The organism is Nocardia sp. NPDC004415 (assembly GCF_053602435.1).
Genome location: NZ_JBSGDP010000014.1, coordinates 1 through 57,671, shown reverse-complemented (window position 1 = coordinate 57,671; position 57,671 = coordinate 1). Strand labels below are relative to the sequence as shown.

Sequence of the window (57,671 nt, the reverse complement as noted above, 5' to 3'; positions counted from 1 at the left end):
CGACATCCCGCGGATCGTGCGCGAGAAGGTCCTCGAGATCGGATACGACTCCTCCGCAAAGGGTTTCGACGGCAACTCCTGCGGTGTCAACATCGCGATCGGTGCCCAGTCGCCCGATATCGCGCAGGGCGTCGACACCTCGCACGAGGCGCGCGTCGGCGGTTCCGACGACGCCATCGAGCGTCAGGGTGCCGGTGACCAGGGCCTGATGTTCGGCTACGCCACCACCGACACTCCCGAGCTGATGCCGCTGCCGATCGCGCTGGCGCACCGGCTCTCGCGCAAGCTCACCGAGGTCCGCAAGTCCGGCGTGCTGCCCTACCTGCGGCCCGACGGCAAGACCCAGGTCACCATCGAATACGACGGTGACCGCCCGGTCCGCCTCGACACGGTCGTCATCTCCACCCAGCACGCGGCCGATATCGACCTGGACAACCTGCTGGCCCCCGACATCCGTGAGAAGGTCGTCGACGCCGTCATCGGCGATCTGGACCTGCCCACCCTGGACACCTCCGACATCCGCCTGCTGGTGAACCCCACCGGCAAGTTCGTCCTCGGTGGCCCGATGGGTGACGCGGGCCTGACCGGCCGCAAGATCATCGTCGACACCTACGGCGGCATGGCCCGCCACGGTGGCGGCGCGTTCTCCGGCAAGGACCCGTCGAAGGTGGACCGCTCGGCCGCCTACGCCATGCGCTGGGTCGCCAAGAACGTCGTGGCCGCCGGGCTGGCGGAGCGCGTCGAGGTGCAGGTCGCCTACGCCATCGGCAAGGCGGCCCCGGTCGGCCTGTTCGTGGAGACCTTCGGCACCGAGAAGATCGACCCGAGCCGCATCTCCACCGCGATCTCGGAGGTCTTCGACCTGCGTCCGGGCGCGATCATCCGCGACCTGGACCTGCTGCGCCCGATCTACGCGCCGACCGCCGCCTACGGTCACTTCGGCCGCACCGATGTCGACCTGCCCTGGGAGCACACGGACCGCGCCGACAAGCTGCGCGCGGCCGTCGGCCTGTAGTACCCACCGCCCGCGTGGCAGCGGACGATCCATCGACAGCAGCGGGACACCCGATCGCTCGGGTGCTCCCGCTGCTGTCGCCTGCGCACCTGGATCGCGATTTCGACTACCTGGTGCCGTCGGAACTCGACGAGATCGCCCAGCCCGGCGTCCGGGTGCGCGTGCGTTTCGCGGGCCGCCTCGTCGACGGCTACCTCCTGGCCCGCCTCCCGCGCACCGACCACACCGGCAAGATGATGCCCCTCGAACGCGTCGTCTCCGCCGAACGCGTCCTCACCCCGGAAATCCTCCGCCTGGCCACCACGGTCGCCGCCCGCTACGCGGGCACCCGCGCCGATGTCCTGCGCCTGGCGATCCCACCCCGGCACGCGAGTACCGAAAACGGTGGTGCGAAGAAGAAGTCGCCCGCGAAGAAGTCCGCCGAACATCACGTGACACCACCGCCGGGTACCGAATCCCTCACCGCCTCCCGACCCGACGCCGATCCCGCCGCGTCACCGGAACCCACGCAGCGTGCTTCCTCTCCGTCGGCCGACGTGGATTCCCCTGTGTCCGGGCCTGTTTCGGGCTCCGGCACGGTTCCGGGCAGCGACGAGCAGTCGACGGTCGACGCCACCGCCTGGGGGCGGTATCTGCATGGTGGGGCTTTCGTCGCGGCGCTGGCCGAGGGGCGCGGACCGCGCGCGGCGTGGCAGGCGCTGCCGGGGGAGGACTGGGCGGCGCGGCTGGCCGAGCTCGCGGCGACCGTGGTGGCGGGTGGGCGCAGTGCGGTGCTGATGGTGCCGGATCAGCGGGATCTGGATCGGCTGCTGGCGGAATGTGTTCGGCTGGTGGGGGATTCGGCGGTCGGCTTGTCGGCGGGGCTGGGTCCGGCGGCCCGGTACCGGCGGTGGCTGGCGGTGCTGCGCGGGCAGGCGCGGATCGTGGTCGGGACGCGGGCGGCGGTGTTCGCCCCGGCGCACGACCTCGGTCTGATCGCGCTGTGGGACGACGGCGACGACACCTACGCCGAACCGCGCTCGCCGTATCCGCACGCGCGCGAAGTCGCCATGCTGCGCGCCCACGAGACCGGCGCCGCCTTCGTCGCGGCCGGATTCGCCCGCACGGCCGAGATCCAGGCCGTGGTCGAATCCGGATGGGCCCACGATCTGCTCGCGGAACGACAGGTCCTGCGGGACGTGATGCCCCGGATCAGCGCCCCGGGGGACACCGACTTCGCGCTGGAACGCGACGCGCTGGCCCGCGCGGTGCGCATGCCCGGCGTGGCCTTCGCGGCTGCCCGCTCCGCGCTCAAGGAGAACGCCGCGGTGCTGGTCCAGGTCCCGCGACGCGGCTATGTCCCGTCGCTGGCCTGCGCCAAGTGCCGTACCCCGGCCCGCTGCAGGCACTGCAACGGGCCGCTGGCGCTGCCGCAGTCGGGTAACGGCGAGGCGGCCAGCCCGCAGTGCCGATGGTGCGGCATCACCGAGGCCGCCTACCGCTGCCAGGCGTGCGGGGCCAGGGCGCTGCGGGCGATGGTCATCGGAGCGGCCCGCACCGCCGAGGAACTCGGTCGCGCCTTCCCCGGCGTCCCGATCCGCGGTTCCGGCGGTGGGGAAGTGCTCGACACCGTCGAACCGGGGGCCCAGGTGGTCGTCGCCACGGTGGGCGCCGAACCGCTGGTGCCGGGCGGCTACGGTGTGGCGCTGTTGCTCGATGGCTGGGCCCTGCTCGGGCGCGCCGACCTGCGCGCCACCGAGGACACCCTGCGCCGCTGGATGGGCGCCGCCGCCCTGGTCCGTCCGCGCGGCCAGGTCATCGTGATGGCCGACCCCGGCCTGCCCACGGTGCAGGCCCTGGTCCGCTGGGACCCGGTCAACCACGCCGCCGCCGAACTCGAGGCCCGCGCCGAAGTCGGCTTCCCGCCCGCCGTCCGGCTGGCCGCCGTCGACGGCACCACCGCCTCGATCGCCGAATTGCTCGACGCCGCAGAACTTCCCGACGGGACCGAAGTCCTCGGCCCGGTGCCGCTCCCTCCGACGGCACGCAAGCCGTTCTCCAGCGGCGACAGCCCCGCCGAGGTCGAACGCATGCTGCTGCGTGTCAGCCGCACCGCGGGCGCGCCCCTGGCTCGCGCCCTGACCGCAGCCCAGGCGGTGCGCAGCTCCCACCGCTCCGACGCACCGCTGCGCGTACAGATCGACCCGGTCGACATCGGCTGAGCGCCAGCCCACCACGTCGTTACGGCCGAGCAGCGTCCACCGGTCCCGTCGAGGTCCCGCGCCCTGTCGTTCCGACGCGGTCGGCCCGGGCGGCGGTGCCCACCGATGAATCGGGCCGTTCTGCGCCGTCACCAGTACAGGCAGGGCCTGTCCGGCGTGCCCTGGAACCCCTCGGAGGCCCCATGACGAACACCCGCGCCGAGCTCTGGGCACTGGCCCACACCGAGCGGGCGACCCTGGCCGCGGATCTCGCCGGCCTCGACGACGAGCAGTGGGCCCGGCCCTCCCTGTGCGGTGACTGGACCGTCGAGGAGGTCGTCGCCCATCTCACCGCGGCGGCGAGCCTGGGCCGCATGCGCTGGTTGCGCAGCGTCCTCGGTGCACGCTTCGACTTCGACCTGCACAATGCCCGCCGCCTGGCCGAACACCTCGGCACGGCGCCCGCCGAGACCCTCACCCGATTCCGCGCCGTCGTGACCAGCACGATCGGCGCCTCCGGCCACACCGCCGCCTGGCTCGGCGAAGTCGTCGTCCACGGGCAGGACATCCGCCGCCCCCTCGGCCTGGCCACTGTGCCGTCGATCGAGGCGGCCACCGCCGTCGCGGGCTTCTACGCGAGCCGTGATTTCGCCGTACCGAGCAAGACCCACGTCGACGGCCTGCGCCTGGAGGCCACCGACGGACCCTTCACCACCGGAAACGGGCCCCTCGTCAGCGGGACGACACTCGCCCTGACCATGGCCATGGCGGGCAGGCCCGCCTATCTCGCCGACCTCACCGGCCCCGGCGTGGCCGTCCTCCGGGACCGGCTGACTCCCGCGCGCTGAACCCGGGCGCCCGCCGTCCCGGCAGGTGCCCGAAGCGGGTCAGCGCGCTTATAGTCAGTTGCATGACTAACTCGAAATCGCTGGTCGGGGCCAAGACCGGCAAGCGAGAACGCCTGATCGACGCGGCGATGCGGGTGTTCTACGAACAGGGCATCGAGAAGACCACCATCGCCGATATCGCGGCGGCGGCCGACGTACCGGTCGGCAACGTCTACTACTACTTCAAGACCAAGGACCAGTTCATCGAGGCGGTCGTCGCCGGACACGCCGAGGTCCTGGCCCGGACCGTCGCGGAGCTGGAGCCGCTGCCCGGCCCGGCCGAGCGGCTGCGGGCGATGATCTGCGGCTGGGTCGAGCAGCGGGAGACGGCCGCCCGCTTCGGGTGCCCGTTCGGCACGTTGGCCACCGAACTCGACAAGCGCGCCGACGGATTCCGGGGGGAACCCGCCCGGGTCATGGGGCTGCTCGTGGACTGGGCTCGTGGCCAGTTCGCGGAGCTGGGCCGTCCCGACGCCGCCGAGCTCGCCATCGCCTTCGTCGCCGCCTATCAGGGGATATCCGTGCTCACCAACACCTTCCGCGATCCCGGGCTGATGGTCACCGAGGGGGCGCGGCTCGAGCGGTGGATCGACGAGCTGGCGGGGAGCTGACGCCGCCGGTCCGGACCCGGATTCGGAAAGATCCTTGCCTTCGATGCATTGACGATATATCGTTGATACTGTCAAGAACAACGGCAATGCCTGAGGAGGCAGTTATGCGCAACCAAGAACAGCGAGAATTCGGACACTTCGGTCGCGGTCGTGGACCCGGCCACCCGGAATTCGGTCCCGACCGGCGGGAGTTCCGCCGCGGTGGACGGCACGGCCACGGTCCCGAGTTCGGGCCGGGCTTCGGTCCCGGATTCGGCCCGGGTTTCGGGCCGGGCTTCGGTCGCGGCCGCGGCCGCGGCGGGCGGGGCAGGCGTGGTGACGTGCGCGCCGCGGTCCTGCTGCTGCTCGAGGACCGGCCCATGCACGGCTACGAGCTCATCCAGCAGATCCGCGACCGCAGCGACGACGTCTGGCGCCCGAGCCCCGGCTCGATCTACCCCGCGTTGGCCCAGCTCGAGGACGAGGGCCTGGTGCTCATCGAGAAGGTGGCCGGTCGCAAGACCGCCCAGCTCACCGAGGAGGGCAAGGCCTATGTCGAGGCGCAGCGCGCCGAGCTCGGCGACCCGTGGGCCGAGGTCAAGCAGGATGTCGGCGCGCAGGCGCTGGACCTGCGCGGCCTGGTCGGACAGGTGATGGGCGCGGTCGGGCAGGTCGCCCAGGTCGGTACGGCCGAGCAGGCGGCCAAGGCCGCCGAGGTGCTCACCGAGACCCGCCGGGCCCTGTACCGCATCCTCGCCGAGGACGATGTGACCCCCGGTGGCGCCGCAACCCCCGAGAAGTGAGGGCGTGGTGAACCCCCTGGTCGACGTGCGCTTTCCGGTCCGGAGGAGTAAATCTTTGGGATATGGAACAGCCGCGAGGTGTGTGGGGTTGGGGAGCATCACAGGCGCGCAGGGCGGTGTCGGTCACGGCACTGGCCTGTACTGCGGCGATCGGTGTCGTTTTCGCGCCGATCGCCGCCGGTGAACCCGCGGGCTACCGGCCCGCGATCGTGCCGAGCGAGCCGGGTCCGCCGCAGTCGGACCACCTGGCCGCCGCACGCTATCTCGACACCCATCCGAACGCGGTTCCGGTGGGCGTCAACGACTTCGGCTGCGTTCCCGACGCCGAACACCCCCGGCCGATCGTGCTCGTCCACGGTACCGACTCCAGCGCGTACTCCGACTGGGCGGGCATCGGCCCGCAACTCGTGTCGGCCGGCTACTGCGTCTTCGCGCTGAACTACGGCGGGGCGCCCGGCGCCGACACCTACGGCACCGAGGACATGCGGATCAGCTTCGCCCAACTCGCCGGCTTCGTCGACGACGTGCTCGCCGCGACCGGCGCGGCGAAGGTGGACCTGGTCGGCTTCTCCCAGGGCGCGACCGTCAGCCGGTACTACATCAACAAGCTCGGCGGTGCGCCGAAGGTCGGCACCTGGGTCGGGCTGGCCTCGCCCAGCTACGGCGGCGTCATGTACGGCCTGGTGCCGGTGGGGCAGGCGGTGCCCGGAATGATGGACGTCTACGCGAAGGTCACCTCGACCGCGGCGGTCCAGCAGGCCCAGGGCGAACCGCTGATGGTGGAACTGAACGCGGGCGGTGACACGGTGCCCGGGGTCCGCTACGTCACCGTCGGCAGCCGGGTCGACGAGATGATCCAGCCGTTCGACAACATCGCCCTGCACGGGCCGGGCGCGGAGAACCTCGTGCTGCAGGACCTGTGCGCCGACGATCTGACCGGGCACTTCCACATGGTCTACGACCCGTTCGTACAGCAGTTGCTCCAGCGCGTGCTCGATCCCGTCGGCGCGCCGGCGCCGGTGTGCTCGGCGGTGCCGCTGGGTACCGGGATTCCGCAGGTCATCATCGCCGGGAACTCCTGAGGGCCGCACCGGACACGGCGGGCGGGAGCGCGCCGGGGCGCTCCGTAGAATGGGACGACCGCACATCGTCGATCCGGGAGCCGCCGTGACCATTCAGCCCGTTCGCCTGTTCGGCGATCCGATTCTGCGTTCGCGTGCCGACGCGGTCACCGAGTTCGGCGCGGAACTCGCGCAGTTGATCGCCGACCTCACCGAGACCATGCACGACGACGGCGGGGTCGGGATGGCCGCGCCGCAGATCGGGGTCGGGCTGCGGGTGTTCGTCTACGACACCGGCGACGCCGCGGGGCACGTGGTGAATCCGGAATGGTCCGCGGTGGGCACCGAGGAACAGGTCGGTCCCGAGGGCTGCCTGTCGATCCCCGGTGTGCGCTACGACGTGCGCCGCGCCGAGCGCGTGCGGGTCACCGGCGTCGACAGTGCCGGTGCGCCGGTCGAATTCGAGGCCGAGGGGCTGCTCGCGCGCTGCGTGCAGCACGAGACCGACCACCTCGACGGCGTGCTGTTCGTGAGCAAGCTCGAGCCCGGTGACCGCAAGGCCGCCATGCGGACCATCCGCGAATCCGATTGGTTCCGGGCCGGTGTCACCGTGCGCGAGTCCAGCGGTGTCGGCGGTGGCCGCTGATGCGCGTCGTCTTCGCCGGAACGCCCGAACCGGCCGTGCCGTCCCTGCGCGCGCTCCTGGCGAGCCCGCGCCACGAGGTGGTCGCCGTGGTCACCCGGCCCGACGCGGTCGCGGGCCGGGGCCGCAAGGTCATGCGTTCGCCGGTGGGTCAGCTCGCCGACGAGCACGGCATCCCCGTGCTCACCCCCCGCAAGCCGAGCGAGCCCGAATTCGTCGCCGCGCTCTCCGAATTGGCGCCGGACTGTTGTCCCGTGGTCGCCTACGGCGCGCTGCTGCCTCAGCAGGTGCTCGACATCCCCACCCACGGCTGGATCAACCTGCACTTCTCGCTGCTGCCCGCCTGGCGCGGTGCCGCGCCGGTGCAGGCGGCCATCACCGCCGGTGACGAGATCACCGGCGCGTCGACCTTTCTCATCGAGGCGGGCCTGGACACCGGCCCGGTGTACGGCGTGATGACCGAACAGGTCGGCCACACCGACACCGCCGGTGAACTGCTGGCCCGGCTCGCCGAAGCGGGTGCGGTGCTGCTGGAGAAGACCCTCGACGGCGTGGAAGACGGGACGCTGCAGGCGATCCCGCAGTCCACCGAGGGCGTGTCGTACGCGCCGAAGGTCACCGTGGAGGCGGGGCGAATCGGGTTCGACGAACCCGCGTTGTCCCTGCACCGCCGCATCCGCGCCGTCACCCCGGCGCCCGGAGCCTGGACCGAGGTGAACGGGCTGCGCCTGAAACTCGGCCCGGTGGAACTCGTGGAGGAAACCTTGCCCGAACGCGTGATCGAGGTGCGCAAGTCCGGCGTCTTCGTCGGCACATCGACCACGGCGGTCCGCCTCGGCCAGGTCCAGCCGCCCGGCAAGAAGATGATGAACGCCCTCGACTGGGCCCGCGGCGCCCGCCTCGCCGAGGGCACGGTGCTCGGATGAGCGCCTCCGATCGCCGCCGTCGCCGCGAAGCCGACCAGCGCGGCGGCGCCACCCCACGCGAGGACCGCAAGGTCACCGGCAAGAACATCGACGGCGGCTGGGCCGCCCGCGCCGCCAAGGGCCGCGACACCAGAAACTCCGCCACACCCCGCGACGACGACCGCCGCCCCCAACGCGACGGCGCCACCCGCGGCAACCAATGGACCCGCCCACCCCGCGACGACGACGCCCCCCAGCGCCCCCGCTGGTCGGATGACCGCGGCGGCGACCGCCTGCCCGCCCGCCAGTGGCGCCGCGACGACGACAGACGCCAAGGTGACGACCGGCCCGGGACCGGCCGCCCCGCCCGCGACGACGACAGGCGCGGAGGCGACGACCGTGCCGGGACGGGCCGCCTCGCCCGCGACGACAGGCGTCGAGGCGACGACAGGCACCAGGGTGACGACCGTCGCGGGACCGGCCGCCCCGCCGCGGGCCGTCCGGCGGAGGATCGCGCACCCGTGCGGGGCCGCGCCGAGGACCGGCGTCGTGACGATGCCGCCGGCGGTCGCCCGGCCGGTGACCGTCCCGGCGATGGGGCGTGGCGAAGCGATGAGCGATCCGGTGGCGACCGGCGTGGGGCCGTGGATCGTGCTTCGCGCCAAGGGGATTCACGTCGGCACGGGGACAGCGCGCCGCGCGGACGTGCCGAGAGCGAGGTCCGGCGTGGCGCCGGGTCCGGCGATGCGCGCGGTGACGCGGGAGCCGGTGGCGCCCGGACCGGCGAATCGCGCGGTGGTGCGAGGTCCGGTGGGGGACGTCGTGGTGACGACGCGCGCGGGGGCAGGACCGGCGGGCAGCGCGGGCGCGGTGAGCGGGTCGATCCGAGTGTGCCCAGTCCGCGCAAGCGTCGCGAGAGCGGCGATCCGGCGCGTGAGGTCGCGCTCGATGTGCTGCGGGCGGTGCGGGAGCGTGACGCCTACGCGAACCTGGTGCTGCCGAAGTTGTTGCGGGAGCGCAAGATCAGTGGGCGCGATGCCGCGTTCGCGACCGAGCTCACCTACGGTGCGTGCCGGTCGCAGGGGCAGCTCGATGCCGTGATCGCGGCGTGCGCGGGCAGGCCGGTGGCCGAGATCGACGGGCCGATCCTGGACATCCTGCGGCTCGGTGTCTACCAGTTGCTGCGCACCCGCACCGGCGCGCACGCCGCCGTCGACACCTCGGTCGACCTGGCCAGGGCCGAATTCGGCCAGGGCCGTGCCGGTTTCGTGAACGCCGTGCTGCGCCGGGCGGGGGAGCGGACGGCCGAGGAATGGGTGGCCGAGCTGGCACCCGCCGACCCGGTCGGCAGGCTCGCCTTCGAGTACGCGCACCCGACCTGGATCGCCCAGTCCTTCGCCGACGCGCTCGGCGCGCAGGCGGGCGAACTCGGTGACCTGCTGGCCGCCGACGACGAGCGCCCGGTGGTGCACCTGGTCGCCCGGCCCGGCGAGATCACCGCCGAGGAACTGTCCCTGGTCACCGGCGGTGAGGAGGGTCGCTGGTCCCCGTACGCGGTGTACCTCGACGGTGGCGATCCGGGGCAGCTGGAACCGGTGCGCGAGGGCATCGCCGCCGTGCAGGACGAGGGCAGCCAGCTGGTCGCCCTCGCGCTCACCCGCGCCCCGCTGACCGGCCCCGACCAGGGCCGCTGGCTGGATCTGTGCGCCGGTCCGGGCGGCAAGGCGGCCCTGCTGGGGGCGCTCGCCGCCATCGACCTGTTCACCGTCGACGCCGTCGAACCGGCCGAACACCGAGCCGACCTGGTGCGCAACTCCACCCGTGGCCTGCCCGTCACGGTGCACGTCGCCGACGGCCGCGACACCGGCCTGACCCCCGGCTACGACCGCATCCTCGTCGACGCCCCGTGCACCGGCCTGGGCGCCCTGCGCCGCCGCCCCGAATCCCGCTGGCGCCGCACTCCGGCCGACGTGCCGGAACTGGTGACCCTGCAGCGCGAACTCCTCACCGCCGCCTGGGATCTACTGCGCCCCGGCGGGGTGGTGGTCTACTCGACCTGTTCCCCGCACCTGGCCGAGACCGTCGGCGTCGTCGGCGATTTCGCCCGCCGCTGCGGTGCCGAACAGCTCGACACCCGCGAGTACCTGCCCGGCGTCACCGACCTCGGCGACGGCCCGTCGGCCCAGCTCTGGCCGCACCGCCACGGCACCGACGCCATGTTCCTCGCGGCCCTGCGCAAACCGGCGCACTAGCGCGCGAGCTCGTGCGTGGGGCAGGTGACATCCGTCCAAGCGCCTGCCCCACGCACGGGCGCAGAATCGAGGCATGGCGATGACATGGGAAGAAGTGGTGGCGGCGGCGACCGCACTGCCGGAGGTCGAAGAAGGCACCTGGTGGCGCACTCCCGGACTGAAAGTCGCGGGGAAGGGGTTCGCCCGGCTACGGGTCGAGGCGGAAGGCGGCCTGGCACTGCTGTGCGAACCGGCCGAGAAGCAGGCCCTGCTGGCCTCCGGCGACCCGGCGTTCTACACCACCGCGCACTACGACGGGCATCCGTTCATCCTGATCGACCTCACCGTGGTCGACCCGGTGCAGCTCGGCGAGCTGCTCGACAGTGCCTGGTGGCTGCGCGCTCCCGCGCGGCTGCGGCGCGAGCGGACCCGCGCGTAGGGACACCGTTGTCCCGGCGGCATCAGTCCCGCTCGGAGAGTTCCCGCAGGCGGGCAAGGGTTTTCGCGAGGATCCGGGAGACGTGCATCTGGGAGATGCCCAGCTGCGCGGCGATCTGGGTCTGCGTCATCGACTCGAAGAAACGCATGGTGAGGATGCGGCGTTCGCGTTCGGGTAACCCCGCCAGCAGCGGCCGCACCGCGATGTACTCCTCGACCCGGTCGAACTGGGCCTCCTCCTCGCCGAGGGTGTCCAGCAGCGAGGCGTCGTTGTCGCGGCCGACCGAGGCCGCGTCGATCGAGGTGGGCTGGTAGGCGTTGCCCGCGATGACGGCCTGGGTGACCTCGTCGGGATCGACCTCGAGCTCGGCCGCGATCTCCTTGGCCGTCGGCGCGCGGCCCAGCCGTTGCGAGAGCTGATCCACCGCCGATCCGATCCGCAGATGCGTCTCCTTGACCCGGCGCGGGACCCGCATCGCCCAGGTGTTGTCGCGGAAGTACCGCCGGACCTCACCCATGATGGTCGGCACCGCGAACGACAGGAAGTTCGAGCCGCGGCTCAGATCGAACCGGTCCACCGCGTGCACCAGACCCACCCGCGCGACCTGCGACAGATCGTCGAACGGCTCCCCGCGCCCGCTGAACTTGCGGGCGATGTGGTCGGCCAGCGGAATGCATCGGTTGATCAGCGCGTCCCGTGCGATCGCCTGCTCGACGCTGCCCGGTTCGGTCGCCGCCAGCCGTTCGAACAGCCCGCTGACGTCGTCGTAGCCCGAGACCGGTTCCACCGGCTCCTCGGCCGGGGTCTCGGCGGCCTCGTCGGTGGGTTTCGTCTCGGCGGGGTTGTCAGGTGTTTGCTGGTCGGGCTGGTCCTCGGTGTCGTTCTCGCCGTGCACTACGCCTTCCCCCGCACCCGACGGATTCGGACAGACGTCGGGAACCCGGCCACGGTCGCGTCGAATCCCTGCTGCTCGGCGGTCACTTCGTCGCTGAGCGTGCGCAGCACGTGCCAGCCGAAGCTGCGCTGATCGGGCATGCCCTCGGTGGCGGCGATCCCGTCGACGCGCACCCGCAGTTCGCTGTCGCCCACCAGGAATTCGCAGGTCAGGTGCGAATCGGGGGCGGCGATCGCGATCAGGGTCGAGCACACCTCGTCGACGGCCAGGCGCACATCGGCGACCTCGTCGAGGGTGAAATCACTGAGTAGGACCAGGGTTTCGGCCAGCCCGCGCAGGATGGGCAGCTGAGTCAGCGATGCTGCCACGCGAATCTCCACCGGGGCGCTGTGCAGCCCTTGTTCCGCCGAAATATTGGTCACCCTATGCAGGCTACCCACATCCCCACAGGGCAATCACCATTTGGTCGCTACACTTGCCCGCTGTGTCCACACCGACGTTCTCCCGTCCCGCCCAGCCGATGATCGCCCCGTCCATCCTGTCTGCGGACTTCGCGAATCTGGCCGCCGAGGCCGCCGCCGTCGAGGGGTCCGACTGGCTCCATGTCGACGTCATGGACGGCCATTTCGTGCCGAACCTCACACTGGGCCTGCCCGTGGTGCAGAGCCTGCTGAAGGCCACCGACATCCCGTTCGACTGCCACCTGATGATCGACGATCCGGGTCGCTGGGCCCCCGGCTACGCCGAGGCGGGCGCCTACAACGTCACCTTCCACGCCGAGGCCACCGACGACCCGATCGCGGTGGCCCGCGACATCCGGGCCGCGGGCGCCAAGGCCGGGCTGTCGGTGAAGCCGAACACCCCGATCGAGCCGTACCTGGAGATCCTGCGCGATTTCGACACCCTGCTGGTGATGAGCGTGGAACCCGGTTTCGGCGGGCAGTCGTTCATCGCGAGCGTGCTGGAGAAGGCGCGCATCGTGCGCAACCTCGTCGACGCGGGCGAACTGCGCCTGGTCGTGGAGATCGACGGTGGCATCAACACCGACACCATCGAGCAGGCCGCCGCCGCCGGCATCGACTGTTTCGTCGCCGGGTCGGCGGTCTACAACACCGCCGATCCCGGTGCCGCCGTGCAGACCCTGCGGAACATGGCGACGGCGGCCTGGCTGCGCTGACGCGCGAATTCGCTCACGGGGTGCGGGTTCTGGGGGTACCCAGGGCCCGCGCCGCCTCGATCACCGCGTCCAGCGGCGGGCGCCGGTCCTCGGCCGCGGGCGCCTGGACCCAGGTGCGGTAGCCGGTGCGCTCGTCGTCGGGCGAGGGCAGCACGATCCGGCTGCCGTGGCAGGCGACGGTGGCGTAGAGGCGGAACAGTTCGGCCGACTCGGTGGGGTCGAGGTCCTCCAGGTGGCACGGTCCGGTGAGGAAGGTCCAGCGGCGTGCCCGCGGGTGCGCGACGACCGGCCCGGCGACGCCCTCGGCCGTGAGCCGGGCGTGTACCCGCTCGCCCAGATCGCCGGGCATGGTGACCGCGCCGTGGTGCGCGCCGATCGGTAGCAGAATGCGCCGGGAATCGGGATCGATGGTCGCCGGAAGGTGGAATTCGCGCCGGTATCGGACGCACCGGATTTCCAGCGTGGAATCGACGATCGTGCTCACGCGGCACCCCCACATGTTTCGGAACTGGTGTGACCCACAGTGGTGACCGACTTCCTGGAGTGGTGGACTTTCTCTGGGTCGATCAGGCCGCCGACCAGCGCTTCAGGGCAAGTTGAACAGCTGGAATCGGTGACATAACAATCTTGCTTCAATGCCTCGGTGGGCGCAAGCATTCGAATCACCGTGTTTCGGGTCGATGACCGGCGGGTATTTCCAGGCTAAGGCCGCCGGAAAGAATTACCGGACCGGTTCGCCGAAAATTGGAAAGAACGTATTCCGTCGAGATCGTTTACGGCGGAATTTCGTCGTGTCGTCATGATTTCGATGCCCGTTCGATGCGCCCGCGTTCGCTTCCGGTGACCGTGGCGTGCACGCGGTCCGATTCGGCCCGGTCCGCTGCCGGGCCTCACCCGCCCCGCTACTAGGCTGTGCGACGAACGGGCGCCGCCGGGAATAGCGGTCGTCCGGCTGCTGTTGGGCCCGATGGGTACGAACCACGCGACACAGGGAGTCAGGCATGTTCACAGGGATCGTCGAAGAGCTGGGCGAGATCGTGGCCACCGAGCAGCTGGCCGACGCCGCCCGCTTGACGATCCGCGGCAAGCTGGTGACTTCCGATGCCGGACACGGGGATTCGATCGCCGTCAACGGTGTGTGCCTGACCGTGGTCGACGTGATCGACGGCGACAGCTTCACCGTCGACGTCATGGCCGAGACCCTGAACCGGTCCAGCATCGGCGCCCTGACCACCGGCTCCCGGGTCAACCTCGAGCGCGCCGCCGCCCTGAACAGCCGCCTCGGCGGGCATCTCGTGCAGGGCCACGTCGACGGCACCGGCACCGTCCTCGCGCGCACCCCCTCGGAGAACTGGGAGGTCGTGCGGATCTCGCTGCCCGACGCCATCGCCCGCTACGTGGTGGAGAAGGGCTCGATCACCGTCGACGGCGTCTCCCTCACCGTCTCCGGGCTCGGCCGCGACGACGAACCGGCCGCCGACAGCAACCGCGACTGGTTCGAGGTCTCCCTCATCCCGACCACCCTGGCCCTGACCGTGCTGGGCACCGCCCCGGTCGGCACCACCGTGAATCTCGAGGTCGACGTGATCGCCAAGTACGTCGAACGGCTGGCCCAGCGAGGGTGAGCGAACAGACGGCGGCCGGTCCTCGGAACCACGGACCGTGAGCCGTACTGTAGAAGTCGATACCATCCCCAAGGAGTTTCTCGGCCGCCTCGATCTGGACTGACCAGAGGGTGCGACGAAGGAGTACCCGGCGGGAGGGAAGATCGAGGCCCCCAGGGCCGAGAAACCCGCGGCCCCGGCCGCCAAGAATACGGAGCAAGCAGACGTGACCAGGTTGGACAGCATCGAGCGCGCGGTCGCCGATATCGCGGCCGGCAAGGCTGTTGTCGTCGTCGACGACGAGGACCGGGAAAACGAAGGCGATCTCATCTTCGCGGCCGAGAAGGCCACCCCGGAGCTGGTCGCGTTCATGATCCGCTACACCTCGGGTTACATCTGTGTGCCGCTCACCGGTGACGATTGCGACCGTCTCGGCCTGCCGCCCGCGTACGCGATGAACCAGGACAAGCACGGCACCGCCTACACCGTCTCCGTGGACGCCCGCGAGGGCATCACCACCGGTATCTCCGGCGCGGACCGTGCGGTCACCATGCGGCTGCTGGCCAGTGCCGAGGCCAAGGCCGACGAGTTCACCCGGCCCGGGCACGTGGTGCCGCTGCGTGCCAAGGACGGCGGCGTGCTGCGTCGTCCCGGCCACACCGAGGCCGCCGTGGACCTGGCCAGGATGGCCGGGCTGCGGCCCGCCGGCGTGATCTGCGAGATCGTCAGCCAGAAGGACGACGGGCACATGGCCCGCACCGACGAGCTGCGGGTCTTCGCCGACGAGCACGATCTGGCGATGATCTCGATCGCCGACATGATCGCCTGGCGCCGCAAGCACGAGAAGCACGTCACCCGGGTGGCCGAGGCGCGTATCCCCACCGCGCACGGCGACTTCAAGGCCGTCGGGTACCAGAGCGTCTTCGAGGAGGCCGAGCACGTCGCGCTGGTGCGCGGCGACATCGGCGACGGCGAGGACGTGCTGGTGCGCGTGCACTCGGAGTGCCTGACCGGTGACGTGTTCGGTTCGCTGCGCTGCGACTGCGGCCCGCAGCTCGACGCCGCGCTGGAGATGGTGGACCGTGAGGGCCGTGGCGTGGTGTTGTACATGCGCGGTCACGAGGGCCGTGGCATCGGCCTGATGCACAAGCTGCAGGCCTACCAGTTGCAGGACACCGGCCGCGACACCGTCGACGCCAACCTCGACCTCGGCCTGCCCGCCGACGCCCGCGACTACGGCACCGGCGCCCAGATCCTGGTGGATCTCGGCATCCGGTCCATGCGCCTGCTCACCAACAACCCGGCCAAGCGCGTCGGTCTCGACGGCTACGGGCTGCGGATCACCGAGCGGGTGCCGATGCCGTTGCGCGCCAATGCCGAGAACCTGCACTACCTGCGCACCAAGCGGGACCGGATGGGCCACGACCTGGTCGGCCTGGACGATCTCGATCTCGGCGAGACCGCGCAGTGATCTGTTCCGACTCCTCCGAAAGGCAGCAACGATGAGCGGCACCGGTGTCCCGTCCTTCGCGCTGGCACAGGCCAGAGACGTCAAGCTCGGCATCGTCGCCTCGCGCTGGCACACCGAGATCTGCGACACCCTGGTCGCCAACGCCGAACGGGTGGCGAAGGAAGCCGGTGTCGAGCAGGTGACCGTGGTGCGCTGCGCCGGGGCGATGGAGCTGCCGGTGGTGGCTCAGGAGCTGGCTCGCACGCACGACGCCGTCGTCGCGCTCGGTGTCGTGATCCGCGGTGGCACACCGCATTTCGAGTACGTGTGTGACGCGGTGACCGCCGGTCTGACCCGGGTGTCGCTCGACGCGGCCACTCCCGTCACCAATGGTGTGCTCACCACCAACGACGAGCAGCAGGCCCGTGACCGGGCCGGGCTGCCGGGGTCCTCGGAGGACAAGGGCGAGCAGGCTTGCGCCGCCGCTCTCGACGCCGCGCTCACCCTGCGCGCGCTGCGATCGGCGTGACCGTGCCGGTGGTGCGGACCTGGCGCCGGGGTGCGGGCGCACCGGGACCCGGGGCGGACTGGGAGTTCGAGGTGCGGCCCCGCCGGGCCGTCCGGACCGCCGTGGTCGTCGCGATCGTCATCGTCGTCGCCTTCACCGCCGGTGGCCTGCTGCTGCGCACCGGCTCGACCGGGGTGAACTTCCGGGTGGCCGATCAGGTCGCGATGATCCTGATCGGTGTGCTCGGTGCCGGTGCGGTGCTGCTGCTCACCCGGCCGCGGGTGCGCGCGGGCGCGCGGGGCGTGTCGGTGCGCAATATCCTCGGCGACCACGAATACCCGTGGGCCTATGTGCGCGGCGCGTCGTTCCCCGACCGCAAGTCCTGGGCCCGGCTCGAACTGGCCGACGACGACTACGTGCCCATGCTGGCCATCCGCTCCAACGACAAGGCGCACGCCGCCGACGCCATCGAGCGCCTGCGTGAACTGGGCGCCCACTACACCGCCGGGGACTGACCGCTAGCGGGTGTCGCCGAGCACCGCGCCCTCCCGGCGCGGGTCCGCGCCGCCGACCCAGCCGTCCGTGCCGTCCCGCTGAACGGCACTGAGCCCGCTGGACTGCGGCGCCACCGACACCTCGTGTCCCATCGCCCGCAACTGCTGGACCAGCGCGTCGTGGTCGCCGTTGTCGGAGGCGTCGACCGCGGGATGTTCGCCGCCGACCCCGGTGACCGGGGTATTGCCCGCGCCGAAGGACACCCCCGAGACCGCCTGCTGCGGATCGAGCTTCCAGTCGAGGATGTTGACCAGCGTCTTCACCACGAACTGGATGATCACCGCGCCGCCGGGCGAGCCGGTCACCAGGGCGAGCCCGCCGCGATTGCCCTGCTCGTCGCGATCGAACACCAGGGTGGGCGCCATCGAACTGCGCGGGCGCTTGCCCGGCTGCAGCCGGTTGGCGACGGGGATTCCGTCGGCGTCGACCGGGTCGGCCGCGAAGTCGGTGAGCTGGTTGTTGAGCAGGAACCCGTCGACGAAGTGGAACGAGCCGAACGCCGACTCGACGGTGGTGGTCATCGCCGCGGCATTGCCGTACTTGTCGACCACCGAGATGTGGCTGGTGCCGTGCTCGGGCGGCTGCGGACCGTTGCCCAGCGGCACCGGACCCAGATCACCCGGCTTCGCCGTGCCCATGCTGCGCTGCGGATCGATGAGGGTCGACCGTTGCTTCAGGTACTGCGGGTGCACCAGCGACAGCACCGAATTGCCCGGCAGCGGAACGAAATCCGGGTCGGCGACGTACTTGTTGCGGTCGGCGTAGGCCAGCCGCTCGGCCTCGGAGATCAAGTGCACCGCCCGCGCGTCGGGCACACCGCCGTCGGCGTCGATGTCGGCGGGGCGCAGCGCGGCCAGGTCGAAGTTGGCCAGGATGCCGAGGGTCGCCGCCACCGTGGTGCCGCCGGAGGACGGTGCGGGCATCCCGCACAGCTCGTAGGCGCGGTAGCCGGTGCACAGCGCGGTGCGCTTCTTCGCCTCGTAGTTCGCCAGATCGGTGGTGGTGAGCAGGCTCGGGGTCCGCCCGCCCGCCGTGCTGCCGGCCGACTCGACGATGGCCTGGGCGATCGCGCCGGTGTAGAAGGCCCCGGCGCCGTCGGTGGCGACCGCGCCCAGCGTCTTGGCCAGTGCGGGATTGGTGAGTACGGTGCCCGCTTTCTTGGGGGCGCCGTCGGTTTCGAGGAAGTAGCCGCGCGCGCCCTCGTCGGCGGCGAGGTCGCGCGCCGATTCGGCGATCTGGCCCGCCAGCCGGGGGCTGATCTCGAAACCGTTGTCGGCCAGCTGGATCGCCGGATCGAACAGTTCCTTCCAGGCGGTCGAGCCGTGCTCGCGATGGGCGAGTTCGAGCATGCGCAGCACGCCGGGGACACCGATCGAGCGGCCGCTGGCACGGGTGTTCGGTGCCGGTTCGGTGCGGTCGGTGTCGCTGACCCAGCGCAGATAGTTCTCGGTCGCGGCGGCGGGTGCGGTCTCGCGGCCGTCGTAGGCCTCGACCGTGCGGGTGGCGGCGTCGTAGTGGACCAGGAACGCGCCGCCGCCCAGCCCGGAGGCCTGCGGTTCGACCAGCCCGAGCATCGCCTGGGCGGTGACCAGCGCGTCGGTGGCCGTGCCGCCCGCGCGCAGCACCCGGCAGGCGGCCTCGGTGGCCAGCGGATTGGCTGTGGACACGGCGTAGGTGCTGGTCCGCACGGCGGTCATGCCGGAGCGGTAGCCCGAGGCGATCTCGGGTTCGAGGCTGAGGTTCTGCGAGGTCGCCGGGCCCGAGGTCGCCGGCGCCGCCGTGACCGGGGTGCCGTTCGGGGTGCTCGCGCACTCGGCGGCGGCGGTGTCGCCGGACCCGCAACCCGTGAGCAGGCCCATCGTGAGGACTCCGGCCGCCGCGGCCCCGATCCACGTCTGTCGCCTTGGCGTCATCCTGGCAGCGTAACGCTTTCCGGGCCGCGACCGGCCGGTTCTCGCTACCCTGACCAGATGGCGGTGGACGCGGTGCTGTTCGACTTCTCCGGCACGATCTTCCGGCTGGAGGAGGACCGGAGCTGGGCCGACGAACTCGTCGACGACGGCGGCACCCTCTTCGACGTGGCCGCCAAAGCCGAAGTGCTGCGCCGGATGACGGCCCCGGTCGAGCAGTTCATGACCTTCGACGCCGTGGGCCAGCACGCCTGGGACCATCGCGACCTGGACCCCGCGCTGCACCGGCACGCCTACCTCGAGGTGCTGCGCGGTTCCGGTGTCCCCGAGACCCAGGCTGCCCGGCTCTACGAGCGGCTCATCGACCCGCTCGCCTGGACGCCGTACCCCGACACCGGTGCCGTGCTGAAATCACTGTCGGCCCAGGGCATTCCGGTGGGCGTCGTCAGCAATATCGCCTTCGACATCCGCCCCGCCTTCACCCGGCACGGCTGGGACGACCTGATCGGCGCGATGACCCTGTCCTACGAGATCGGCGCCGTCAAACCCGACGCGCGCATCTTCCGCGACGCCATCGACCGCCTCGGCGCCGATCCCGCGCGGGTACTCATGGTCGGGGACAGCGCCGAGGCCGACGGCGGCGCCACCGCGCTCGGCGCGCGCTTCGCCCTCGTCGACCCGCTCCCCACCGCCGACCGGCCACGCGCCCTCATCGACGCGCTCACCACCCACGGCATCGTCACCACCGGCTGAGCGCACCCGGCGGCGGGGCAGTAGGGGTTCAGCGCTGCCGGGTGAACCAGGTGCGTGCCGAGGGCCGCAGCAGCAGCGCGGCGATCGCGCCATTGGCGACGATCCCGACCGCACCCGGCGGCAGCCCGGTCAGGATGCCGGTGCACGACACCAGCGCGCCGAGCGCCGCGACACCCACCGCGGCCTGCCGGACCCGGTCGCCACCGCGCCCGAACAGCAGGATCAGCGGCACCAGCGCGAAGGTCGGCAGATATCCCGCGAGCAACGGGACGAGCGAGTCGGCGGTGCCCAAGGCCAGCGTGATCGCGATCAGCACCACCCCGACGGCGGCGGAGACCCCGGCGATGACCCGGGCGCCGCGCACCGTGCCGGGCGGCAGCCAGGGCGGTGGGGCGTCGTCGTCGAAGTCGGCGGCGGGCGGCGGTACTACCGGGGAGGTCATCGGACGTCCTTTCCGTGCGGTCCGGAGCGCGCCCCGGATCGGAATCCGGACATTTACGGTACACGGGCCCGTCCGCTCGGCTCGATGGGTTCTGTCGGACGGGGTCGATAGTCTTGACGAGTGGCAGATCCCGCGACGTACCGGCCGGCGCCGGGCACCATTCCCGTCGAACCCGGTGTCTACAAGTTTCGGGACGCACACGGGCGGGTCATCTACGTCGGCAAGGCCAAGAGCCTGCGCAGCAGACTGAACTCCTACTTCGCCGATGTGCTGTCCCTGCACCCGCGCACCAAGCAGATGGTGACCACCGCCGCCGCCGTCGAGTGGACCGTGGTCTCCACCGAGGTGGAGGCGCTGCAGCTCGAGTACAACTGGATCAAGGAATTCGATCCGCGCTTCAACGTCCGCTACCGCGACGACAAGACCTACCCGGTCCTGGCGGTGACGCTGAACGAGGAGTACCCGCGGCTGTTCGTCTACCGCGGCGCCCGCAAGAAGGGCGTGCGCTACTTCGGCCCCTACGCCCACGCCTGGGCCATCCGCGAAACCCTCGACCTGCTGCTGCGGGTGTTCCCCGCGCGCACCTGCTCCAACGGAGTCTTCAAGCGGCACAGCCAGATCGGGCGCCCCTGCCTGCTCGGCTACATCGACAAGTGCTCGGCGCCGTGCGTCGGCCGGGTCGACGCCGCCGAGCACCGGCAGATCGTCGACGACTTCTGCGACTTCCTCTCCGGCAGGACCGACAAGATGGTGCGTGCGCTGGAACGGCGCATGCACGAAGCCGCCGACGACCTGGACTTCGAGACCGCGGCCCGCCTGCGCGACGACGTCCAGGCTCTGCGCCGGGCACTGGAGAAGCAGGCCGTGGTGCTCGGCACCGGCACCGACGCCGATGTCATCGCCTTCGCCACCGACGAGCTCGAGGCCGCGGTGCAGATCTTCCACGTCCGCGACGGCCGGGTGCGTGGCCAGCGCGGCTGGGTGGTCGACAAATCCGGTGACGCGCTCGACGTCGCCGAATCGGGCACCGAACTGGCCGCGCTGGTCGAACAGTTCCTCACCCAGTTCTACGGCGAGCAGGCCGCCCTGGCCGAGCAGAACACCGAGAGCGACGCCGTGGTGGTGGTCCCGCGCGAGGTGCTCGTCCCGGAACTGCCCGCCGACGCCACCGAGATCCAGGATTGGCTCAGCGAGCTGCGCGGTGCCGCGGTCTCGCTGCGCGTGCCCCAGCGCGGCGACAAGAAGGCCCTGGCCGAGACCGTCCAGCGCAACGCGGGCGAGGCCCTGGCGCAGCACAAGCTCAAGCGCGCGGGCGACCTCACCTCCAGATCGCAAGCGCTGCAGGACATCCAGGACGCGCTCGAACTCGACAGCGCGCCGCTGCGGATCGAATGCGTCGACATCAGCCACGTCCAGGGCACCGACGTGGTCGCCTCGCTGGTGGTCTTCGAGGACGGCCTGGCCCGCAAGTCCGACTACCGCCACTACGCCATCAAGGAGGCCGCGGGCGATGGCCGCTCCGACGACGTCGCCAGCATCGCCGAGGTGACACGCCGCCGTTTCGCCCGCCTCGCTCGCGACCGGCAGCAGCCCGTCGACGTCGAACCCGACGAGACCGAGGAACCCGCCTCACGCCCCGGCATCGACCCGACCACCGGCAGACCGCGCCGCTTTGCCTATCCGCCGAACCTCTACGTCGTCGACGGCGGCGCACCCCAGGTCGCCGCGGCCGCCGAGGTACTCGACGAGCTCGGCATCACCGATGTCGCGGTGATCGGCCTGGCCAAGCGCTTGGAGGAGGTGTGGGTTCCCGGCGAGGCCGATCCGGTGATCATGCCGCGCAACAGCGAGGCCCTCTACCTGCTGCAACGCGTGCGCGACGAGGCCCACCGCTTCGCCATCACCTTCCACCGCAGCAAGCGCTCCCGGCGGATGACGGCCTCGGCGCTGGACTCGGTGCGCGGGCTCGGCGAGGCCAGGCGCACCGCGCTGGTCACCCACTTCGGCTCGGTCGCGCGGATAAAGGACGCGACTGTCGACGAGATCACATCGGTGCCCGGCATCGGGGTCTCCACCGCGAAAGCGGTGCTCGAAGCGCTCAATTCCCCGTAGCCGGGCCGGGCGCACCACCGTCACGCAATATTGCGAGTGCCGTACGTTGTGTGTCTGCGCCCGATACCCGAACCGGTGCGGGATGATCGAAAGGCACCCAGAAACGGATCCGGTAGGACATGACACGCGTCGAATCGAACAACAGCTCGGCGGCACCCGGACAGACCGGGCCGGTCACCGACACACAGCAACCAGTAGAAGTGGTCATCGTGACCGGCTTGTCCGGCGCGGGCCGCGGCACCGCCGCGCGGGTATTGGAGGATCTCGGCTGGTACGTGACCGACAACCTACCGCCCGAACTGATCGGGCGGATGATCGAGCTCGGCGCCGCGGCAGACCCGCCGATCCGGCGGCTGGCCCTGGTGATGGACGTGCGCAGCCGGTTCTTCACCGGTGAGCTGTCCGGTGTCACCGAGCAGTTGCGCGCGGCGGGCATCCGCACACGTGTGCTGTTCCTCGAGGCCTCCGACGACGTGCTGATCCGGCGCTTCGGGTTCGCCAGGCGCAGGCATCCGCTGCAGAGCGACAGCCCCGACGGCACGCTCTCGGCCGGTATCACCGCCGAGCGGGTCCGGCTCTCGTCGGTCAAGGCCGCCGCCGACCTGGTCATCGACACCACCGAGCTCTCGATCCACCAGCTGCACCGCAAGCTGGAGGAGGCCTACGGGGCTGGCGCGCCAGCGGCACTGCAACTGACGGTGCAATCGTTCGGCTTCAAGTACGGTGTTCCCCTCGACGCCGACATGGTGCTGGACGTGCGATTTCTGCCCAATCCGCATTGGATTCCCGAACTGCGGGAACACACCGGACAGGAATCGATGGTCAGCGACTACGTGTTGTCGAGGCCGGGCGCGCAGGACTACCTGCGCACCGGCGAGCACCTGGTCGACCTGACCACGACGGGATACCGCCAAGAGGGGAAGCGATACATGACGGTGGCAGTGGGCTGCACCGGCGGTAGGCATCGCAGCGTCGCGATCGCCGAGGCGCTCGGCGAGCGCATCGGCGACGACACCGCACACACGGCGGTCGACGTCGTGCGCGTGGTCCATCGGGATCTGGGGCGCGAATGAGTGGAGACGACACCGACCCAGCCGTCGTCGCGCTGGGCGGCGGACACGGGCTGTACGCGACACTGACCGCGGTGCGCAGGCTGACCAGGCAGATCACCGCCGTGGTCACCGTCGCCGACGACGGCGGGTCGTCGGGCAGGCTGCGCGGCGAACTCGGCATGCTCCCACCCGGTGACCTGCGGATGGCGCTCGCCGCGCTGTCCGAGGACACCGACGGGGTCTGGACCACCACCGTGCAGCACCGCTTCGGCGGCACCGGCGCGCTGGCCGGGCACTCGGTGGGCAATCTGATCCTGGCCGGGCTCACCGATGTCCTCGGTGACCCGGTCGCCGCGCTGGACGCGGTGGGTTCGCTGCTGCGGATCACCGGCCGGGTGTTGCCGATGTCGCCGATTCCGCTCGACATCGAGGCCGAAGTGTCCGGGCTGGAATCGGATCCACGGATCGGCCGGTGCGTGCGCGGTCAGGTTGCGGTGGCCACCACGCCGGGTAAGGTCCGGCGGGTGCGGCTGATTCCGTCCGATCCGCCTGCCGGTCCGGAGGCCACCGCGGCCATCGAGCACGCGGATGTCGTTGTGCTGGGCCCGGGTTCGTGGTTCACCAGCGTCATCCCGCATGTCCTGGTGCCGCAGCTGCGGGACGCGTTGGTGCGCACCGCGGCGCGCAAGGTACTCGTACTGAATCTGGCCGCGGAGCCGGGGGAGACCGCCGGCTTTTCCGCGGAGCGTCATCTGCATGTATTGTCCCAGCACGCAGCGGATTTCGCGGTCGATGACGTGCTTGTCGACTCGGCGTCGGTGCCCGAGGGGCGGCAACGGGAACATGTGGCAAGAGCCGCCGAACAGTTGCGTGCACGGGTAACGTTCTGCGATGTCGCCGAGCCGGGAACGGATCGGCATCATCCCGGAAAACTTGCCGCCGCACTGGATCAGGTGATCCGGTCGCCGCGGCCGCAACTGGCAGGGCTTCGAGTCGAGGGACGGCACACGGGATCGGGTGTGCGTTCCGGGTCGGTGGGAAAGGAGCGCGTCTCGTGGCGATGACAGCCGAGGTGAAGGACGAGCTGAGCAGGCTCGTGGTGTCGCAGGTCAGCTCGCGCAAAGCGGAGTTGTCGGCGTTGCTGCGGTTCGCCGGTGGCCTGCACATCGTGGGGGGCCGGGTGATCGTGGAAGCCGAAGTGGACATGGGGTCCATCGCGCGGCGACTGCGCCGGGAGATCTTCGAGCTCTACGGTTACGGCTCCGATGTGCACGTGCTGGGTGCGGGCGGGTTGCGCAAGACCTCCCGTTACGTGGTGCGGGTGTCGAAGGAGGGCGAGGCGCTGGCGCGCCAGACCGGCCTGCTCGACGTGCGCGGCAGGCCGGTGCGCGGACTACCCGCCCAGGTGGTCGGCGGCAGCATCGGTGACGCCGAAGCCGCCTGGCGTGGCGCGTTTCTGGCGCACGGATCGCTCACCGAGCCGGGACGGTCCTCGGCCCTCGAGGTGAGTTGCCCCGGTCCGGAGGCGGCGCTGGCGCTGGTCGGCGCGGCGCGGCGGCTCGGGATCACCGCCAAGGCCCGCGAGGTGCGCGGCACCGACCGGGTGGTGGTGCGCGATGGCGAGGCCATCGGCGCCCTGCTCACCCGGATGGGCGCCCAGGACACGCGTCTGACCTGGGAGGAACGGCGGATGCGCCGCGAGGTGCGCGCCACCGCCAACCGGCTGGCCAACTTCGACGACGCCAACCTGCGCCGCTCGGCACGCGCGGCCGTCGCCGCCGCGGCCAGGGTGGAGCGGGCGCTCGAGATCCTGGCCGACGACGTGCCCGACCATCTCGCCGCGGCGGGCAAGCTGCGTGTGCAGCACCGGCAGGCCTCGCTCGAGGAGCTCGGTCAGCTCGCCGACCCGCCGATGACCAAGGACGCGGTCGCGGGCCGCATCCGGCGGCTGCTGTCGATGGCCGATCGCCGGGCCAAGGACCTCGGCATCCCCGACACCGAGTCGGCGGTGACCGCGGAACTTCTCGACGACGCGTAACAGCCGTATTCGCCACTGGCTGTGGCGAATACGACGTTTGGGGCAGAGCGGTCATGCACGATCGCTCTGCCCTTTACTCTGGGTGGTCCATAGGCAGCTGGCGGTCCTCACGCAGCTCGGTTCTGCTGACGTGAACGGCCAGGTGGCTACTAGTCTGGGAACGGTCGGAACGAATCCGCTACAGGTGAGGAGCGACAAGTGACTGTCCGGGTAGGTATCAACGGCTTCGGCCGGATCGGCCGGAATTTCTTCCGCGCCGTGGAAGCCCTGAAAACTGTCGGCGAGACCGACATCGAAATCGTCGCGGTCAACGACCTCACCGACATCAACACCCTCGCCACGCTGCTGAAATACGACTCCATCCTGGGTCGGCTGCCCCAGCAGGTCTCCGTCGACGGTGACACCATCGTCGTGGGCGAGCAGCGCATCAAGGCCCTGGCCATCAAGGAAGGCCCGTCCGCGCTGCCCTGGGCGGACCTGAACGTGGACGTGGTCGTGGAGTCCACCGGCATCTTCACCGCCGCGGAGAAGGCCAAGGGTCACCTGTCCGCGGGCGCCAAGAAGGTCATCATCTCCGCGCCGGCCACCGGCGACGACATCACCATCGTCATGGGCGTCAACGACGACAAGTACGACGGCACCCAGAACATCATCTCCAACGCCTCCTGCACCACCAACTGTCTCGGCCCGATCGCCAAGGTCCTCAACGACGCCTTCGGCATCGAGCAGGGCCTGATGACCACCGTCCACGCCTACACCCAGGACCAGAACCTGCAGGACGCGCCGCACAAGGACCTGCGCCGCGCCCGCGCCGCCGCCCTGAACATCGTGCCCACCGGCACCGGCGCGGCCAAGGCGATCGGCCTGGTGCTGCCCGAACTACAGGGCAAACTCGACGGCTACGCGCTGCGCGTTCCGGTACCGACCGGTTCGGTCACCGACCTCACCGCTACGCTGTCCAGGCCGGTTACTGTCGAGGAGGTCAACGCCGCGATGAAGGCTGCCGCCGACGGGGCGATGCAGGGAATCCTCAAGTACAACGAGGACCCGATCGTCTCCAGTGACATCGTCACCGACCCGCACTCGTCCATCTACGACGCGCCGCTGACCAAGGTCATCGGCAACGAAGTCAAGGTGGTGTCGTGGTACGACAACGAGTGGGGATACTCCAACCGCCTGGCCAACCTTGTCGATCTCGTGGGTAAGTCTCTCTGAAAATATGACTGTCAAAACACTCCAAGACCTCCTGTCCGACGGCGTCGAAGGCCGTGGCGTCCTCGTGCGCTCCGACCTCAACGTGCCGCTCGACGAGCAGGGACAGATCACCGATCCGGGCCGCATCATCGCCTCGGTGCCCACCATCCAGGCGCTGGTCGAGGCCGGCGCCAAGGTGGTCGTGATGGCCCATCTCGGCCGTCCGAAGGGCGAGCCCGACCCGAAGTTCTCGCTGGCCCCCGTGGCCGCGAAACTCGCCGAACTGCTGGGCCGCAATGTCCAGCTCGCCGGTGACGTGGTGGGCTACGACGCGCTCTCGCGTTCGGAGGGCCTCACCGACGGTGACGTGCTGCTGCTCGAGAACGTGCGCTTCGACCCGCGCGAGACCAGCAAGGACGAGGGGGAGCGGGCCAAGCTGGCCGCCGCCTTCGTCGAGCTGGTCGGCGACGACGGCGCCTTCGTCTCCGACGGCTTCGGTGTGGTGCACCGCAAGCAGGCCTCGGTCTACGACGTGGCCCAGCAGCTCCCGCACTACGCGGGCACGCTGGTCGCCGCCGAGGTCGACGTGCTGCGCAAGCTCACCGAGGACCCGGCCCGCCCGTACGCGGTGGTGCTCGGCGGCTCCAAGGTCTCCGACAAGCTCGCCGTGATCGAGGCGCTGGCCCCCAAGGTCGACACCCTGGTCATCGGTGGCGGCATGTGCTTCACCTTCCTTGCCGCCCAGGGCCTTTCGGTGGGCACCTCGCTGCTGCAGGAGGAGATGATCGACACCTGCAAGGGTCTGCTCGAGCGCTTCGGCGACGTGCTGCACCTGCCCGTCGACATCGTCGCGGCCGACAAGTTCGCCGCCGACGCCGAGTCGAAGACCGTCGCGTCCACCGAGATCCCCGACGGCTGGATGGGTCTGGACATCGGCCCCGAGTCGGTGGCCCGGTTCTCCGCGCTGCTCACCGAGGCCAAGACCGTGTTCTGGAACGGCCCGATGGGCGTGTTCGAGTTCGAGAAGTTCGCCGACGGCACCCGCGGCGTCGCCGAGGCCATCGTGACCGCCACCGGTAAGGGCGCGTTCACGGTCGTCGGCGGTGGCGACTCGGCCGCGGCCGTGCGCACCCTGGGCCTGCCCGAGGACGGTTTCTCGCACATCTCCACCGGTGGTGGCGCGTCCCTGGAATACCTGGAAGGCAAAGAGCTGCCCGGTATTTCGGTACTGGAGGCCTGAGCCATGGCCGCACGCAAGCCGCTCATCGCGGGCAACTGGAAGATGAACCTCAACCACCTCGAGGCCATCGCGCTGGTGCAGAAGGTGGCCTTCGCGCTGCCGGACAAGTACTTCGCGAAGGTCGACGTGGCGGTCATCCCGCCGTTCACCGACATCCGTAGCGTGCAGTCGCTGATCGAGGGCGACAAGCTCCTGCTCACCTACGGTGCGCAGGACGTGTCGACCCACGAGTCCGGTGCCTACACCGGCGAGGTCAGCGCGGCCATGCTGGCCAAGCTCGGCTGCACCTTCGTGGTGGTCGGGCACTCGGAGCGCAGGCAGTACCACAGCGAGGACGACGCGACCGTGCTGGCCAAGGCCAAGCAGGCGCTGAAGCACGGGATCACTCCGATCGTGTGCATCGGTGAGGGTCTGGGCGTGCGCGAGGCGGGCACGCACGTCGAGTACAACCTCGAGCAGCTGCGCGGTTCGCTGAAGGGGCTCTCGGCCGAGGAGATCGCGAAGGTCGTCATCGCCTACGAGCCCGTGTGGGCCATCGGCACCGGCAAGGTCGCCTCGGCCGCCGACGCGCAGGAAGTGTGCGGCGCGATCCGTGGCGAGCTGGAGAAGCTGGCCTCGCCGGAGGTCGCCGCGGGCGTGCGCGTGCTCTACGGCGGGTCGGTCAACGCCAAGAACGTCGGCGAGCTGGTCGGCCAGACCGACATCGACGGCGCGCTGGTGGGCGGTGCCTCGCTCAAGGGTGACGAGTTCGCCACCCTCTCGGCGATCGCCGCGGGCGGCCCGCTGCCCTGATCGGGTATCGAACGCCGAAGGGCCGGACACCGCGAATCGGTGTCCGGCCCTTCGTTTTCCGCGACTACTGGGCGCGCAGGACCAGGCCGTAGCCGTTGTCGTTGCGCAGCGTGAGCTGATCGGCGTCGATGGTGGCGGTGGTGCGGCCGTCGAGCGCCTGCAGAACGTTCTGCTCGACCTCCATCACGTCGGGCGCGCACATCATCCGGGTGGTGGCCACGGCGAAGTTCACCGCGTCGCCCGGGCCAACACCCGCGGTCCCGGTGATGCGGTTGCAGCCCGCCATCCCGGCGACGGTGCCGCCCTCGCCGATGGTCAGATTCGGGCTCACCTCGTCGAGCACGGTCGAGCGGATCTGTCCCTCCGGGGTGAGCATGGTGGTGACGATCCAGGTGGTGCCCAGCAGCGGCCGGTCCGGGTCGACCACCTTCTTGTCGGTGAGGTGCACGGTGACGGTCTCGCCGGTCAGCGTCAGCCGGTCACCGTCGAGGCGCCAGCGCGGGCCGGATTCCAGGAACGAGTTCTGCCAGGTGTCGGCGCGTTCGCGGCCGCCCGCGCAGGCCATCAGCGTGCCCGCCAGCGGGGAGGTGCGCAGGAGGTGATCGCTCAGGTCGACGGTGCCGCTGCTGGTGTTGCAGCCGGAGTTCGCCGAGATGCGCCCGTCGGCGAAGGTGAGTGTCATCGGGCCGCCGCCGGGGATGGTGTCGCCGTCGACCTCGGTGGAGACATAGGTGTGGCCCATCGGGGTCGCGGTGTCGTCGGTGGTGTCCCCGGAATCGGCGGACGAACACGCGGTGGCCGCGGTGGCGGCCAGCACACACAGCGCGGCGAAGCGGAGCAGGGTTGCCGACATGTGCGCCATCGTACGTGCCGGGTCGTCGTGATCCGGGGAGCGACGAGAGCGCGAGCAGCCGCGGCGACGGCGGTTTTCGCGCACTGTGCGCCGAATCCATCGCCGGATCTCCCGGCGACGCCGCCGTCGCCGCAGCGGTGACGGTGTGGTCGCCGGGGATATGCTCGGCGGGTGACCAGCGCGCCCGTGAAGCCGATTTCCACCTGGGCGCCGCTGCGTTCGCCGGTGTACCGGGCGTTGTGGATCGCCCAGCTCGTGTCGAATCTGGGCACGTGGATGCAGACCGTCGGCGCGCAGTGGATCCTGGTCGACCAGCCCAACGCGGCGGCGCTGGTGTCGTTCGTGCAGACCGCGCTCGCGTTGCCGGTGATGTTGCTGTCGATCCCGTCCGGCGTGCTCGCCGACCTCGTCGACCGGCGCAGACTGCTGCTCGGCGCCCAGACCGGGATGGCTCTGGCCTCGCTCACCCTCACCGTCTTCACCGCCACCGGGCACACCACCCCGGCCGTGCTGCTCACGCTGCTGTTCCTGCTCGGCTGCGGCCAGGCGCTCACCGCCCCGGCCTGGCAGGCGATCCAGCCGGAGCTGGTCCCGCGCGAGCAGATCCCGTCGGCCGCCGCGCTGGGCAGCATGAGCGTGAATATCGGTCGCGCGGTTGGGCCCGCCGTGGCCGGGGTGATCGTCGCGGTCGCCGGGCCGACGGTGGTGTTCGCCTTCAACACGCTGTCGTTCGTCGGCATCGTCGCGGTGCTGCTGGTGTCGACCTGGCAGACCAGCCCGCACACCCTGCCCAGCGAGCGCCCGCTGGCCGCCCTCCAGGCAGGCACCCGCTTCATCCGCGCCGCGCCCGCGATCCGGCGGGTGCTGTTCCGCGCGATCCTGTTCATCGCCCCCGCCAGCGCGGTGTGGTCGCTGCTGCCGGTGATCGCGCACGACCGCCTCGGCCTGGCCTCCGACGGTTACGGCCTGCTGCTCGGCGCGCTCGGCCTCGGCGCGGTCTGCGGCGCGCTGGGTTTGTCGCGGCTGCGGGTGCTGTTCACCCCGACCCAGCGGCTCGCGCTGGCCGCCGTGTTGTTCGGGATGGGCGCGGTCGCCACCGCCCTGGTGCACAACGTGGTCATCGTGGTGATCCTGCTGGTCGGCGCGGGCCTGGCCTGGCTGCTGGCCATGGCGACGCTGAACTCCACCATGCAGCTGCTGCTGCCGGCCTGGGTGCGCGCCCGCGGCCTGTCGGTCTACATGCTGGTGTTCATGGGCGGCCAGGCCATCGGCTCACTGCTGTGGGGCCTGGTCGCCGGCGCCTACGGTGCCGTCACCGCCCTGCTCGTCGCGGCGGGACTGCTGGCCTGCTGCGCGGTGAGCACGATGTGGTGGCCGATCCGGCACAACGTCGAGGACATCGACCTCTCACCCGCCGCCTTCTGGCCCGAACCGCAGCTGGTGGTCGAACCCGATGCCGCCGACGGGCCCGTCCTGGTCATGCGCGGCTACGACGTGCCGCCCGCCGAGGTGCCCGGCTTCACCGCCGCCATGGCCATGGTCGGGCGCTCCCGGCAGCGGACCGGCGCCATGGAATGGCGGCTCTACCGCGACGTCGGCGTGGTCGACCGCTATGTCGAGGCGTTCGTGGTGCGCTCCTGGGCCGAGCACATGCATCAGCACCAGGTGCGCCTGACCGCCCGCGACCGGGAGATCGAGGAGACCGTCGCCCACTATTCGGCGGGCCCCGACACCGTCTCCCACCTGGTCGCGGTCGAGCCTGGTTAGACCAGTCGGCCGCAGACCACCTAGGATGAACGCCATGTCGCTGTTCCTCGATATCCTCCTTGTGATCACCAGCGTGCTGTTGGTGCTGCTGGTGCTGCTGCACCGCGCCAAGGGCGGCGGCCTGTCCAGCCTCTTCGGTGGCGGCGTCCAGTCGAGCCTGTCGGGCTCCACGGTTGTCGAGAAGAACCTCGACCGCATCACCATCTTCGTCGGCCTGGTCTGGCTCATCGCGATCCTCGGCATCGGCCTGGAGATCAAGTTCGGCTGATCACGCCGCATTCCCCCTTTTTTCGCGCCCTACCGGCTGTTTTCGTGCAGTCGGTAGGGTGTCGTCATGAGTGGTGGGGGATTGATTCCGGATGTCGTCGACGCGGACACCGAGCGGCGCCCGACGTGGTGGACGGTTGTCTCGTGGGTGATCGTCGCGCTGGTCGCGGTGTGCTGTCTCGCCTTCCTGTGGGCCGTGCTCAGCCGGGGCGACTGGCTCGACCGGGGTCTCGTTCTGGCCCTGCTCGGTCTGGTGTGGGCGGTATGGACCATCGCGGGGTGGGTCGCCGATCGGGCCGGACGTGTCAGCCTGCTCGCACCCCTGCTCGCGGTGCTCACGCTCGGCGCGGCCTGGAGCGGACTGCCGCAGCGTCTCGGTTGGATGCTGTCGGAATCGGCATTCGAACAGGCCGCCCGCACCTGCGCGGCCGACGACGGTGACCGCCGGATCGGCGTCATCGAGGTCAGCACGATCTCCGCGGCCGACGACGGCTGCCTCCTGTGGGTGCCGCACATGGGCCTCGTCGGCCCGGCAGGCTTCGCCTACATGCCGAACGGGGAACCGCCCGTGCGCACCGGCGAGTACGAGGCGAAGTACACGCACCACGAAGGGCCGTGGTATCGCTTCCGGTACTGACCTCAGCCGAGTAGCCGCCGCGCCGCACCCGCGATCGCGCTTTCGCTCAGCAAGACGGTCTCGGCGGCGGGCCCGAGCGGCACGAAGCTGTCCTCACTGGTGACCCGGGCGAGCGTGCCGGAATACCCCGCGTCGATCAACGCCGCGAACACCGACTCGGAAACCCCACCGCTGCGGCGTGTTTCGTCGGCCACCAGCACCCGGCCCGTGGCTCCGGCATGACGGATCAGATCATCGACCGGCAGCGGATTCAGCCAGCGCAGATCGAGCACCCGCACGTGAATCCCTTCCGCGACAAGCCGATCCGCGGTGCGCAGACTCATCGGCACCCCGTTGCCGAAGGTGACGATCGTCAGATCCGTACCCTCTCCGTAGACACGAGCACTCCCGATCGGCACATGCTCCGTATTCGGCGCGGCCACCCACGATTCGTCCCCCGGATGCAGATCCCGCGTGTGATACAGCGCGATCGGCTCGACGAACAGACACACCCGCCCATCCACCCGCGCCGCCGACACACACGTCCGCAACATCGCCGCCGCATCGTCGGCCCGCGCGGGCACGGCCACCACCACCCCGGGGATATCACGCAGTGCCGCAAGGGAATCGTCATTGTGGAAATGCCCGCCGAATCCCTTCTGATACGCCAGCCCCGCGATCCGCACCACCATCGGATTACAGAACTGCCCGTTCGAGAAGAACGGCAACGTCGCCGCCTCACCCCGAATCTGATCGGCCGCATTGTGCACATACGCGAGGTACTGGATCTCCGGGACCGGCACGAATCCGGCGAGCGCGGTGCCGAGCGCTGTCCCCAGGACGGCCTGCTCATCCAGCAAGGTGTCGAAGACCCGCCGCGAACCGAACCGCTTACGCAGCCCCTTCGTGACCCCGTAGACCCCGCCTTTGCGTCCGACGTCCTCGCCGAAGACGAGCACATCGGGGTCGCGCTCGAGGAGGTCGGCAAGGGTGTGGTTGATCGCCTGGGCGAGGGTCATCGGGTCGGATCGGTTGTCGGCTGGTGCGGGGGTATTGCCGGGGTCCACCGTCGTCCCGGCTCCGGCTCCGGCTCCGGCTCCGGCTCCGGCTCCGGCTCCGGCTCCGGCTCCGGCTCCGGCTCCGGCTCCGGCTCCGGCTCCGGCGGTGGCCCCCGCCTCGGTCGCTGTGGCGGCCTTGGCCTCGGTGACGGACCCGGCGCTGGTCGTGTCGTCAGGCACTGACTGCCCGGCAGTCCCTGCTCGTGCGTTGCGGGGACCTCCGCGTCGCAGGACGTCCGCGCGGACCGCCTCCGGGTGTGCCGGTGCGAGCGGCGCGATCACCGCGGCAGCGGAGTCGAGTCGCGACTCGTGAACCACCTGATCGGCGACCTCCCGCACCCGAGCACCGACCCGGTCATACCGCGCGAGAAGCCCAGCCGCATCGGCGATCCCCGCCGAGATCAGGTACCGCGCGGTGCCGAGCAGCGGATCATGGGCGAGATCAGCGGCGATCTCGCACGGACGCCGATAGGAGGCTTCGACATCGGACCCCGCATGCCCACCGAGCCGCACCATCCGCAGATGCAGAAACACCGGCCTCCGCCAGGTCCGCACCAACGCGACCGCGTCCTCGGCCGCACCGAGCACATCGGGCAGATCGGTCCCGTCAGCCGCCAGATAGGTGAGTCCGGGACGCGGACCGTAAGCGCGTTCGATCCACTCCGGCGGCGTCGGCACACTGATCCCCAGCCCGTTGTCCTCACAGACGAACAGCACCGGCATCGGCACCCCCTGCTGCGAGGCGTGCACAGCGGCATTGATCGCCCCCGCGGCGGTCGAATGATTCGCCGAGGCGTCCCCGAAACTGCACACCACCACCGCATCCGCCGGCCACCGACACGAAACCCCCAGCCGCGCAGCCCGATCCAGCGCGAACGCCAACCCGACCGCCCGCGGCAGATGCGAAGCGATGGTCGAGGTCTGCGGAATGATCGACGCGTCCCGACTCCCGAACACCTTGTGCCGCCCACCGGAAATCGGATCCGCCGCGGCCGCCACCACCCCCAACAGCACATCACGGACCGGATCCACCCCCGCGATCTGCCCGCACCGCTGCACGAAGAACGCCCCCGACCGGTAGTGCAACAGCGCGGGATCATCCACCCGCAACGCCGCCGCCACCGCCGCATTCCCCTCGTGCCCCGACGACCCGATGCTGTAGAACCCCTGCCGCGCCACCCCCAACCGCCGCGCCGCCAGATCCAGATGCCTGCTGGTGACCTGCGAATCGAACAGCTCCAGCCCGAACGCCGCATCGATCGCGTCCGCGGCGTCGACCGGGCTCGGCGCGGGTAGTCCGGCCAGCGCGGCCCGGAACACCGCATCGAGATCGAGCCCACCCCGCACCGCTTCGCCCATCGCTCACTCCTCGCCTGCCGCCGAGTCGTCGTGCCGAGAAACCGATGCTAATGCCGGATACGCGTCGCACCCCGCAGACTCAACTGCCACCCATGACATCGAGTACTTCCGGCGCCGCGAAGAACCGCTGCCGCCCCCGGGTCACCTCGACGAGAATGTCCGCGGCGACCAACTTCTCGACATTCGCCGTCGCCGCACGATGGGTGACCCCCAGCGCCGCCTTGGCGATATTGATGCTGATCACCGGCGACCGGAACAACTCGTCCACCAGCACCGGCAACAGCCCGGACGACCGTGCCGTGGCGACCCGGGCGCGCAGGTCCGAGCGCAACGCATCGAGCCGCACCGCCCTGGCCAGGCTGTCGCGCGCCTGCCGCTCGATCACCTCCAGAAAGAATTCGAACCACCCATGCCAATCACCCTCGGTCGAAACCCGCAGCAAGCCCTCGTAATAACGGTCGCGGCGCGGCTCGATGTACGAGGAGAGGTCCAGGAGCGGGGCAGGCAACAACCCCCACTCCACGAGCAGCAGCACGGCGAGCAGCCGTCCGATCCTGCCGTTGCCGTCGATGAAGGGATGCAGCGCCTCGAACTGATAGTGCGCCGCCGCGATGGCCAGCAGCGGTGGCAGTTCTCCATCGGCATGCAGGTACTTCTCGAACGAATCCAACCCCGGCCACAACTGTTCGACTGGAGGGGGTACGTAGGTGGCGGTCGAGATCGTGGAACCCGGTGGGCCGATCCAGTTCTGGCTGCGCCGGAACTCACCCGGGGTGGCATGGCCGCCACGCACTCCGGTCATCAGGATCCGATGCGCTTCGCGCAGCAGCGGCAGGCTCAGCGGGAGCCGGCGATCCTTGTCGAGCAGGTGGTCCATGGCGCTCATGTAGTTGAACACCTCCTGCACGTCACCGGCGGGTTTGGCGGGTCGCTCGGCCTCGTACATCGCGACATCGGACAATGACGCAACCGTGCCCTCGATCCGGCTCGACAGCACGGCCTCCCGTCGCACCAGCGCCCGCCCGAACAACTCGGGGCTGGGCAGACTGCGCCCGAGCCCCGCCAGCTCACCGACCGCGCGATCCGCGGTCGACAGCTGGCGGATCAGCGAGGGCGCCAGCGCGACCATCGGAGGCAACGGCGGCGGGACGAACGCCTGGTACCCGCGCTCCGCCCGCACCACATTCGCCCGCTGAGCAGGGGAGAAGTCCTCGAGTTCCATCCGCCGCCACCTTCGTGATCCGATGAGTGATACTTTTTCGACGAAAAGTATCACTCATGGAGTGTAGTGATACTTGGCTAGCATTGCCATGGAATAGTGCTACTTTACGGCCGAAAAGTAGCACTATTGACGGAGGCGCAGACTCGCGCTCTCAACGGGGATAGCCGACCGCCGTGCGGTGGTCTCCAGGCCGACCCCGTCGGCACTCGCCCGGGAGGGCGGGTAGGGTCCGATGGTCGGGGAAGTCCGGATGGAGGAGGGGACATGACGTCAGGCGGCCCAGGGAACCAGTTCGGATATCCGCAGCAGCCGGGTCCGTACGGAACACCCCAGCCCGGCCCCTACGGTGCCCCCCAGCCCGGCCCCTACGGTGCCCCCCAGCCGTACCCGCAGCAACCAGGCCACTACGCGCCCTCCCCGCAACCTGCCCCCTATGGCGCACCGCAGCCCTACCAGCCCGCGCCCTACGGCGCACCGCAGCCGTACACCCAGCAGCCCTACGGCCAACCGAACCCCGGCCACTACGGCGCCCCGCAGCCGAATCACGCTGCCCCACAGCCTCCTTCGCCCGCCGGGCCCGAAGAAGGCCCCGCGGTCCAGGCCTACCGCGCCGCAGTAGCCCAGCACATGAGCATGGGCGGCCTCCAGGTGAGCCAGAACTGGCTGGGCCCCGTCTGGTCCACGATCGGCATCGGCGCCGTCATCAAAAGCTCCCTCAACCCCATCGAACTGGCCGTCTGCGTCGGCTACGCCGGCGAAATCTCCCCCGCCACCGTCGCCGGCTTCACCCGCCAGGTAGACGAATTCGCCCGCTCCATCCGCCGCCCCAGCGCCTTCGCCGTCAAAGGCGGCGCCTGCGCGGTAGCCGCCCTCATCTCCGAACGAGTCCACCCCGCAGCCATCCCCGCCGTCACCAACAAACCCATGAGCTTCGGCACGGTAGTAGTCCCCGCCCTCATCGACCTCACCGCCCGCCACCTCCTCATCGCCCAAAACACCCCGATGATCGGCATGGCCCTCTGGGGCAGCGTGAAAGGTAAGGCCCGCCTCTACCTCCCCGAACCCCGAGCTGTTCTAGGCTGAAGACTCTAGTTTCGGCGAGAGAAGTGATGCACGGATCGGACCATTTGAACCGCTGATCGTCTCGACGTCGGCCGGGCGAAATACGGAGCGTATCTCTCGTTCTCGACAGCGGCGAGTATTCCGCGATCGCCGGCCGATCGTGGGTATCCTTTTCCATCGTAGAGCTACACGCTGGGAGCTGACTTGGTGGGAGGAACCCCCGGTTATAAACTCGAATCGAATAGCTGGTGCACGCAACCAGGCTGTCGACTCGACCAGATTTCAGTGCCAGGCATTTGATTCGATCACAGCGCGACTCGTCTATCCCCGAGAGCTGGAGTACTTCCATCGATTGAGAACGGTTGGCCAGATCAATCGTCATCGTTTCGAAAAGCGCAGCCATATTCGCCGCGAATACGCTGAAGAATCTAATCGATATGTAGGTCGGACCGGGAGGCCTGTCAAAACTGCGCAACCAATTCTGATAGAGATAAATTGTAGCACCATGGCCTGAACTTGAATCCAAATTACATCGGCAAATGCCCGTCTATCCGCGTGAACTCTGGATAATCTGAAGGGGGTTGTCATACCGGTTCCAAACACGTGCTGACCTGTTACAACGGATTTCCACTCGTTGTCGAGCTCTCCTTGGCCTACCTCGACGACCACCTGATGCTTGAGCCCGTGATCTCTGTGTGCCATCGGACCCTCGTATGTTCATCGCCTATTGTTTATACGCCGCAGCTGGGCGTCGCCCCATGGTCGGCGTAATTATAGTGCCCGCCAAACTTATTCGCTTGCTGTATCCCGCACCGTCCAAGCTCTATCCAGGTGGGCGAATAGCGAGTCGAAATCAGATATTGCAATTTCACAGAACTCTGGATCGAGTTCCGATATTTTCAGCGGAAGCTCTGAGTGATTTATGTCGAGCTGGGGAGCGAACTCTGTCGGCACCCGACACGGTTGAATCATCCAGTTCCTTCGTCGATTGTTTTCTACACACCAAGCCACAGGGCCTCTGTATGATACAACGCCATATCGAACTAATTCGCTAGTATTGCTTTCCTCTAACTTGTATCGCCATACAACAAAAGGGGGCGTTCGGCGCTTATTGTATTTATCGTAGCCCAAATCTATTCGCGCCCATTCTACTTCTCCGAGCTTTGAGAGGATTCTCAACACGTTGAAGCTCGGTGACTGATCCGGCGGCGCGGCTGTCATCGCCAGCTCATTCCGGGATTTAGGCTCCTCATGACACTCTGATAGTCTCCGAGTGGAATTGGGGTCTGGGAGAGTCGGGGGTCGTACGCGTACCGGCCGTCAGTGTACACCTCGTGGAATACGTACTGCTCCATGATTCTCCCCCCGTTTTCGGGTGTGGTCAGAGTGGTGCCCTGCGCGGGCTCATATCTAATAATACGCCCTTCGCCATCTGTTTGCCGCAACATCCATTCGGCGATTTCCGAGCAATCTGTCATCGGGTCATAGTTCCGATTCATGAGGTCGTCTAGCCGACTGTCCGTCGGGTGGTTTGGGTTAGGTGATCGGAATCGATACGCGCCGTCCTCGTCCCGACAGGGCGTTAGGCCTAATGGATCTGTCCATGTGAGGGGATTGTGTGGGTAGGTATTTGGGTTTGGTGAGGGTGCGAGACCGAGGGGGTCCTGGGTCAGGTACCGGCCGGTATCGGGGTCGTAATAGCGGTGGTGGTTGTAATGTAATCCCGTCTCGGAGTCGTATTGTTGGCCTTGGAAACGGTGGGGAGCCTCCGGACCAACCCATGTCATGAGCCCCCATAGGCTCGTGGTCGTCGTCGATTCGATCTCGCCGGTCGCAGGCTCCGACAGATGAGTTGGGGCGCCCTGGATATTCGTGACTATCACCCGGAATTTGTTATCATCCGCTTGGGTGAGAGGAACGTTAGTTGTGGGGTGGTTTGTCCAGGTTCGGGTTCGTGTGGTGGATGCTGTTGTGCTCGATTGCTCGGTGAGATGAAGGCCATCCCAGGTGAAGAGCATACGGGCGCCGCTGTCTTGGTGAAACTTCGTGGTTCTCCGACCGAATGAGTCGTACGTGTAAGCCCATATCGTCTTGTCGGGAGTGGTAACCTCGACGAGTTGATCGAAGGCGTTGTAGCGGTAGTGCCAGACAGTAGGTTTGCGCGAGACCCGGGTCTTATCTTTGCGGATAAGACGGCCAGCAACGTCGTAATGGTAGCGAATACGGCCAACGCGGATCAGGAGGTTATTTCGGTATTCCGATCTGGAACCTTCGGAGTGACCCTGGATATGGGGATGCGAGGGTACTGTCTGGTCGGGAACCTGAGCAGCGGTGATGTTTGATAGGGCGTCGTAGGAGTATCGCTCGGTTATGGCTAGGTTAGGGATTGTGATGTGAGTGATCCGGCCGATCACGTCGAGGGTGTAGTCCCGGCGGCGGTTGGTGGTCGGCGTTGTGATGGCGTGGCTGGTGATGTAGCCGTCTGAGCGCCAGTTGTAGTCATCGCGCTCGAGAAGCCGGGTGGGTGCACTGCTGTCGGGGTCTAGTTGGACGAGTTCGCGGCGCAGGGTGTGTCCGGCGGGGCTGTAGGTGTTGTGTTGGCCGATACCGGTGGTGTGCCAGCTGTTCTGGCGGCCCAGCAGGTCGTGGGTGAAGTCGAAGCGGTGGCCGTGGGTGGTGGCGGACGATACTTGACCGGTAACGGTGTGTTCATAGGTGGTCGTAGCTCCGCTCGGCGTCGTGTAGCCAGTTCTGCGGCCATGGTTGTCGTGGACGTAGGCCGTGGTGCGCCCGTCAACGTGTTGTGCCTGAAGCCTGCCCGCGGGTGTTCGGTCGAAGGTGACAGTGTGGGTCGTGGTGTCGTCGACGCCATTTCGGGCGGTGATTAGCTGCCCGGTTGGGGTGTAGGTGTTGGTGATCCATTCACCGGTGTCGGTGCTGACTCCGGTGAACCGGCCCAGGATGTCGAAGCTAAAGCGGCGTTGGACACCGGTCGGAGTGGTGATAACAGTCGGCCGGTTTAGCAAGTCGTAGCTGGACCGGGTGATCGCACCGTTGTAATCGGTTTCGACACTCACGTTGCCGATGACGTCGTATTCGTACGTCCAAGTGTCGCCGAGAGGGTTGGTGACCGTGACAAGGCGGCGTTGGGTGTCGTACGTGTATGCCGTGACGGTGCCGTCCGGGGCCACTTTGTTAGCAAGAAGGTCAAAGCTGCCGTAGGTGTAGCGGGTTACGGCGCCGATCTGGTTGGTATGGGCGAGTAGATTGGCTTCACCGTCATAGGTCCAGAACTGCGTCGCGCCCTCGGGGTCGGTGTGGGTGAGTAGGTTTCCTTCGACCGAGTACTGGTGTGTGTTGATGTTGCCGAGAGGGTCGGTAACTGCAGTGGGGCGGCCGAACACATCGCGGTCGATGTGAGTGATCGCGTTGTGGGGTTTGGTGATTCGGATCGGCAGGCCCGCATCATCAACCTCGATGAGGGTTGTGGCCCCGGTGGAGAGGGTGATCGATGCCGGTGCGCCGCAACGGTGGTGGGTGTAGGTGGTGGCGATGCCGTCGGCGTCGGTGACGCTGGTCAGGTTGCCGTGCTCGTCGTAGGTGCGGGCGATGGTCGAGCCGTCGACGTCGGTGACCAGGGACGGGCGGTGGGGTGCGGCGTAGCCGATGGTGATCGATTGCTGGTCCGGACGGCGGAGCAGGATCAGGTCGCCGTCGTCGTTGTAGAGGTAGATCGTGGTGTTGGCGTAGGCGTCTACGTGGCGGACCGGTTGGCGGTATTCGTTGTAGTCGGTCAGGGTGCTCGCGCCGCGGGGGTCGATGGTGTTGCGCAGGCACAGTTCTTCGTCGAATTCGAAGATGGTGGTGGCGCCGAGGGAATTCGTGTGATGGGTGCGGGTGCGGTTGAATCCGGGGACGTCCTCGTAGGCGAGGGTGGCCGAGAGGATTCCGTCGGTGCCGACCTGTTCGACGACGCGGCCGGAGGGGTCGTAGGTGTTGATCATTTCGGTGCCGCGGGAATCGCGCCAGGACAGCATGCGCGCGTCACTGTCGTAGCGGTACTGGGTCATGGCTCCGACACCGTTGATGACGGAGGTGAGGTTGCCTGCGGTGTAACCGAATTCGCGGACGCGGGTCGCGACGGGGGTGCCGTCGGATGCTGTTCCGGTGACGGTGAGTGTAGTGATGCGCCCGTCGGCGGTATCGATCTCGACGCGGTAGCCGCCGGTGTGAGTGATGTGGGCGGGGGTGCCGTCACCGTTGTAGTGGAAGCGGATCTGGTTGTGGTGGCGGTCGGTGATCTCGGTGATGGCGTAGTTGCCGAGTTGGGTGTCCAGGCCGGCCAGGGCGGGGTCGGGGTGGAAGCCCCAGGTGATCTCGCGTTCGGGGTCGTGGACGTGGTAGCCACCGGCTTCGGTGCGGGTCAGTGTCGCACGGATGCCCTTGTGCACGGGGCGGACCGGGACGTCGGGGGCGGTGTGGGGGAATTGCCAGAGTTCACCGTCGGGGCCGACGAATTTCACGCCGACCTGATCGACGACCACACGCATGTCCAGCGTCGCCGCCCAGGACGGGCCGAACCAGCGGCCGAACCGGTAGGACGAGCGGTGGCGGCGGGTCAGGACCAGCGCCAGGACACCGGGCAGGCTCACGTCGGTTTCGGGGAGGAGGAACTCGCCGGTCGCGGCGTCGACGGGGTCGCCGCAATCGATGGTTTGTTTGGTGGTTTTGTTCGCCTCCGGTGACCCGGTTTCCTTCTGGTTGGGTAGTTGGTTGTCGGTGTTGGCGGTGACGGTCGGATTGTTGGCCGGTTTGGTTTCCGGTGTCGTTGCGCTCGGGGTATCGGGGGTGGTGCCGGGGTCTTTGACCGTCGACGGAGTTGTCGGGGAATCGGTTTGTTTGACGTTCGACGGTGTTGTCGGGGAGTCGCTGTTCTTGGTGTTGGCGGGTTTGGTGGTGGTGATGTCGTCGGTGGTCTTGCCGCCTTTGGACGGGGTTTTCTTGAATGCTTTGGCGATGTCGCCGAAGGCGTTCTTCAACTGTTTGAGCAGTGGCTTGAGTTTGGCCATGGTTTTGGCCAGGCGGGAGAACAGTTTCGAGATCATCGCGACGGTCTTGGCGATGTAGGCGGTGGCTTGGACCGCGATCACGGGGGTGGCCAAGCCGAGGGAGAAGATGGCTTCGGCGGCCCAGACGGCGAGGCGGCCGACGGTTTGGGCGACCAGGTCGCGCACGGTTTCGCGGACCGCGGCGACGACACCGCCGGCGAGGCGGATCGCCGAGGCTGCGGTGGTGGCCGCGGTGTTGGCGGCGGTGAGCAGGTTGGTGGTGTTGGCGGCGGCGTTCTTGTAGGCGGTGGCGGTTTGGCCGGTCCAGTCGGCGACATCGGTGGTGACCGCTTGGTTTTGGGCGGTGGCGACTTCGCTGATGCGGGCCGCGACGTTGTCCCAGGTTTTGGCGTAGGCCTCGATCTGGGCGGGGTCGCCGGCGATCCAGTCCAGGGCGTCTTGCAGGGGTTGGCAGTGTTCGATCAGCCAGCCGACGCCGTAGGCGGCCAGGGTGCCCAGGGGGTCGACGACCAGTGATACGGCTTCGGCGGCCAGGCCGACCACGCCGAGGCCGACGTCGATCCAGGAGCCGCCGGAGATGGCGTCGGACAGGTCGGTGACCGAGGAGACCAGGCTGATTCCGGTGGACCAGTCGGTGGTGTCTTCTTTGGTGGCGATCAGGGGGTTGGCGGCCATCAGATGCCGGATTCCTGGGACTTCAGGGCGGCGGCGTTGGTGGTGTCGCGGGAGGTGAACGCGTCGGCGACCGCGGTGAGGTTCGAGCTGGTGTCACCAAAGGCGGTGATCGCGGCCTGGATGGCGTCGATGCCGTCGGTTTCGACGGAATCGACGAACAGGGGGCCGAGGAAGGCGCACAGTTTGCCGAAGGCGTCGGAGGGGGCCGAGACGGCTTGGGCGGCTTCCAAGGCTTCGGTCAATCCGGAACCAGCCGATGTGACGTTGGTGGCGTGGGTTTTGATCTGGTCGGGGGAGATGTTGATTTCCCCGGCACCGCCTGCACTTGTCATCGTTGTCCCACCCCCGGTGAAGCCCTGTGCCACCGGGTCGGAGATGCTCGCGACCTGCGGTGTCGATTCTGATCGGACCGGTCGTCGGCGCGGTGCGAGCCGGTGCGGACGATCGGTGGCACTTGGTGCCAGTCGCTCAGCGTAGCGGAATCGGGGGGCGGTTTCCGGTGTGGGGAATTCGACGGAACCTCGAGGAGGAACTGTGCGTCCAAGAGTGGTGAGCGTGGTGGGATGCGGGGGTCGTCAGCATCCCGGTCGATGAAGTTGAAGGGCGACGCTCCGTGGTCGTCCAAGCGTGCATGGGGTGCGCGTCTATCCGTGCACGTCGATATCGGCCAGGCGTGCGTGGAACCTTCGGCCAAGTGTGCATACAGCGCGCTGAACTGCAATGATAGCCTGATGACCTCAGAATCGATTATCGCTCGAAATGTGCGCACCAACGTCAGCGAATCGCTGGATGACACGCGAGTGGTGGCGATTGCGGGTGCTCGGCAGGCGGGGAAGAGCACCCTGGCGCGCATCGTCGCTGCGCAGCGGGAGCCCGTCCGTGCGTTGACACTCGATGATCCGGTCACCCTGCGGGCGGCGCTCGAGGACCCGACCGGGCTCATCGAGCACGAGGGGCTGCTGGTCATCGACGAGGTGCAGCGTGCTCCGGGGTTGTTCTTGCCGATCAAAGCCGACGTGGATATCGATAGCCGGCCAGGCCGATACCTCCTCACAGGGTCCGCGCAGATACTGGCGCTGAAGGATCTGCCCGACGCACTGCCCGGTCGGATGGAGACGATCGAGCTGTGGCCGTTCTCCCAAGGCGAGCTGGAGAACGGTCCCGATCGGTTCGTCGATGCTGCGTTCGAACTCGGGCCGCGGTTGGGTCGTGACTCTGCGCTGAAACGGCGCGACTACCTCGACCGGGCAGTGGTCGGTGGTTTTCCGGAAGCGGTGCGGCGCACTGAGCGCCGGCGCGCGGCGTTCTTCGAGAACTACCTCGACACGCTCATCAAGCGTGATGTCAGCGAACTCGTCGCCGTCGAACGCCCCACTCAGGTGCGCAAGCTGCTCCAGCTGCTCGCCGCACGTGCCGGTGGTCTGCTGGTCCCTGGAACCCTGGCGGGGGACCTCGAAGTTCATCGCACCACGGTTGCCCGGTACCTGGGTTTACTCGAGGCGGTGTTTCTGATCAAGTCGATTCCCGCGTGGTCCGGCGGGCCGGCCTATCGCGCCACGGGCACGCCCAAACTGGCGTTCGTCGACACCGGAATCCTCGGTCACCTACTGGGCCAGAGCCCGAGCCGCCTCGCGGACCCCGGCGGGGCGGCCGGCACGGTCCTGGAGAACTTCGTGCTGATGGAGTTGGCACGGCAACTCACCTGGAACAGCGAGCGAGTCACACTGTGGCACTACAGGAACAAGGACAAGGTGGAGGTCGACGCCGTTCTCGAAGCGGCCGATGGACGAGTCGTTGGTATCGAGGTGAAGGCCGCTTCGACGCTGCAACGTCGGGACTTCTCTGGTCTGCATCATCTGGCCGCCCGGCTCGGTGATCGCTTCGTCGCAGGCTACGTTCTCTACACCGGCCAGCACTCGCTGCCCTTCGGTGACCGGCTCAGGGCGCTTCCGATCGATGCGCTCTGGCACTGTGCTCCTTGATGTCTTCCGCCTCGGCCGGATTGTGGAGATTCGGGAGGTTCTGTGGGTGGGGGTCGCGGTGTATTCTTGGCGCCGAACTGCGGTGCGCCGGGGGCGCAGTGGCGGGGGTTCGGCTTGCGGTGGTGGATGCCGCGCAGGCGCGGATGGGGATCTGAGGAGATTCGTGCGGAACGGTCGAGTACTGGGTGCGGCGCTTGCCGGGGTCTGTCTGCTGGGTGTCGTGGGATGTGACGAGACGGTCGACGGGACCGCTACCGCACCGACTACGACCGTGCGCGACATCGACGAGATCGAGGTCTACAACCCGTGCACGGAGCTGAGTGCTGACGTGCTGCGGGCTACGGGGGTGGATCCGGCGTCGAAGCGGACGGTGACGGATCCGCCGTCGGGGCCGGCGAGTTGGCGGGTGTGTTCGTGGTATCCGGCGGGGGATCCGTACGTTCTCACTGTTGCCTCTTCCAGCCACACGATCGACGAAACGCGTGCCAAGGAATCTGTCACCGTTCTTCGTGACACAACGGTGGGCGGTCGGTCGGGCATAGTCTTCCGCGAGAAGTCGAACCCGGACGGATGCTATGTGGCATTCCCTGCCGAGCAGGGGATGTTCGAGGTCTACGCGTCGTGGCTGTCCAACGGGGCGAAGGACGTGGACTCTTGCGCGCTCGCCGCACGGCACGCCGATGATCTCGAGCCGCATCTTCCTGAGTAGAACACGTCACCTTGACTGATAGTGAGTGGGGGCTGCACGCCGATGGCTGATGGACTCGATAAGGACATCGCACAGTGGAAAACGTTGAAGCAGCAAGCAATTGCTGGCGAGTTCAGCATGGAGAACGGTATCGGTGAGGCGCTTCGGGCGGCGTGTGCCACTTATGCGGGCAAGCTCGAGAAGTTGAAGGAAGACGCTCGCTTTCTCGAACACCTGACCGGATACGGGGGGTTCCCCTCGGCCGATGTCTTGAAGCAGAAGTTTCAGAACAAAGCCGTCAACGGTGAAGCCGACAACACGACGGACTCTGCTGTGAAGCGACTTACTCAGCACATGGAAATCGCAGAACTCATGCGTGACACCTACGCCGCCGCGATCGGCAAACTCAAGGACTCCGACCAGAAGAGCGGCACCCAGCTCGGTCAGAAGGAAGGGGAGATCTGATGGTCTTCCCGTTCGCGGTGGCCCTCCCCGCCATCATCACCATCGGTGGCGCCAAGGTCTACGACAACTACTCCCAGTCCTCCGAGAACGCCGATCAGCAGAAGTCGCGGAATCAGGACGCGAACAACGAGTTCGGGAACGACAAGCAGGTCATCAGTACCGAGCGGTCGATGTTGCAGGGGCGCTTCGACGGGCAGTACGCCGGGAAGAAGGTCGCCGACCACGAAGACTTCGATCAGTGGTCGCATCAGGACATCTGGGATGCGTTGCAGGGCAACAACGGTAAGCCTGCCGTGAAGGCCAGCGACATCAACTCCGGTGCCAACGGGTGGCGGCGGCTCGACGAGGGGGAGGGTGGTAACGGCGGGATGCGGGAGGCCGTCAGTACTTTCCGCAAAGAAGTCGACCGTGCCATTCAGGATCACTGGCAGGGCAAGTCGGCCACGGCGGCGATGGAGAGTACGCGTGCCTACGGGACCGAGGCCGAGAAGCTCGCGCTGACCTTCGAGATGGTGGCCAACAGCATCGATCTGCTCGAAACGGCTCTGGGACACGCGAAAACGGCTGTCGGTGAACCGGAGGACGTGTCCGCCTTCGACAAGGCGGTCGCGATGATTCCGGGTACGGGGCTGCTGAAGACGGCGAAGTACCGGGCCGATGAGTCGTCGAAGGCGGCGCAGGAGGTGATGAAGACCGTGTACCAGCCTGTCGCGAAGGATGTCGACGAGCACACGCCGGTCCTCGCGCCTGCCGTGAGCACCTTCAAGTCCGATACGACCGATCCGGGCGGCGACAAGCCGAACAGCAAGGGCACCGACGATCCGTCGGACACCGACAAGCCGAAGACGACGACCACCCCGGAGACGCCGACCACCCCGTCCGGGACGGACCCGGAAGACACCGATCCCGACGACACGGACGACACCGACGATCCGGAAGACACCGAGACCGAGACCCCGGAGACCACCGACCCGGACACCACCACGCCCGCGGGCACGACCCCGGACACCACGACACCGGCGGGTGTCACGCCGAGCACGCCCGGTGGCGGATCGCCACTGGGCACCGGTGGTAGTCCCGGCGGCGGGTCGCCGGGTGGAACGCCGAGCGGGACACCCGCGGGCACCCCGGTCGCCGGAGTGCCCGGCCAACCGGCAGGCACGGGTGCGGCGGCGCGCGGTGGCGCAGGCACGAGCAGCGGTCGCAACGGTATGCCGGGCATGGGCGGTATGGGTGCCGGTGGCGCGCGCGGCAAGGGTGACGACGACAGCGAGCACAAGATTCCCGACTACCTCATCCAGGATCGCGAGACCGAACTGCTCGGCGTGCAGCCGCGCGTGCTGCCGCCGGGTGGGGTGATCGGCGAATGACCGGGTCGACCTGGCAGATGGAAGGTCTCACCTTCACCATCGCCCTCGAAGCGCTCGGCCGCGACCGGCTGCCCTATCCGCTGAGCTGGTTCCCGCGCGATCTGGAGTTTCCCGGCGACCTCGAACGCAGTCGCGCCACCGCCGCACAGCGCCTCGCAGGACGGTTCGACGAGACGCTCTACAGCGCGCTCGCGGTGCTGCTCGAACCGGAGCTGCGGATCGAGGTGTACGGGTTCTACGGGCCGGACCAGTCACAGGTGGTCCGGATCCATGCCGGAATCACCGGGCACACCGCCACTTTGGCTGTGCAGCGACCCGGCCCCACCCGCGAGTACGGCACCGACATCACGGTGAGCACCCATCAGTCGCATCGGATCGCGGCCGAGGTGATCGCCAGGGTGCCCAGGCTCTCGGCGGGGACGCACCGGCCGTTCCACGGACGGCGCAGCGATATGGAGCAGCAGACCTACGGGCGTCATCCCACCCGGCTCTCGCCGGTCGAGGAGATGCAGCGGTTCTTCCGGCGCGAACGCATCGGGATGGGGGAGATCACGGTGCTGCCCGGCTTCGCCCTCGACTCCAAGCCCACCGACGACGGTCGCGCCTTCCTCTGGCTCGACTACCCGAACGACGGCCGCTACCTGCTGCACGAGCTCAGCGCGGACGACATCTCCATCGCCCCCGGCCCGCCCGACGAATTGCTGCGGCAGCTCCAGGAGCGGATCGACGCCACGATGCGCGCGCTGCGTCCGGCTCCGCGCGACACCTACTACGACGACGAGGACGATCCGGAAGCGGAGTACTTCCAGCGTAAGAGCTGGTTGGTGTGATCGAGCGGTGAGACTGCCCCAGGCCGGGTCGTGGATGTTGCGCAGAGCGTTGTCGGAGTTCGTGGCGGGGTGGGAACAGCCGTGCCGGGAGGATTCTTCCTACGCGTAGGGGCCAGTATGTCGTCGAGCCGGCCTTGCGGAGTGACTCCACCGCGTGAGCTGTTGTCTGCATGGCCAATCGGCTTGTGGCACGTCGTGTCTGCCCCGGACCGGTTGTTGGTCGGCGTCGAGCCCGCTCTTGCGAAGGACGGTATTGGTCGCTAGCGTGACTTCCTGAACACAGTGTGGGGAACGGGGGAAACATGGCTGCCGCAACAGATCTCGGACTCGATCTGATGCCACTCAGGGGTTTCGACGACGTCGGCCGACAGGGCGCGATGGTATGGATGAGACCGGTCTGACGTTTCCGTGCTGAGTCTTAGTCATGCCGAGGACTGCGGCCGAAGATCTGAGGCCATGTTGTGGGTAGGGTCGGCCGCAGCTGGGAGACGTCGGCTACCGGTCGCACGTCAGTGACTGTGATGAAATCATTTCTGAAATTCATGCTGTTTGGAGAGGGCGAGGTATGGGTGTATTGAGCGAGGGAAGCTTCCTTTTTGACTCAGATCGTACTGCTGAGCTCAAGAATTCGCTGTCGCAGGTGTTTGCGGAGCTGTATTCGGTTACCGCGAATGATTCCGATAAGTCGGAGACTCCTTCTGGATTGAGCGGAACAAGCGTCGCCCAGGCTTGTACCGATGCGACGTCTGCCGTAGGTAATGTCTCGTTCCGATTGGGGCTGAGTATGGTTACGCTCGGGACCAAGGTCAATACCGTGATCGAAGAGCTCTCGGCGCTCGACATGAAGCGCACGCAGGACACCGAGAATCTGGCGGAGGAACTAGGATGAAATTCACCGTCTCGCAAGCGCAATCCCTGGATATCGGCGCCATAGGTCTGCAAGCAGATCTCTGGGAGTCGCAGTCGCTGGCTATCTCCCGGACTGTCGAGAATCAGAACAAGTCTGTTGATGGATCGCAGGAATTCTGGCAAGGTGCCTCTGGTTCGGGATTCAGGAACGCATTTGTTCCGCTGTATCAGAACGGTACAGATCTGCACTCCGCCCTGTCGGAGGGCTCGGCGGCCGCGCGGTTGGCGGCTACCAACCTGCAAGCCGCTCAGACGTCATTGAACTCGGCTGTGCAAGCAGCGCAGGCAAATGGGTACGAAGTTGCCGACGACGGCACTGCAAGCGTCTCTCAGAAATCGCAGCAGGTATTGCTGGCGAGTGCATCGGACGCCGATCAGATCAGCGCGGGACTGTCGGCGCTCAAGCAGGAGACCGACTTCCACACCCAGGCTATCCAGGCTGCTCTCGGGGAGCTGTCGAACCAGGATGAGGCTGCACGTCAATCTATTGATGATGCATTCTCCGGAATAAAATCCATCAATCAAGGACAGCAAAACTACACCGGCGAAGATGCTGGGGACAATGAAAAACGGGTGTGTGCGACCAATCCTGTCGACTGTGCAAAAATCTACGACAGCGGAGCGTACCTGCCGGTGCCGCGCGATGAGTCGGAGAAGTATTTTCCGAGTAGCGAAGGTTATACAGGTGCCGATGATCGCCGCGATGCCTGTCGGCATTGCATCTGGATGGCGATGATGACGTCGGACGCCAACGAGGACTTTGCGAGGCAAATGGCCGATGCGCATGAACAGGACTCGCCGGCAGGCAGCGGCGATGCTGCATACGATGCGGCTTCGAAGAAGATGGATTTGTACAACAATGAGACCGGCATCGCGGTAGGGCTTCGGCACGACGGAGACACCACTGCCATTATCAATGAGTGCGTCACCCTCGCGCGCAATGCGAAGAAGGTCTCGATGTCGGATATTCCCGATGCTTCGCAGAATGGAAGCAAGAACTCGCTGGTCTTCTATACCGGTCCAGAGTGATGTACACAATACCGGGAGAATTGCAGATGGCGCCACGAGATGATAGCACAGCTGGAGTTCGGGTGGAGGGCAACCGTGGAGTTGGTGCTCGCGTCGTAGGGTCTGCCTTGCAGGTTGTTGCCGGTCTTATCGGCGGCGGGCTCGGTTCGTGGCTTTGTCTGCTCGGGGCACTGCAGATCGAAATCGCTGTAGACAAAGGACTACCCTTCGAGTTGGATGTTTGGCTCCTGCCGATGGTAATTCCGGTTCTTGTCAGCGTCGTGCTATGGCTGAAAATTCCGAGATTTCGGATCGCCTGGATTTCTTCGATAGTGGGCTGTCTTGTTACAAGCGGCTTCTTCTCCTTGCTCCTCCTCTCGCTGTGACGAGCGATTCCCGGACGATTCGTCCGCTGACAACCGCCGGGCAGAACCTGCAAGAGACACTTACGGATGCTTGTGGTGTGGCCGAGTCGACGGATGGATCTGTCGCTATGACTGTTTCCGCAGATGGTCTGATTCGCGACATCAGGGTGTCTGGACACAGCGCAGCTCTGGCGGCGCGGGATATCGCTCCGCTGCTGGTGGAGTTACACAGTGCAGCACACGACCGCGCCGTTGAGATGGTTCGAGGAGCTCTTCGCGGACTTGCGCCGAGCTCAGAACACGACGCCGATGGCGTCACCAATCCGGACTTGACGGTGGCGGAAAGCGATAAGCATGCTGAAATGGCTCCGGTCCGGCAAAAGGATGTGCCGCAGCGCGTGATCGACGCTGACGACGAGTACTACCGCGAACGTCGTTCGAAAGGTTGGCTCGTTGGATAGTGGCGACGGTGAGTCAGTCTCGTGACAAGGAGAGAACGGCGGCATGGTGGACGGCAGTACCGACTCTGGCCATATCGAGCGGCTGCAACGAGCACTGTCCGAAGCCCGCGGATACGCCAGTAGCGACGATGGCTCAGTGAAGGTCGAAGTCGGAGCCAATGGATCCCTCTATGGAATCCATCTGTCCGAAGGCGGTGGTGTCCGGACAGCGCGTGAGCTCGCAGCGATGATTGCTGACCTGCACCGTGTGGCCGCTGGTGACGCCGCGGTTGCCATCAGCGATGCATTGACAGCACTCGGAAACAGTGCTCCAGTGCAACCAGAACCTCCGAGGCCGGGCCCTCGCTCATCGCAGTCGCCGAGTGATGAAGGAGCGCCCCGTATGCGCGCTCGTGGAACCCGGCGGCACTCACCGAAAACTCGACCGACAGCCGAGTGGGTTGATGGGAGGGCACCTGTACGAGATGGTAGGCGAGCGGAAGTCGCCCCCGCGCCCGAAGTCGTTGTTCCAGCGCGAGATCCTTTCACGCCGTGGGGCGAGCCCGCATCGGATCCACGTGGCGGGATCGAAGCCCTTCTGCCGGAGGATGATTCGCTCGACTTCCTGAACATGCATTGCGACTGGTCCGAGCTGTCGTAGCCGTGAGCCGGATATCAGCGAGACGGGATGTGCAACGTGGCTATGCTCCTGATGTTGCCAGCTCGGCGTCGCTGCAAGGGTCGGCGTCGAAGGCCGGGATGAGTGCCTCGGCCAGTGCTACATCGGGATCCGGGTGCCCGGTGATGGACGTTGGTGGTACACCTTTGGCGCCGAGACGGCTCGTCGGACAAGGCGGAGATTGGTCTCCCCTGCGATCCGCGTTCGGTCGTGAGTAGCCGGTATGCGCAGGGAGATAGGAGGTGATGGTGAGGATGGGACGCGACACGGCCGAACTGACGGGACGAGAGCGTGATTTCTTGGATGCCGCTCTCGCGAGCTGGGTGGGGATCTCCACACGGGCGCCGATTCCGGTTCGGGCGCTCGGGTATGCGGATCGGGAGGAGTTCTATCAGGATGTCGGCAGGTTGCGTGGAGCCGTTGCCGATAGTGAGCCGTTGCCGATAGTGAGCGGCTGTCGGAGATCGACACGGCCAAGGTGCTTTTTCTGAGTGAACTGGCGTTCGGGAGTGAACTGTTCGGTGCCGGTACCGAGTTCCGGATGGTGAGTACGCTGAGCTCGACGCGCCGCGAATCGAGTGAGGAGAACCGCCGGGTGATCGTCGTCCTGTCAGGATGACGGGTAGGGCCGTCTCGTGTATTCGTCTTCGGTGTAGAGGGCGAAGCCGGCGAGGCAGTAGTCGCGTTCCGGGAAGCCGAAGTTCAGGGTTCCCCACGGTTGCCAGGACGTCCATACATAGCGTTCCTCCAGGGAATGGCCGCGCGGCATGTTCGTCTTCTCGATGTCGGGGTAGTGCGTTTTCACCTCGTCGAGGCTGATACACGGGGGTTCGTCGATTTCCAGGTGGGTGAAGGCCCAGGTGCCGTCGGGGCGGCTGACACTGGTTACTTCCTCGATGGGGATGCCGCCGATGGCGACGACCGGGCCGATATCGCGGCGTCCGGTGCCTTCCAGACGGGTGTTGTAGAGCGCGTTGATCTTCTCGTTCGTCAGCGGAGCCTGGGCGGTGGTGGCACTGATCAGGCTCCAGAGATCGGTCGGCTGGATGGTGGTCGTTGCTTCGGGGGGCGCGTCGTCACCGGATGCGCAGCCGCTGATGGGCAGGGTGAGTGAAAGTGCAGCGCAGAAGACGATCTTCCTCATCGGCGGATCGCGCCGCATTGATCATGGTCGTGCATATTTCCCCGTTTCCCCCGTGGAACCTTCGTGCGTCACGCTAGCGGCGCCCACACGCTGACGCAACATGGAGCGATTCGGGCTCCGGGCTGCGATGAATATCGGTGGGGGTGGTCGTCTGTATTCGTAGACGATGGACCAACCGAGGAGAGTGTCATGGCTGCTACGTATACGTTCGATGTGTTTTCGAGTCTCGATGGGTTCGGTGGGGTGAGTGGGGGTGATTGGGGTGGTTATTGGGGGAAGCAGGGGCCGGAGTTGTTGGAGCATCGGCTTTCGTTGTATGGCGGGGAGCAGCGGATGGTGTTCGGGGCCAATACCTATCGGGCATTTCGGGAGATTCTGGCGTCCGGGGAGGAGTCGGTGCGGGATCCGTGGGTGACGAAGATGCGGAATCTGCCTGCGACGGTGGTGTCGACGACATTGCGTGGGCCGTTGGATTGGCCGGATGCGACGGTGGTGAGTGGGGATGCGGTGGATGTCGTCGCGCGGTTGAAGGAGGAATCGGGGGTGCCGTTGCGGTCGCATGGGAGTTTGTCGATGAATCGGGCGTTGCTGGCGGCGGGGTTGGTGGATCGGGTGCAGGTGACGATTTTCCCGGTGATCACGGGGAAGACGGGCGACGCTGCGATCTTCCGTGGGGCGGCGGATTTCGATCTCGAGTTGCTGGAGAGCCGGACGCTCGACGGTGATATCCAGGAACTCGTCTATCGGCCGACCCTGCATCCCTGATCGGCGGGTGGCAGGATGGCCAGGCGTGAGAACGGCGTCATCGCCCGACTGGCTCGGCCGGTATCGAGACGGGCAGCGGGAACAGGTCTGGCACGAACTGCGGCAGCTGGGCGCCACGATCCACGACACCGCATTTGCCGGGGAAGCGCTGCGGGTCTGTGACGAGATGGCGCTGCGGGCCCGGCGCAATATCGAGGTGATCGTCGAGCGGCTGACCGAGAGCGGCTACCGGTTTCACACCAATGACGACGACCAGGTGCCCGTGGTGCCGTTCATCCCGGCGACCGAGAACGCCGCCGAGCACGCGCGCTGGCTCGCGGAGCGGTTCGGTGCCGTGCCCATGACGCTGCTGTCGTGGGTGCGGCTGGTCGGGGACGTGTGGCTGGTCGGTACGCATCCGGACTGGCCGGAGTCGGCGTCGGGAGATCCGCTGGTGATCCAGGCCGAAGGGGCGCACTATCCCGAATCGTCGATCCGTGAATTCTTCGCCGAGGAGTACGACAGGTGGAGTGAGTGGGACTCGGGAACACGGTTCGTGCTGCCGCTCGCGCCGGATCGGCTGCACAAGGAGAACGTCAGTGGGGGAGAGCCGTATGGGATCGGGTTGCCGGACGGGTGTGTGGACGGGCTGTTCGTCGGCGAATCGACCATGCCGTTCGTGGCGTATCTGAATCGGGTGTTCGACCAGGGTGGGTTTCCCTGGCCGACGGGGTCGCCCGAGCAGTGGCGGGTGCGTCAGGCGCTCCGTGCGGACATGCTGCCCTTGTGATCGTTCGCTAGGCGCGCGGGGCGACCCAGAGGGCCTCGGCTACCGCGCAGAGGTCGCCGTCGCGGGTGGAGAGGGCGACGCCGACGGTGTGTTTGCGGCCTTCGTGGTGGATCGGCCAGGCGTGGGCGATGTAGTCGGTGCCCGCGGGGGCGGGGCGGAGCTGGGTGGCGGTGAGGGCGGCGGTGACGGCGCCCTTGGCCATGCCCTGGTGGACCCAGGCGGCGATGCCGCCGGGGCAGTCCAGGGCGGACCAGATGATTTCCGGGGGGAGATGGCCGGTGTCGTCGGCCAGGCCGGGGTCGGGAGTCCAGGCGGCGGCCATGAGCCGGCTGTCGGGGACGGCCCAGGGGAACAGGCGTAGTCCGTTGCCGGGGGTGCATTCGACGCCGCAGCCGAAGCAGTCGGTGACGGGGCGTTTCGGGCTGGTGAGGGCGACGTCGGTGGCGGCGCTCGCCGCGGCCCAGGAGGGGGCCGGTGGCGGAGTCAGGTCCAGGGTGGCGGGGGCGGCCTGGGCGAGGAGGGTGCCCTCGGCGTCGACGAGGACGGTGTGGCCGGGCTCGCCCGCGGACAGGGCGATCGGGGTGCCGACGGGGACGGCGCGGCGGAAATCGACGCGCACGGTCTCGGCGCCGGAGCGGCGGGCCAGCAGGCCGGCCACGTATCCGCCGAAGGCGACCCGGGGATAGCCGTGGATGTGATCGGGGAAGGTCACTGCCTCGGTTTGGATCATGCTGATGGACTCACCCTTCCGGCCGGTCGAACAGCCTCGACCATACCGAGTGCGTCGACGGCCACCGACCGGGCGGGTACCGCGCGGAAACGACGATGCCGGGCCCGCGACGGGGCCCGGCATCGGAACATTTCGGGGTCAGTCGTCCTCGTGGTCGAGCAGCAGGTCGGTGGCGGCGGCCTCGTCGATGACCCAGGTGGTGGAGTCGATGCCGACAGCACCCGCGGAGGGGACGTCGTCGGGGGAGGCGCCGTTGACGGCGGCGGCGACCGCGGCGGCCTTGCCGACACCGCTGACCACGAGCATGACGTGGCGGGAACGGTGGATCGCGGGCAGGGTCAGGCTGACCCGGGTCGGCGGCGGCTTCGGGCAGTCGTGCACGGCGACGACGTAGTCGGTCTGTTCGCGGATCGCGGGGGAGTGCGGGAACAGCGAGTCGATGTGGCCCTCGGGGCCCATGCCGAGGACGGTGAGGTCGAACTCGCCGCGCTCGTCGAGCTCGGTGTGGATGAGCTGGGCGTAGGCGGCGGCGGCCGCCTCGGGGGAGCCGTAGGTGCCGTCGGAGGCGGCGATCGGGAAGACGTGGGCCGGGTCGAGCGGGACGTGGTCCAGCAGGGCCTGGCGGGCCTGCAGTTCGTTGCGGTCGGCGTCGCCGTCGGGGACGAAACGCTCGTCGCCCCAGTAGACGTAGAGCTGGGACCAGTCGATGGCCCCGGGATTACGGCGGACACGTTCGAGCAGGCGGATGCCGTCGCTGCCGCCGGTCAGCGACACCGAGGCGGTGCCGCGTTCGGCCTGCGCGGCGACGATCACGTCGACGAAACGTTCGGCGGCGGCATCGGCGAGCTGGTCGGGGTCGTCGTGGACCTCGACGGTGTTGGCGGGGAACTCGGCGCCGAGCTCGTCGTGCACGTCGATGCGCTCACTCATAGGTCACCTTCTCGATTCCGGCGAGCGCCTCGGCGTAGATCTCGTCGGCGTCGAGACGCCGCAGTTCTTCGGCGAGGCAATCGCGAGTTTCCCGGCGCGCCAGCGCAATTCGCTGATCGGGTTCGCCGGTTCGGGTCAGCGTAGCGGTCCTTCCCAACTGCGGACGAGCGATGGCGATCGAATCGGAGCCGCGGTGCAACTCCACCCGCAGCTCACCCGTCTTGCGGACGACGGGACAACTCAGCCGCGCGGCCAGCCACCCGGCGAGGGTGTCGAGCGCGGGCTCCTCGGCCAGCCCCGACACCGTCACCGCGGTGACGGGAGCGAACGGCGGTTCGTCCAGCGCGGCGGCCAGCAGCGCGCGCCAGTAGGTGATCCGGCTCCACGCCAGATCGGTGTCGCCGGGCGCGTAGGAGTAGCGGCGCTTCTTGATGGCGGCCTGCGGATCGGGGGCGAAGGTGGCGTCGGTGATCCGGCGCTTGGCCAGCCTGCCCACCGAGTCTTGCGACGGGAATTCCGGGGCGCCGCGCGGCCACCACGCCACCACCGGGGTGTCGGGCAGCAGGAACGGGGTGACGACACTGCTCTCGTGGTTCACCAGCGGGCCCTGCAGCCGCAGCACGATGACCTCGGCCGCACCGGCGTCCCCGCCGACGCGGATCTGGGCATCGAGGCGGGTCTCGGCGTCGCGGTCGCCACGGGCCAGCACGATCACGCGGCAGGGGTGTTCGCGGCTGGCGTCGTTGGCGGCGTCGATCGCGTCCTCGGCCTCGGAGGAGTCCAGGGTGCAGACCACGAGGGTGAGCACGCGACCCTGGGTGATCACGCCGTTGGTCTCGCGCAGCTGCACCATGCGTTTGGCGACGGCGATGGTGTCGGTGTCGGGCATGTCGACGATCACGGGCGCCGCCATTCCCGCCCGCTGCGCGCGAGCATCTCGTCGGCCGAGACAGGACCCCAGGTGCCCGCCTCGTAGGGTTCGGGTTTGCCCTCGGCGGCCCAGTGCGCGAGCACGGGATCGAGGATGCGCCAGGACAATTCGACCTCGGCGTTGACCGGGAACAGCGACGGCACCCCGAGCAGCACGTCGAGGATGAGCCGCTCGTAGGCCTCGGGGGAGGACTCGGTGAACGCCTCGCCGTAGCTGAAGTCCATGTTCACATCGCGCACTTCCATGCTCGACCCGGGGACCTTGGAGCCGAAGCGCAGGGTGATGCCCTCGTCCGGCTGAACCCGGATGACCAGGGCGTTCTGGCCGAGTTCCTCGGTCATGGTCTGGTCGAAGGGCAGGTGCGGGGCGCGCTTGAACACCACGGCGATCTCGGTGACCCGGCGGCCCAGGCGTTTGCCGGTGCGCAGGTAGAACGGCACACCCGCCCAGCGGCGGTTCTCCACGTGCAGGGTGATGGCGGCGTAGGTCTCGGTGCGCGACTGGGGGTCGAAACCCTCTTCCTCGTGCAGTCCGACGACGTGCTCGCTGCCCTGCCAGCCCTCGGTGTACTGGCCGCGCGCGGTGGTCTCGTCCAGGGGTTCGACGAGTTTGGTGGCCGAGAGGGCCTTGATCTTCTCGGCGGTGAGCTGCATCGGCTCGAAGGAGGTGGGCTCCTCCATGACGGTGAGTGCCAGCAGTTGCAGCAGGTGGTTCTGGATGACGTCGCGGGCGGCGCCGATGCCGTCGTAATAGCCCGCGCGACCGCCCAGGCCGATGTCCTCGGCCATCGTGATCTGCACGCTGTCGACGTAGTTGGCGTTCCAGATCGGTTCGTAGAGCTCGTTGGCGAAGCGCAGCGCCAGGATGTTCTGCACCGTCTCCTTGCCGAGGTAGTGGTCGATGCGGAAGACCTGCTCCTCGGGGAACACCCGGTTGACCAGGGCGTTGAGTTCCTTGGCGCTGTCGAGATCGTGGCCGAAGGGCTTCTCGATCACCACCCGGCGCCACGGCAGGTAGCCGTCGGGGGCGGTGTCGGCGGGCTTGGCCAGGCCGTGTTCGGAGAGCTGGTCGAGCACCACCGGGAACATGTTCGGCGGGATCGACAGGTAGAAGGCGTAATTGCCGCCGGTGCCGCGTTCGGCGTCGAGCGTGCGCAGGGTCTCGGCGAGGGTGGCGAAGGCGACATCGTCGTCGAAGCTGCCCTGGACGAACCGCAGCCCTTCCATCAGGCGGTCCCAGACC

At 68.0% G+C, this 57,671-nt stretch carries 52 protein-coding genes (1 of these 52 running past the window's edge); 37 read left to right on the top strand and 15 right to left on the bottom strand.

Annotated elements, in window-relative coordinates; genetic code table 11:
* From metK to ACWEMY_RS09545, 10 genes are all read left to right on the top strand, one after another.
* Positions 1-1,015 carry the 3' portion of a methionine adenosyltransferase gene (gene metK, locus ACWEMY_RS09590; protein WP_452389630.1) on the top strand. The gene continues 197 nt to the left of window position 1, outside the view, so the window shows 1,015 of its 1,212 coding nt (coding positions 198-1,212); its start codon lies beyond the left edge, outside the window; the stop codon is at positions 1,013-1,015.
* Between the two features lie 62 nt (positions 1,016-1,077).
* On the top strand, positions 1,078-3,216 hold the full coding sequence (locus ACWEMY_RS09585) for a primosomal protein N' (RefSeq protein WP_452389629.1): 2,139 nt from the start codon (positions 1,078-1,080) through the stop codon (positions 3,214-3,216).
* A 182-nt stretch (positions 3,217-3,398) separates the two neighbouring features.
* Positions 3,399-4,043, top strand: a complete 645-nt coding sequence (locus ACWEMY_RS09580; RefSeq protein WP_452389628.1) for a maleylpyruvate isomerase family mycothiol-dependent enzyme — start codon at positions 3,399-3,401, stop codon at positions 4,041-4,043.
* Between the two features lie 62 nt (positions 4,044-4,105).
* Positions 4,106-4,693, top strand: coding sequence for a TetR/AcrR family transcriptional regulator (locus ACWEMY_RS09575; RefSeq protein ID WP_452389627.1), 588 nt, complete (start codon positions 4,106-4,108; stop codon positions 4,691-4,693).
* A gap of 104 nt (positions 4,694-4,797) precedes the next feature.
* Entirely contained in the window at positions 4,798-5,475 is a 678-nt protein-coding gene (locus ACWEMY_RS09570; protein ID WP_452389626.1) for a PadR family transcriptional regulator, read from the top strand.
* Between the two features lie 116 nt (positions 5,476-5,591).
* Entirely contained in the window at positions 5,592-6,557 is a 966-nt protein-coding gene (locus tag ACWEMY_RS09565) for an esterase/lipase family protein (protein ID WP_452389625.1), read from the top strand.
* 85 nt (positions 6,558-6,642) lie between these two features.
* On the top strand, positions 6,643-7,182 hold the full coding sequence (def, locus tag ACWEMY_RS09560) for a peptide deformylase (RefSeq protein ID WP_375928712.1): 540 nt from the start codon (positions 6,643-6,645) through the stop codon (positions 7,180-7,182).
* Positions 7,182-8,105: a methionyl-tRNA formyltransferase gene (fmt, locus tag ACWEMY_RS09555; protein WP_452389624.1), complete on the top strand. Its 924-nt coding sequence runs from the start codon at positions 7,182-7,184 to the stop codon at positions 8,103-8,105. The genes def and fmt overlap by 1 nt, the downstream gene beginning before the upstream one ends.
* An 869-nt stretch (positions 8,106-8,974) precedes the next feature.
* Positions 8,975-10,336, top strand: coding sequence for an RsmB/NOP family class I SAM-dependent RNA methyltransferase (locus ACWEMY_RS09550; protein WP_452389667.1), 1,362 nt, complete (start codon positions 8,975-8,977; stop codon positions 10,334-10,336).
* A gap of 73 nt (positions 10,337-10,409) precedes the next feature.
* Complete coding sequence (locus ACWEMY_RS09545) at positions 10,410-10,754, top strand: MmcQ/YjbR family DNA-binding protein (protein WP_452389623.1); 345 nt, start codon at positions 10,410-10,412, stop codon at positions 10,752-10,754.
* Between the two features lie 22 nt (positions 10,755-10,776).
* On the opposite strand, the gene ACWEMY_RS09540 is transcribed toward ACWEMY_RS09545, so the two are convergent.
* Both ACWEMY_RS09540 and ACWEMY_RS09535 read right to left on the bottom strand, forming a co-directional pair.
* Positions 10,777-11,649: a SigB/SigF/SigG family RNA polymerase sigma factor gene (locus ACWEMY_RS09540; RefSeq protein WP_375928706.1), complete on the bottom strand. Its 873-nt coding sequence runs from the start codon at positions 11,647-11,649 to the stop codon at positions 10,777-10,779.
* Entirely contained in the window at positions 11,649-12,017 is a 369-nt protein-coding gene (locus tag ACWEMY_RS09535) for an anti-sigma factor (protein ID WP_452389622.1), read from the bottom strand. The genes ACWEMY_RS09540 and ACWEMY_RS09535 overlap by 1 nt, the downstream gene beginning before the upstream one ends.
* A 152-nt stretch (positions 12,018-12,169) precedes the next feature.
* On the opposite strand from ACWEMY_RS09535, the gene rpe reads away from it, so the two are divergent.
* A complete protein-coding gene (gene rpe, locus ACWEMY_RS09530) occupies positions 12,170-12,826 on the top strand; it encodes a ribulose-phosphate 3-epimerase (RefSeq protein WP_375935248.1) in 657 nt (218 codons plus the stop codon).
* A gap of 13 nt (positions 12,827-12,839) precedes the next feature.
* Here the strand turns inward: rpe and ACWEMY_RS09525 are convergent, their stop codons facing one another.
* A complete protein-coding gene (locus tag ACWEMY_RS09525; RefSeq protein WP_375928702.1) occupies positions 12,840-13,310 on the bottom strand; it encodes a hypothetical protein in 471 nt (156 codons plus the stop codon).
* Positions 13,311-13,827: 517 nt separating this feature from the next.
* Between ACWEMY_RS09525 and ACWEMY_RS09520 the strand changes: the two genes are divergently transcribed.
* From ACWEMY_RS09520 to ACWEMY_RS09505, 4 genes are all read left to right on the top strand, one after another.
* Complete coding sequence (locus ACWEMY_RS09520; protein WP_452389621.1) at positions 13,828-14,451, top strand: riboflavin synthase; 624 nt, start codon at positions 13,828-13,830, stop codon at positions 14,449-14,451.
* A gap of 205 nt (positions 14,452-14,656) precedes the next feature.
* Positions 14,657-15,901, top strand: coding sequence for a bifunctional 3,4-dihydroxy-2-butanone-4-phosphate synthase/GTP cyclohydrolase II (locus tag ACWEMY_RS09515; RefSeq protein WP_336083983.1), 1,245 nt, complete (start codon positions 14,657-14,659; stop codon positions 15,899-15,901).
* A gap of 31 nt (positions 15,902-15,932) precedes the next feature.
* The gene (gene ribH / locus ACWEMY_RS09510; RefSeq protein WP_375928697.1) at positions 15,933-16,409 is read left to right on the top strand and encodes a 6,7-dimethyl-8-ribityllumazine synthase; all 477 of its coding nucleotides are present in this window, start codon (positions 15,933-15,935) and stop codon (positions 16,407-16,409) included.
* 2 nt (positions 16,410-16,411) lie between these two features.
* The gene (locus tag ACWEMY_RS09505) at positions 16,412-16,903 is read left to right on the top strand and encodes a PH domain-containing protein (protein WP_452389666.1); all 492 of its coding nucleotides are present in this window, start codon (positions 16,412-16,414) and stop codon (positions 16,901-16,903) included.
* A 3-nt stretch (positions 16,904-16,906) separates the two neighbouring features.
* Here ACWEMY_RS09505 and ggt read toward each other — a convergent pair whose 3' ends face one another.
* Positions 16,907-18,856, bottom strand: coding sequence for a gamma-glutamyltransferase (ggt, locus tag ACWEMY_RS09500; RefSeq protein WP_452389620.1), 1,950 nt, complete (start codon positions 18,854-18,856; stop codon positions 16,907-16,909).
* A gap of 57 nt (positions 18,857-18,913) precedes the next feature.
* Here ggt and ACWEMY_RS09495 point away from each other — a divergent pair, with 57 nt between their 5' ends.
* A complete protein-coding gene (locus tag ACWEMY_RS09495) occupies positions 18,914-19,606 on the top strand; it encodes an HAD family hydrolase (protein WP_452389619.1) in 693 nt (230 codons plus the stop codon).
* Positions 19,607-19,634: 28 nt separating this feature from the next.
* On the opposite strand, the gene ACWEMY_RS09490 is transcribed toward ACWEMY_RS09495, so the two are convergent.
* Positions 19,635-20,048, bottom strand: coding sequence for a hypothetical protein (locus ACWEMY_RS09490; protein WP_452389618.1), 414 nt, complete (start codon positions 20,046-20,048; stop codon positions 19,635-19,637).
* A 120-nt stretch (positions 20,049-20,168) separates the two neighbouring features.
* On the opposite strand from ACWEMY_RS09490, the gene uvrC reads away from it, so the two are divergent.
* From uvrC to tpiA, 7 genes are all read left to right on the top strand, one after another.
* Positions 20,169-22,160 carry an excinuclease ABC subunit UvrC gene (gene uvrC / locus ACWEMY_RS09485; protein WP_452389617.1) on the top strand — a complete coding sequence of 664 codons (1,992 nt, stop codon included), beginning with the start codon at positions 20,169-20,171 and terminating at the stop codon, positions 22,158-22,160.
* Between the two features lie 119 nt (positions 22,161-22,279).
* Positions 22,280-23,233, top strand: coding sequence for an RNase adapter RapZ (gene rapZ / locus ACWEMY_RS09480; protein WP_452389616.1), 954 nt, complete (start codon positions 22,280-22,282; stop codon positions 23,231-23,233).
* Positions 23,230-24,276 carry a gluconeogenesis factor YvcK family protein gene (locus tag ACWEMY_RS09475; protein WP_452389615.1) on the top strand — a complete coding sequence of 349 codons (1,047 nt, stop codon included), beginning with the start codon at positions 23,230-23,232 and terminating at the stop codon, positions 24,274-24,276. The genes rapZ and ACWEMY_RS09475 overlap by 4 nt, the downstream gene beginning before the upstream one ends.
* Positions 24,267-25,250, top strand: a complete 984-nt coding sequence (gene whiA, locus ACWEMY_RS09470; RefSeq protein ID WP_278264272.1) for a DNA-binding protein WhiA — start codon at positions 24,267-24,269, stop codon at positions 25,248-25,250. The genes ACWEMY_RS09475 and whiA overlap by 10 nt, the downstream gene beginning before the upstream one ends.
* 198 nt (positions 25,251-25,448) lie before the next feature.
* Positions 25,449-26,465, top strand: coding sequence for a type I glyceraldehyde-3-phosphate dehydrogenase (gene gap, locus ACWEMY_RS09465; RefSeq protein WP_375928682.1), 1,017 nt, complete (start codon positions 25,449-25,451; stop codon positions 26,463-26,465).
* A 4-nt stretch (positions 26,466-26,469) separates the two neighbouring features.
* Positions 26,470-27,684, top strand: coding sequence for a phosphoglycerate kinase (locus ACWEMY_RS09460; RefSeq protein ID WP_452389614.1), 1,215 nt, complete (start codon positions 26,470-26,472; stop codon positions 27,682-27,684).
* A 3-nt stretch (positions 27,685-27,687) separates the two neighbouring features.
* On the top strand, positions 27,688-28,476 hold the full coding sequence (tpiA, locus tag ACWEMY_RS09455; protein ID WP_375928678.1) for a triose-phosphate isomerase: 789 nt from the start codon (positions 27,688-27,690) through the stop codon (positions 28,474-28,476).
* Between the two features lie 64 nt (positions 28,477-28,540).
* On the opposite strand, the gene ACWEMY_RS09450 is transcribed toward tpiA, so the two are convergent.
* Positions 28,541-29,329: an META domain-containing protein gene (locus ACWEMY_RS09450; protein WP_452389613.1), complete on the bottom strand. Its 789-nt coding sequence runs from the start codon at positions 29,327-29,329 to the stop codon at positions 28,541-28,543.
* Between the two features lie 171 nt (positions 29,330-29,500).
* Between ACWEMY_RS09450 and ACWEMY_RS09445 the strand changes: the two genes are divergently transcribed.
* The 3 genes from ACWEMY_RS09445 (at position 29,501) to ACWEMY_RS09435 (ending at position 32,000) form a co-directional block, all read left to right on the top strand.
* Positions 29,501-31,096 (top strand): MFS transporter, encoded by a 1,596-nt coding sequence (locus ACWEMY_RS09445; protein WP_375928674.1) that lies wholly within the window; start codon positions 29,501-29,503, stop codon positions 31,094-31,096.
* 34 nt (positions 31,097-31,130) lie between these two features.
* On the top strand, positions 31,131-31,364 hold the full coding sequence (gene secG, locus ACWEMY_RS09440) for a preprotein translocase subunit SecG (RefSeq protein WP_278264278.1): 234 nt from the start codon (positions 31,131-31,133) through the stop codon (positions 31,362-31,364).
* Between the two features lie 66 nt (positions 31,365-31,430).
* Positions 31,431-32,000 (top strand): hypothetical protein, encoded by a 570-nt coding sequence (locus ACWEMY_RS09435; RefSeq protein ID WP_452389612.1) that lies wholly within the window; start codon positions 31,431-31,433, stop codon positions 31,998-32,000.
* Positions 32,001-32,002: 2 nt separating this feature from the next.
* Here the strand turns inward: ACWEMY_RS09435 and ACWEMY_RS09430 are convergent, their stop codons facing one another.
* A complete protein-coding gene (locus ACWEMY_RS09430) occupies positions 32,003-34,396 on the bottom strand; it encodes a thiamine pyrophosphate-dependent enzyme (protein ID WP_452389611.1) in 2,394 nt (797 codons plus the stop codon).
* Between the two features lie 79 nt (positions 34,397-34,475).
* Positions 34,476-35,618, bottom strand: a complete 1,143-nt coding sequence (locus tag ACWEMY_RS09425; RefSeq protein ID WP_452389610.1) for a Fic family protein — start codon at positions 35,616-35,618, stop codon at positions 34,476-34,478.
* Between the two features lie 264 nt (positions 35,619-35,882).
* On the opposite strand from ACWEMY_RS09425, the gene ACWEMY_RS09420 reads away from it, so the two are divergent.
* Positions 35,883-36,701: a hypothetical protein gene (locus ACWEMY_RS09420; RefSeq protein ID WP_452389609.1), complete on the top strand. Its 819-nt coding sequence runs from the start codon at positions 35,883-35,885 to the stop codon at positions 36,699-36,701.
* A 1,196-nt stretch (positions 36,702-37,897) separates the two neighbouring features.
* Here ACWEMY_RS09420 and ACWEMY_RS09415 read toward each other — a convergent pair.
* Together ACWEMY_RS09415 and ACWEMY_RS09410 are read right to left on the bottom strand one after the other, a co-directional pair.
* Positions 37,898-42,424, bottom strand: coding sequence for an RHS repeat-associated core domain-containing protein (locus ACWEMY_RS09415; protein WP_452389608.1), 4,527 nt, complete (start codon positions 42,422-42,424; stop codon positions 37,898-37,900).
* Positions 42,424-42,756: a type VII secretion target gene (locus ACWEMY_RS09410; RefSeq protein WP_452389607.1), complete on the bottom strand. Its 333-nt coding sequence runs from the start codon at positions 42,754-42,756 to the stop codon at positions 42,424-42,426. Before ACWEMY_RS09410 ends, ACWEMY_RS09415 begins: the two co-directional genes overlap by 1 nt.
* Positions 42,757-43,014: 258 nt before the next feature.
* On the opposite strand from ACWEMY_RS09410, the gene ACWEMY_RS09405 reads away from it, so the two are divergent.
* The 8 genes from ACWEMY_RS09405 (at position 43,015) to ACWEMY_RS09370 (ending at position 50,502) form a co-directional block, all read left to right on the top strand.
* Complete coding sequence (locus ACWEMY_RS09405; RefSeq protein WP_452389606.1) at positions 43,015-44,406, top strand: ATP-binding protein; 1,392 nt, start codon at positions 43,015-43,017, stop codon at positions 44,404-44,406.
* Positions 44,407-44,569: 163 nt separating this feature from the next.
* The gene (locus tag ACWEMY_RS09400) at positions 44,570-45,115 is read left to right on the top strand and encodes a DUF3558 domain-containing protein (RefSeq protein WP_452389605.1); all 546 of its coding nucleotides are present in this window, start codon (positions 44,570-44,572) and stop codon (positions 45,113-45,115) included.
* A 42-nt stretch (positions 45,116-45,157) separates the two neighbouring features.
* Positions 45,158-45,559 (top strand): hypothetical protein, encoded by a 402-nt coding sequence (locus ACWEMY_RS09395; protein WP_452389604.1) that lies wholly within the window; start codon positions 45,158-45,160, stop codon positions 45,557-45,559.
* The gene (locus ACWEMY_RS09390) at positions 45,559-46,929 is read left to right on the top strand and encodes a hypothetical protein (RefSeq protein ID WP_452389603.1); all 1,371 of its coding nucleotides are present in this window, start codon (positions 45,559-45,561) and stop codon (positions 46,927-46,929) included. The genes ACWEMY_RS09395 and ACWEMY_RS09390 overlap by 1 nt, the downstream gene beginning before the upstream one ends.
* Positions 46,926-47,759, top strand: a complete 834-nt coding sequence (locus ACWEMY_RS09385; protein WP_452389602.1) for an ESX secretion-associated protein EspG — start codon at positions 46,926-46,928, stop codon at positions 47,757-47,759. The genes ACWEMY_RS09390 and ACWEMY_RS09385 overlap by 4 nt, the downstream gene beginning before the upstream one ends.
* A gap of 565 nt (positions 47,760-48,324) precedes the next feature.
* Positions 48,325-48,648, top strand: coding sequence for a hypothetical protein (locus tag ACWEMY_RS09380; RefSeq protein WP_452389601.1), 324 nt, complete (start codon positions 48,325-48,327; stop codon positions 48,646-48,648).
* Positions 48,645-49,697, top strand: a complete 1,053-nt coding sequence (locus ACWEMY_RS09375) for a DUF6973 domain-containing protein (RefSeq protein WP_452389600.1) — start codon at positions 48,645-48,647, stop codon at positions 49,695-49,697. Before ACWEMY_RS09380 ends, ACWEMY_RS09375 begins: the two co-directional genes overlap by 4 nt.
* Positions 49,698-49,962: 265 nt before the next feature.
* Positions 49,963-50,502, top strand: a complete 540-nt coding sequence (locus ACWEMY_RS09370; protein ID WP_452389599.1) for a YbaB/EbfC family nucleoid-associated protein — start codon at positions 49,963-49,965, stop codon at positions 50,500-50,502.
* 1,268 nt (positions 50,503-51,770) lie between these two features.
* Here ACWEMY_RS09370 and ACWEMY_RS09365 read toward each other — a convergent pair.
* Positions 51,771-52,304: a hypothetical protein gene (locus ACWEMY_RS09365; protein WP_452389598.1), complete on the bottom strand. Its 534-nt coding sequence runs from the start codon at positions 52,302-52,304 to the stop codon at positions 51,771-51,773.
* 189 nt (positions 52,305-52,493) lie between these two features.
* On the opposite strand from ACWEMY_RS09365, the gene ACWEMY_RS09360 reads away from it, so the two are divergent.
* The gene (locus ACWEMY_RS09360) at positions 52,494-53,069 is read left to right on the top strand and encodes a dihydrofolate reductase family protein (RefSeq protein ID WP_452389597.1); all 576 of its coding nucleotides are present in this window, start codon (positions 52,494-52,496) and stop codon (positions 53,067-53,069) included.
* A gap of 25 nt (positions 53,070-53,094) precedes the next feature.
* Complete coding sequence (locus ACWEMY_RS09355) at positions 53,095-53,838, top strand: hypothetical protein (RefSeq protein ID WP_452389596.1); 744 nt, start codon at positions 53,095-53,097, stop codon at positions 53,836-53,838.
* Between the two features lie 7 nt (positions 53,839-53,845).
* Here ACWEMY_RS09355 and ACWEMY_RS09350 read toward each other — a convergent pair whose 3' ends face one another.
* From ACWEMY_RS09350 to zwf, 4 genes are all read right to left on the bottom strand, one after another.
* The gene (locus tag ACWEMY_RS09350; protein WP_452389595.1) at positions 53,846-54,568 is read right to left on the bottom strand and encodes a PaaI family thioesterase; all 723 of its coding nucleotides are present in this window, start codon (positions 54,566-54,568) and stop codon (positions 53,846-53,848) included.
* Positions 54,569-54,706: 138 nt separating this feature from the next.
* Positions 54,707-55,498 (bottom strand): 6-phosphogluconolactonase, encoded by a 792-nt coding sequence (pgl, locus tag ACWEMY_RS09345; protein ID WP_452389594.1) that lies wholly within the window; start codon positions 55,496-55,498, stop codon positions 54,707-54,709.
* Positions 55,491-56,399 (bottom strand): glucose-6-phosphate dehydrogenase assembly protein OpcA, encoded by a 909-nt coding sequence (gene opcA, locus ACWEMY_RS09340; RefSeq protein ID WP_452389593.1) that lies wholly within the window; start codon positions 56,397-56,399, stop codon positions 55,491-55,493. The genes pgl and opcA overlap by 8 nt, the downstream gene beginning before the upstream one ends.
* Positions 56,396-57,671 (bottom strand): glucose-6-phosphate dehydrogenase (gene zwf, locus ACWEMY_RS09335; RefSeq protein WP_452389592.1); only part of this gene is annotated, 1,276 nt, incomplete at its 5' end. The genes zwf and opcA, both read right to left, overlap by 4 nt.

Bases quoted from the DNA above. Each gene is read 5' to 3' on its own strand.
- ACWEMY_RS09580 (WP_452389628.1), top strand. From the start codon at position 3,399: ATGACGAACACCCGCGCCGAGCTCTGGGCACTGGCCCACACCGAGCGG.
- ACWEMY_RS09575 (WP_452389627.1), top strand. From the start codon at position 4,106: ATGACTAACTCGAAATCGCTGGTCGGGGCCAAGACCGGCAAGCGAGAA.
- ACWEMY_RS09570 (WP_452389626.1), top strand. From the start codon at position 4,798: ATGCGCAACCAAGAACAGCGAGAATTCGGACACTTCGGTCGCGGTCGT.
- fmt (WP_452389624.1), top strand. From the start codon at position 7,182: ATGCGCGTCGTCTTCGCCGGAACGCCCGAACCGGCCGTGCCGTCCCTG.
- ACWEMY_RS09545 (WP_452389623.1), top strand. From the start codon at position 10,410: ATGGCGATGACATGGGAAGAAGTGGTGGCGGCGGCGACCGCACTGCCG.
- rpe (WP_375935248.1), top strand. From the start codon at position 12,170: ATGATCGCCCCGTCCATCCTGTCTGCGGACTTCGCGAATCTGGCCGCC.
- ACWEMY_RS09520 (WP_452389621.1), top strand. From the start codon at position 13,828: ATGTTCACAGGGATCGTCGAAGAGCTGGGCGAGATCGTGGCCACCGAG.
- ribH (WP_375928697.1), top strand. From the start codon at position 15,933: ATGAGCGGCACCGGTGTCCCGTCCTTCGCGCTGGCACAGGCCAGAGAC.
- ggt (WP_452389620.1), bottom strand. From the start codon at position 18,856: ATGACGCCAAGGCGACAGACGTGGATCGGGGCCGCGGCGGCCGGAGTC.
- ACWEMY_RS09495 (WP_452389619.1), top strand. From the start codon at position 18,914: ATGGCGGTGGACGCGGTGCTGTTCGACTTCTCCGGCACGATCTTCCGG.
- ACWEMY_RS09490 (WP_452389618.1), bottom strand. From the start codon at position 20,048: ATGACCTCCCCGGTAGTACCGCCGCCCGCCGCCGACTTCGACGACGAC.
- rapZ (WP_452389616.1), top strand. From the start codon at position 22,280: ATGACACGCGTCGAATCGAACAACAGCTCGGCGGCACCCGGACAGACC.
- ACWEMY_RS09475 (WP_452389615.1), top strand. From the start codon at position 23,230: ATGAGTGGAGACGACACCGACCCAGCCGTCGTCGCGCTGGGCGGCGGA.
- ACWEMY_RS09460 (WP_452389614.1), top strand. From the start codon at position 26,470: ATGACTGTCAAAACACTCCAAGACCTCCTGTCCGACGGCGTCGAAGGC.
- tpiA (WP_375928678.1), top strand. From the start codon at position 27,688: ATGGCCGCACGCAAGCCGCTCATCGCGGGCAACTGGAAGATGAACCTC.
- ACWEMY_RS09450 (WP_452389613.1), bottom strand. From the start codon at position 29,329: ATGTCGGCAACCCTGCTCCGCTTCGCCGCGCTGTGTGTGCTGGCCGCC.
- secG (WP_278264278.1), top strand. From the start codon at position 31,131: ATGTCGCTGTTCCTCGATATCCTCCTTGTGATCACCAGCGTGCTGTTG.
- ACWEMY_RS09435 (WP_452389612.1), top strand. From the start codon at position 31,431: ATGAGTGGTGGGGGATTGATTCCGGATGTCGTCGACGCGGACACCGAG.
- ACWEMY_RS09430 (WP_452389611.1), bottom strand. From the start codon at position 34,396: ATGGGCGAAGCGGTGCGGGGTGGGCTCGATCTCGATGCGGTGTTCCGG.
- ACWEMY_RS09425 (WP_452389610.1), bottom strand. From the start codon at position 35,618: ATGGAACTCGAGGACTTCTCCCCTGCTCAGCGGGCGAATGTGGTGCGG.
- ACWEMY_RS09420 (WP_452389609.1), top strand. From the start codon at position 35,883: ATGACGTCAGGCGGCCCAGGGAACCAGTTCGGATATCCGCAGCAGCCG.
- ACWEMY_RS09415 (WP_452389608.1), bottom strand. From the start codon at position 42,424: ATGGCCGCCAACCCCCTGATCGCCACCAAAGAAGACACCACCGACTGG.
- ACWEMY_RS09410 (WP_452389607.1), bottom strand. From the start codon at position 42,756: ATGACAAGTGCAGGCGGTGCCGGGGAAATCAACATCTCCCCCGACCAG.
- ACWEMY_RS09405 (WP_452389606.1), top strand. From the start codon at position 43,015: ATGAAGTTGAAGGGCGACGCTCCGTGGTCGTCCAAGCGTGCATGGGGT.
- ACWEMY_RS09395 (WP_452389604.1), top strand. From the start codon at position 45,158: ATGGCTGATGGACTCGATAAGGACATCGCACAGTGGAAAACGTTGAAG.
- ACWEMY_RS09390 (WP_452389603.1), top strand. From the start codon at position 45,559: ATGGTCTTCCCGTTCGCGGTGGCCCTCCCCGCCATCATCACCATCGGT.
- ACWEMY_RS09385 (WP_452389602.1), top strand. From the start codon at position 46,926: ATGACCGGGTCGACCTGGCAGATGGAAGGTCTCACCTTCACCATCGCC.
- ACWEMY_RS09380 (WP_452389601.1), top strand. From the start codon at position 48,325: ATGGGTGTATTGAGCGAGGGAAGCTTCCTTTTTGACTCAGATCGTACT.
- ACWEMY_RS09375 (WP_452389600.1), top strand. From the start codon at position 48,645: ATGAAATTCACCGTCTCGCAAGCGCAATCCCTGGATATCGGCGCCATA.
- ACWEMY_RS09370 (WP_452389599.1), top strand. From the start codon at position 49,963: ATGGCTGAAAATTCCGAGATTTCGGATCGCCTGGATTTCTTCGATAGT.
- ACWEMY_RS09365 (WP_452389598.1), bottom strand. From the start codon at position 52,304: ATGAGGAAGATCGTCTTCTGCGCTGCACTTTCACTCACCCTGCCCATC.
- ACWEMY_RS09360 (WP_452389597.1), top strand. From the start codon at position 52,494: ATGGCTGCTACGTATACGTTCGATGTGTTTTCGAGTCTCGATGGGTTC.
- ACWEMY_RS09350 (WP_452389595.1), bottom strand. From the start codon at position 54,568: ATGATCCAAACCGAGGCAGTGACCTTCCCCGATCACATCCACGGCTAT.
- pgl (WP_452389594.1), bottom strand. From the start codon at position 55,498: ATGAGTGAGCGCATCGACGTGCACGACGAGCTCGGCGCCGAGTTCCCC.